54 protein-coding genes (1 of these 54 only partly in view) are annotated in these 57,671 nt (G+C 40.8%); 29 read left to right on the top strand and 25 right to left on the bottom strand.

Translation table 11 applies throughout. The annotated features are described in order from the left end of the window. From G457_RS0107510 to G457_RS21190, 5 genes are all read right to left on the bottom strand, one after another. Nucleotides 1-1,525, bottom strand: partial view of an ATP-binding protein gene (locus tag G457_RS0107510; RefSeq protein ID WP_026945921.1) — the 5' portion only. 1,388 nt of this gene lie to the left of the window's left edge; only the first 1,525 of its 2,913 coding nucleotides appear in the window; its start codon is at nt 1,523-1,525; the stop codon falls past the left edge of the window. 129 nt (nt 1,526-1,654) lie between these two features. Continuing rightward, nucleotides 1,655-2,338, bottom strand: a complete 684-nt coding sequence (locus tag G457_RS0107515; RefSeq protein ID WP_026945922.1) for a DUF2490 domain-containing protein — start codon at nt 2,336-2,338, stop codon at nt 1,655-1,657. Beyond that, a complete protein-coding gene (locus G457_RS0107520; RefSeq protein WP_051260748.1) occupies nt 2,338-2,928 on the bottom strand; it encodes a hypothetical protein in 591 nt (196 codons plus the stop codon). The genes G457_RS0107515 and G457_RS0107520 overlap by 1 nt, the downstream gene beginning before the upstream one ends. A 68-nt stretch (nt 2,929-2,996) precedes the next feature. Further along, nucleotides 2,997-5,261 carry an aconitate hydratase gene (locus G457_RS0107525; protein ID WP_026945924.1) on the bottom strand — a complete coding sequence of 755 codons (2,265 nt, stop codon included), beginning with the start codon at nt 5,259-5,261 and terminating at the stop codon, nt 2,997-2,999. Between the two features lie 146 nt (nt 5,262-5,407). Further along, nucleotides 5,408-6,718, bottom strand: a complete 1,311-nt coding sequence (locus G457_RS21190) for a TIGR00366 family protein (protein WP_162142692.1) — start codon at nt 6,716-6,718, stop codon at nt 5,408-5,410. A gap of 96 nt (nt 6,719-6,814) precedes the next feature. On the opposite strand from G457_RS21190, the gene G457_RS0107540 reads away from it, so the two are divergent. Further along, a complete protein-coding gene (locus G457_RS0107540) occupies nt 6,815-8,587 on the top strand; it encodes a sensor histidine kinase (RefSeq protein WP_081701395.1) in 1,773 nt (590 codons plus the stop codon). Here the strand turns inward: G457_RS0107540 and G457_RS0107545 are convergent. Next, nucleotides 8,573-9,589 (bottom strand): aldehyde dehydrogenase family protein, encoded by a 1,017-nt coding sequence (locus G457_RS0107545; protein ID WP_081701396.1) that lies wholly within the window; start codon nt 9,587-9,589, stop codon nt 8,573-8,575. The two genes, G457_RS0107540 and G457_RS0107545, sit on opposite strands and share 15 nt — an antisense overlap. Before the next feature lie 120 nt (nt 9,590-9,709). Between G457_RS0107545 and G457_RS0107550 the strand changes: the two genes are divergently transcribed. The 5 genes from G457_RS0107550 (at nt 9,710) to cas6 (ending at nt 13,805) form a co-directional block, all read left to right on the top strand. Further along, entirely contained in the window at nt 9,710-10,057 is a 348-nt protein-coding gene (locus G457_RS0107550) for a 4Fe-4S binding protein (protein ID WP_026945927.1), read from the top strand. Nucleotides 10,058-10,222: 165 nt separating this feature from the next. Beyond that, the gene (locus G457_RS0107555) at nt 10,223-10,552 is read left to right on the top strand and encodes a DUF3276 family protein (protein ID WP_026945928.1); all 330 of its coding nucleotides are present in this window, start codon (nt 10,223-10,225) and stop codon (nt 10,550-10,552) included. 70 nt (nt 10,553-10,622) lie between these two features. Further along, entirely contained in the window at nt 10,623-11,711 is a 1,089-nt protein-coding gene (locus tag G457_RS0107560) for an AI-2E family transporter (RefSeq protein ID WP_026945929.1), read from the top strand. Between the two features lie 5 nt (nt 11,712-11,716). Beyond that, nucleotides 11,717-12,814, top strand: coding sequence for a redox-regulated ATPase YchF (gene ychF, locus G457_RS0107565; protein ID WP_026945930.1), 1,098 nt, complete (start codon nt 11,717-11,719; stop codon nt 12,812-12,814). A 97-nt stretch (nt 12,815-12,911) separates the two neighbouring features. Then, nucleotides 12,912-13,805, top strand: a complete 894-nt coding sequence (gene cas6 / locus G457_RS0107570; RefSeq protein WP_026945931.1) for a CRISPR-associated endoribonuclease Cas6 — start codon at nt 12,912-12,914, stop codon at nt 13,803-13,805. A gap of 41 nt (nt 13,806-13,846) precedes the next feature. Here cas6 and G457_RS0107575 read toward each other — a convergent pair whose 3' ends face one another. Next, nucleotides 13,847-14,914: an acyl-CoA dehydrogenase family protein gene (locus G457_RS0107575; RefSeq protein WP_026945932.1), complete on the bottom strand. Its 1,068-nt coding sequence runs from the start codon at nt 14,912-14,914 to the stop codon at nt 13,847-13,849. 66 nt (nt 14,915-14,980) lie between these two features. Here G457_RS0107575 and G457_RS0107580 point away from each other — a divergent pair, with 66 nt between their 5' ends. After that, nucleotides 14,981-15,334, top strand: a complete 354-nt coding sequence (locus G457_RS0107580; protein WP_026945933.1) for a DUF805 domain-containing protein — start codon at nt 14,981-14,983, stop codon at nt 15,332-15,334. Nucleotides 15,335-15,375: 41 nt separating this feature from the next. Here G457_RS0107580 and G457_RS0107585 read toward each other — a convergent pair whose 3' ends face one another. The 7 genes from G457_RS0107585 to rsmA form a co-directional block, all read right to left on the bottom strand. Then, nucleotides 15,376-16,662 carry a prolyl oligopeptidase family serine peptidase gene (locus G457_RS0107585; RefSeq protein ID WP_026945934.1) on the bottom strand — a complete coding sequence of 429 codons (1,287 nt, stop codon included), beginning with the start codon at nt 16,660-16,662 and terminating at the stop codon, nt 15,376-15,378. Between the two features lie 126 nt (nt 16,663-16,788). Further along, on the bottom strand, nt 16,789-18,480 hold the full coding sequence (locus G457_RS0107590) for a GMC oxidoreductase (RefSeq protein ID WP_026945935.1): 1,692 nt from the start codon (nt 18,478-18,480) through the stop codon (nt 16,789-16,791). A 92-nt stretch (nt 18,481-18,572) separates the two neighbouring features. After that, the gene (locus tag G457_RS0107595; RefSeq protein ID WP_026945936.1) at nt 18,573-18,971 is read right to left on the bottom strand and encodes an HIT family protein; all 399 of its coding nucleotides are present in this window, start codon (nt 18,969-18,971) and stop codon (nt 18,573-18,575) included. 68 nt (nt 18,972-19,039) lie between these two features. Beyond that, on the bottom strand, nt 19,040-19,513 hold the full coding sequence (greA, locus tag G457_RS0107600; RefSeq protein ID WP_024282126.1) for a transcription elongation factor GreA: 474 nt from the start codon (nt 19,511-19,513) through the stop codon (nt 19,040-19,042). Nucleotides 19,514-19,670: 157 nt separating this feature from the next. Beyond that, nucleotides 19,671-20,597 carry a 2-hydroxyacid dehydrogenase gene (locus tag G457_RS0107605; RefSeq protein WP_026945937.1) on the bottom strand — a complete coding sequence of 309 codons (927 nt, stop codon included), beginning with the start codon at nt 20,595-20,597 and terminating at the stop codon, nt 19,671-19,673. 1 nt (nt 20,598) lies between these two features. Beyond that, nucleotides 20,599-21,966: a magnesium transporter gene (gene mgtE, locus G457_RS0107610; RefSeq protein WP_026945938.1), complete on the bottom strand. Its 1,368-nt coding sequence runs from the start codon at nt 21,964-21,966 to the stop codon at nt 20,599-20,601. Then, nucleotides 21,953-22,738 (bottom strand): 16S rRNA (adenine(1518)-N(6)/adenine(1519)-N(6))-dimethyltransferase RsmA, encoded by a 786-nt coding sequence (gene rsmA, locus G457_RS0107615; protein WP_026945939.1) that lies wholly within the window; start codon nt 22,736-22,738, stop codon nt 21,953-21,955. The genes mgtE and rsmA overlap by 14 nt, the downstream gene beginning before the upstream one ends. Before the next feature lie 108 nt (nt 22,739-22,846). Here rsmA and pdxA point away from each other — a divergent pair, with 108 nt between their 5' ends. The 7 genes from pdxA to accC all read left to right on the top strand — a co-directional run bounded on the left by pdxA (nt 22,847) and on the right by accC (nt 28,569). Beyond that, nucleotides 22,847-23,881, top strand: coding sequence for a 4-hydroxythreonine-4-phosphate dehydrogenase PdxA (gene pdxA / locus G457_RS0107620; RefSeq protein WP_026945940.1), 1,035 nt, complete (start codon nt 22,847-22,849; stop codon nt 23,879-23,881). Between the two features lie 98 nt (nt 23,882-23,979). Then, entirely contained in the window at nt 23,980-24,534 is a 555-nt protein-coding gene (locus G457_RS0107625) for a YceD family protein (RefSeq protein WP_026945941.1), read from the top strand. Nucleotides 24,535-24,558: 24 nt separating this feature from the next. Then, a complete protein-coding gene (rpmF, locus tag G457_RS0107630) occupies nt 24,559-24,750 on the top strand; it encodes a 50S ribosomal protein L32 (RefSeq protein WP_024282120.1) in 192 nt (63 codons plus the stop codon). Between the two features lie 217 nt (nt 24,751-24,967). After that, nucleotides 24,968-25,966, top strand: coding sequence for a beta-ketoacyl-ACP synthase III (locus tag G457_RS0107635; protein WP_026945942.1), 999 nt, complete (start codon nt 24,968-24,970; stop codon nt 25,964-25,966). 30 nt (nt 25,967-25,996) lie between these two features. Continuing rightward, entirely contained in the window at nt 25,997-26,560 is a 564-nt protein-coding gene (efp, locus tag G457_RS0107640) for an elongation factor P (RefSeq protein WP_024282118.1), read from the top strand. Between the two features lie 161 nt (nt 26,561-26,721). Next, nucleotides 26,722-27,195 carry an acetyl-CoA carboxylase biotin carboxyl carrier protein gene (gene accB / locus G457_RS0107645; protein ID WP_026945943.1) on the top strand — a complete coding sequence of 158 codons (474 nt, stop codon included), beginning with the start codon at nt 26,722-26,724 and terminating at the stop codon, nt 27,193-27,195. Nucleotides 27,196-27,219: 24 nt separating this feature from the next. After that, nucleotides 27,220-28,569 carry an acetyl-CoA carboxylase biotin carboxylase subunit gene (gene accC / locus G457_RS0107650; protein WP_026945944.1) on the top strand — a complete coding sequence of 450 codons (1,350 nt, stop codon included), beginning with the start codon at nt 27,220-27,222 and terminating at the stop codon, nt 28,567-28,569. Nucleotides 28,570-28,907: 338 nt separating this feature from the next. On the opposite strand, the gene G457_RS0107655 is transcribed toward accC, so the two are convergent. Then, the gene (locus G457_RS0107655) at nt 28,908-29,792 is read right to left on the bottom strand and encodes a DUF3078 domain-containing protein (RefSeq protein WP_026945945.1); all 885 of its coding nucleotides are present in this window, start codon (nt 29,790-29,792) and stop codon (nt 28,908-28,910) included. Between the two features lie 40 nt (nt 29,793-29,832). Here G457_RS0107655 and G457_RS0107660 point away from each other — a divergent pair, with 40 nt between their 5' ends. Beyond that, nucleotides 29,833-30,108 (top strand): DUF202 domain-containing protein, encoded by a 276-nt coding sequence (locus tag G457_RS0107660; RefSeq protein WP_026945946.1) that lies wholly within the window; start codon nt 29,833-29,835, stop codon nt 30,106-30,108. Nucleotides 30,109-30,143: 35 nt separating this feature from the next. Here G457_RS0107660 and ppk1 read toward each other — a convergent pair whose 3' ends face one another. Together ppk1 and gyrB are read right to left on the bottom strand one after the other, a co-directional pair. After that, nucleotides 30,144-32,282, bottom strand: coding sequence for a polyphosphate kinase 1 (gene ppk1, locus G457_RS0107665; RefSeq protein WP_026945947.1), 2,139 nt, complete (start codon nt 32,280-32,282; stop codon nt 30,144-30,146). Nucleotides 32,283-32,442: 160 nt separating this feature from the next. Beyond that, on the bottom strand, nt 32,443-34,401 hold the full coding sequence (gene gyrB, locus G457_RS0107670; RefSeq protein ID WP_026945948.1) for a DNA topoisomerase (ATP-hydrolyzing) subunit B: 1,959 nt from the start codon (nt 34,399-34,401) through the stop codon (nt 32,443-32,445). 342 nt (nt 34,402-34,743) lie between these two features. Here gyrB and G457_RS0107675 point away from each other — a divergent pair, with 342 nt between their 5' ends. Genes G457_RS0107675 through G457_RS0107685 form a run of 3 tightly spaced genes read left to right on the top strand, consistent with a single transcriptional unit; the run spans nt 34,744 to nt 37,549 of the window. Beyond that, nucleotides 34,744-35,493 (top strand): bacteriorhodopsin-like, encoded by a 750-nt coding sequence (locus G457_RS0107675; RefSeq protein ID WP_026945949.1) that lies wholly within the window; start codon nt 34,744-34,746, stop codon nt 35,491-35,493. A gap of 45 nt (nt 35,494-35,538) precedes the next feature. Next, nucleotides 35,539-36,678 carry a lycopene cyclase family protein gene (locus G457_RS0107680; protein WP_026945950.1) on the top strand — a complete coding sequence of 380 codons (1,140 nt, stop codon included), beginning with the start codon at nt 35,539-35,541 and terminating at the stop codon, nt 36,676-36,678. Beyond that, nucleotides 36,665-37,549 carry a Brp/Blh family beta-carotene 15,15'-dioxygenase gene (locus G457_RS0107685; protein ID WP_026945951.1) on the top strand — a complete coding sequence of 295 codons (885 nt, stop codon included), beginning with the start codon at nt 36,665-36,667 and terminating at the stop codon, nt 37,547-37,549. The genes G457_RS0107680 and G457_RS0107685 overlap by 14 nt, the downstream gene beginning before the upstream one ends. On the opposite strand, the gene G457_RS0107690 is transcribed toward G457_RS0107685, so the two are convergent. From G457_RS0107690 to G457_RS0107700, 3 genes are all read right to left on the bottom strand, one after another. Continuing rightward, entirely contained in the window at nt 37,530-37,904 is a 375-nt protein-coding gene (locus G457_RS0107690) for a CoA-binding protein (protein WP_035483399.1), read from the bottom strand. The genes G457_RS0107685 and G457_RS0107690 overlap by 20 nt on opposite strands. Further along, nucleotides 37,897-38,862, bottom strand: coding sequence for a GNAT family N-acetyltransferase (locus G457_RS0107695; protein WP_026945953.1), 966 nt, complete (start codon nt 38,860-38,862; stop codon nt 37,897-37,899). The genes G457_RS0107690 and G457_RS0107695 overlap by 8 nt, the downstream gene beginning before the upstream one ends. 76 nt (nt 38,863-38,938) lie before the next feature. Next, the gene (locus G457_RS0107700; protein ID WP_026945954.1) at nt 38,939-39,781 is read right to left on the bottom strand and encodes a 1-acyl-sn-glycerol-3-phosphate acyltransferase; all 843 of its coding nucleotides are present in this window, start codon (nt 39,779-39,781) and stop codon (nt 38,939-38,941) included. 151 nt (nt 39,782-39,932) lie between these two features. Here G457_RS0107700 and G457_RS0107705 point away from each other — a divergent pair, with 151 nt between their 5' ends. From G457_RS0107705 to G457_RS0107740, 8 genes are all read left to right on the top strand, one after another. Next, on the top strand, nt 39,933-40,760 hold the full coding sequence (locus tag G457_RS0107705) for an SDR family NAD(P)-dependent oxidoreductase (RefSeq protein WP_026945955.1): 828 nt from the start codon (nt 39,933-39,935) through the stop codon (nt 40,758-40,760). Nucleotides 40,761-40,794: 34 nt separating this feature from the next. Continuing rightward, nucleotides 40,795-41,691, top strand: a complete 897-nt coding sequence (locus G457_RS0107710; RefSeq protein WP_026945956.1) for a class I SAM-dependent methyltransferase — start codon at nt 40,795-40,797, stop codon at nt 41,689-41,691. A gap of 9 nt (nt 41,692-41,700) precedes the next feature. Next, nucleotides 41,701-42,885 carry an aspartate aminotransferase family protein gene (locus G457_RS0107715; protein ID WP_026945957.1) on the top strand — a complete coding sequence of 395 codons (1,185 nt, stop codon included), beginning with the start codon at nt 41,701-41,703 and terminating at the stop codon, nt 42,883-42,885. A 61-nt stretch (nt 42,886-42,946) separates the two neighbouring features. Next, nucleotides 42,947-45,322, top strand: a complete 2,376-nt coding sequence (locus G457_RS0107720; protein ID WP_026945958.1) for a penicillin acylase family protein — start codon at nt 42,947-42,949, stop codon at nt 45,320-45,322. A 202-nt stretch (nt 45,323-45,524) separates the two neighbouring features. Beyond that, nucleotides 45,525-45,809, top strand: a complete 285-nt coding sequence (locus G457_RS0107725) for a class I tRNA ligase family protein (protein WP_024282101.1) — start codon at nt 45,525-45,527, stop codon at nt 45,807-45,809. A 26-nt stretch (nt 45,810-45,835) separates the two neighbouring features. Beyond that, complete coding sequence (locus G457_RS0107730; RefSeq protein ID WP_248602832.1) at nt 45,836-46,174, top strand: magnesium citrate secondary transporter; 339 nt, start codon at nt 45,836-45,838, stop codon at nt 46,172-46,174. Nucleotides 46,175-46,200: 26 nt separating this feature from the next. Next, entirely contained in the window at nt 46,201-46,617 is a 417-nt protein-coding gene (gene msrB / locus G457_RS0107735) for a peptide-methionine (R)-S-oxide reductase MsrB (protein WP_026945960.1), read from the top strand. Between the two features lie 52 nt (nt 46,618-46,669). Continuing rightward, entirely contained in the window at nt 46,670-46,915 is a 246-nt protein-coding gene (locus G457_RS0107740; protein WP_026945961.1) for a hypothetical protein, read from the top strand. An 11-nt stretch (nt 46,916-46,926) separates the two neighbouring features. Here G457_RS0107740 and G457_RS0107745 read toward each other — a convergent pair whose 3' ends face one another. After that, on the bottom strand, nt 46,927-47,493 hold the full coding sequence (locus G457_RS0107745) for a Pycsar system effector family protein (RefSeq protein WP_026945962.1): 567 nt from the start codon (nt 47,491-47,493) through the stop codon (nt 46,927-46,929). Nucleotides 47,494-47,789: 296 nt separating this feature from the next. Between G457_RS0107745 and G457_RS0107750 the strand changes: the two genes are divergently transcribed. The 3 genes from G457_RS0107750 to G457_RS0107760 all read left to right on the top strand — a co-directional run bounded on the left by G457_RS0107750 (nt 47,790) and on the right by G457_RS0107760 (nt 51,169). After that, a complete protein-coding gene (locus tag G457_RS0107750; RefSeq protein ID WP_026945963.1) occupies nt 47,790-48,677 on the top strand; it encodes a dienelactone hydrolase family protein in 888 nt (295 codons plus the stop codon). 59 nt (nt 48,678-48,736) lie between these two features. Beyond that, on the top strand, nt 48,737-49,501 hold the full coding sequence (locus tag G457_RS0107755; RefSeq protein WP_026945964.1) for an NYN domain-containing protein: 765 nt from the start codon (nt 48,737-48,739) through the stop codon (nt 49,499-49,501). A gap of 132 nt (nt 49,502-49,633) precedes the next feature. After that, nucleotides 49,634-51,169, top strand: coding sequence for a thiol-activated cytolysin family protein (locus G457_RS0107760; protein ID WP_026945965.1), 1,536 nt, complete (start codon nt 49,634-49,636; stop codon nt 51,167-51,169). Between the two features lie 25 nt (nt 51,170-51,194). Here the strand turns inward: G457_RS0107760 and G457_RS0107765 are convergent, their stop codons facing one another. The 4 genes from G457_RS0107765 to G457_RS0107780 form a co-directional block, all read right to left on the bottom strand. Beyond that, on the bottom strand, nt 51,195-53,795 hold the full coding sequence (locus G457_RS0107765) for a serine/threonine-protein kinase (RefSeq protein ID WP_026945966.1): 2,601 nt from the start codon (nt 53,793-53,795) through the stop codon (nt 51,195-51,197). A gap of 98 nt (nt 53,796-53,893) precedes the next feature. After that, complete coding sequence (locus tag G457_RS21195) at nt 53,894-54,436, bottom strand: ECF-type sigma factor (RefSeq protein WP_035483404.1); 543 nt, start codon at nt 54,434-54,436, stop codon at nt 53,894-53,896. Nucleotides 54,437-54,626: 190 nt separating this feature from the next. Then, the gene (lysS, locus tag G457_RS0107775) at nt 54,627-56,333 is read right to left on the bottom strand and encodes a lysine--tRNA ligase (protein ID WP_026945967.1); all 1,707 of its coding nucleotides are present in this window, start codon (nt 56,331-56,333) and stop codon (nt 54,627-54,629) included. A gap of 65 nt (nt 56,334-56,398) precedes the next feature. Continuing rightward, on the bottom strand, nt 56,399-57,574 hold the full coding sequence (locus tag G457_RS0107780) for a proline dehydrogenase family protein (RefSeq protein ID WP_026945968.1): 1,176 nt from the start codon (nt 57,572-57,574) through the stop codon (nt 56,399-56,401). Between the last annotated feature and the right edge of the window lie 97 nt (nt 57,575-57,671).

Genomic DNA, 57,671 nt, shown 5'->3' on the forward strand with positions numbered 1-57,671 from the left:
AGGTGATATCGTTGAATTCTTCGATTTCTGACTCGGATATTCCAAGAACAGATGAAATTCCTTTTGATAGGAATGAGAAATTCATTTTACCATTCTGATCCAAAACCAACTGGTATAGCCCGCCAGGCACTTGCTCGGTCAAGTTGATCAAGAAATTGCTACTCTCCTCCAGCGTTTTCTCAAGGGAACTCTTCTCAGTAACATCTTTGAACGAATATATCCGATAGGAATCTTTAGCTGTCTGATGCAGCTTACAGGATAATTCCAAAACTACGGATTTACCGTTTGGAAAGCTCGCCTCTCCAAGCCATGATTTGATTTCATTGCCATCCTGATGAGAGGAAAGCCAAGATTGCAAAAGACTACTTTCTTCAAAAACTTGACAGAGGTCATCCAAACTCTTAATCTCCAAATCTTCAGTATGAAGTAGGTTTGAAAAAATCTGATTTTGGAAATAAAACTCTCCGTCTCCTTTTACAACCAAAATGGGCTCGGCTGAAAGTTCGAGGAAGCTTTTGAATAATTCCTTTTCGTCTTCAAGAAGCTTTTGGGAAGTTTCGTCAATCAAGGCACCAACCCAAAGATCCTTTTCATCTGCCCCTTCCTCTTTATTCATCAAAAGACTAAAAAATCGCTGCCCCCAAGCAAATTTCTTTTCTACCTGATCGATATTGATACTTTCCTCGGAAATAGACTTGATCTTCTCCAAGAGCGACTTTCGATCCTTTTTGGAAGAAATCCCAAATTTTGAGAGGCTTTCTTTATCCCAGTCAATCTTGTGTTCAGTAGCATCAAAGTGAAAGGCAATAGCTGGTCCGTAGATAGCCGCCTTTTGCTGAAGCTCCAGTTCTTTTTTGATGGCTTCCTTCTCAGCCAAGTTTTCCGAGACATCCCGAGCTATCAAATTGAAGTTATTCTCAGAAAACTGAACAGAGAATTCCAAATATCTGAATTGCCCATCTTTTCCTTTGATCTTGGCATGGAAAAAGGTTTCCATTTGCTGCGCTTTCCCCTTTTTCCAAATCTTTCTAACCCTTGTCAGATCATCTGGATGAATCAGGTGGCAAAGATCTCCCTGCAATAATTCCTCGGCATGGTAACCAAGTACAGGAAGCACAGCAGGATTGAGATAGGTTAAATAGTCATGCTTTCCGACAGCCAATAAATCCAGCTGACGTTTGAAAAATTGCTGAATCTCAGGACCTGAAGGAAGGCCTTTTGCTCTCAATTCCTTGCCTTTGTAGAAAAGGAAATAATTTGTCCCTGCATCCTGCGGAAGCTCCAGCCGAAAAGAAAACTCACGACCGTCATGAACTAGCTGAAGTTCCTCTTTGAAAATATAATTGCTAATATCTAAGCCCAATCCTATAAGGCTTTTTTCATTCAGGCTAGACCCGATAGATTCTTCAAAGGATTCATTGGAGTAGAAAATACTATAAGGATAGGTATCATCAGCCAAAAACACCATCTCTGATGACTCAAAGATGAGCTTTTTGAATGTGCTGTTGATCCCTTTTTCTTTCATTTTTGACAGGATGGACGACTTTAAGGCTAAATTTTCTTGATTTGGGTGATTAAAAGCCTAATCGAGCCGTAAACATACAGCAATTTGCATTTCATAGCAAATTTTTTACTTTTCAAATCAAATATTTTTCTAAAAATTTACAAAATATCCGATTTTTGCCCATAAGCGAGTTCGAAAGCCATCCCGAAAGAATCCGTCTGTCCGGTAATCAATGCTATATTCCAGTTTTTGCTGTTTGGAAATCAGCTTTCCTATTGTGGTGACCAAGCGGTTTTCGATATCAAAATCTCCTCCTTGGAGTGAAAAAATCGGTTCGTTTGACAAAACCAAGTAGTATTCACCTGGGTCCAAATCTTCCCCCTGAAGTGGAATATCAACAGCTAAGCGGTAGCGAAGTCTAAACTCTGTAGCTTCTCCATCCGTAAAAGTTTGATCAGTTCTGAATCGATGAGCAATACGAAAGGTCCTATTTCTGTCTAGAAGAGCAAATTGCTGAACCACACGAAAAGCATTTGCTCCATCTTGGAATCGATAAAAAATACCACCAGCGACACTGCTGACTGGACTGAGTGACCAACTGTAAAAAGACATCAAATCAGTTCGATAGTGTCTAAACTGCCAGCGCTCAGACTCCTCATCCAGATTTCTGAAAATTATTTCCTGATTTTCTACTTTGAAGTTTAGCTTTTGTCCATTTTTAAGACTTTTCGTAGCCGCAAACTCAGGGAAAAATCCAGTAAAAAACACATGTTCTTGGGCCTTTGACAGATTTACAAAACCCAGCATCAAGGAAATCAATACTATTTTTCGCATCAAAAAATCAAATTATCCATTATCCTAACTTCTACTTCTTGCTGCGAGATAAATATGCCACTGTGATCAAAAAGCCCTTCCCAAAACTTACTAATCTCCCCTTTTAGCTTTCCGGTGTATTCTAATTCATACCTGATGACTATTCCTTCATTTTCGTCTTCATCAAAAAAATCTTCCAAATCATCGCTTTCACCCGAATATTGAATTTGTAGGCGGTTGATTTTATAATCTTCAAACTCAGACTGTAAATAATCTCTAATACTAGCCCGAATAGACTCATCTAGCTCCTCAAAGGGTATTTCAATCTCTACGTCTACAATTGCTCCCAGGGTATCAAATTTTACGCTATGGAATCGTTTTTCCCACCAAAACTTCCCCTCATAAGCTCTGCCTTCATTTGAAAATTCCTCATACCATTTCACTTTCTTTTTTCCTTCAAAGGCATCGTTCAGCCAATCAACAGCAGCCGAAGGGACATCCTTTTTTTTGACGCCTTTTTCTTGTTCGATTTTCTTTTGAGCAAAAGAAACTTGATTGAGGCCAAGGGTAAAAAGGCCGAAGAGTACTATTCTTAAGATTGGATTCATCATTTTTTCTAAAATAAAAAAAACCGTCACCAAAGATTGGCAACGGTTAATTTTTTATAAGGTTTTTAGGCTTAAAGTATTCCTGCCTTGATCAAATTTAAAGCAGAACCTGCCTTAAACCATTCAATCTGACCTTCATTGTAAGTATGATTTACAAGGAACTCATCCTTAGTTCCATCAGCATGAGTAAGGACCACCGTAAGCGGTTTATTTGGTGCAAACTCAGTCAAGCCTAAGATATCAATGGTATCATCTTCCTGAACTTTGTCATAATCAGCTGGATCATCAAAAGTCAAGGCAAGCATTCCTTGCTTCTTAAGGTTGGTTTCATGGATTCTAGCAAATGATTTTACCAAAATGGCTCTAACTCCCAAGAATCTAGGCTCCATAGCTGCATGCTCTCTAGAAGAACCCTCTCCATAGTTTTCATCACCAACTACTACAGTACCGATACCCTCTTCCTTGTAGTGCCGTTGGGTAGCAGGTACCTCTCCATATTCACCCGTGATTTGATTTTTAACCTTGTTGGTCTCGTCGTTGTAGGCATTTACAGCTCCGATCAACATATTATTGGAAATATTATCCAAGTGACCACGGAATCGCAGCCAAGGACCTGCCATGGAAATATGATCTGTAGTACACTTACCTTTTGCTTTTATAAGCAATTTGAGGCCTTTCAAATCAGTACCTTCCCAGGCAGGGAATGACTCCAATAGTTGTAGTCTGTCAGATTTTGGATCGACAATTACATCAACTTGAGAACCATCTTCCGCAGGAGCTTGGTATCCAGCATCTTCTACTGCAAATCCTTTGGTAGGCATTTCCAAACCTCTTGGCTCATCTAGTCTTACTTCTTTCCCCTCTTCATTGATCAAGGAATCAGTCATTGGGTTGAAAGTCAAATCCCCGGCGATGGCCAAAGCCGTCACCACTTCTGGAGATGCCACGAAAGCATGCGTATTCGGATTACCGTCAGCACGCTTTGCAAAGTTTCTATTGAAGGAAGTAATAATGGAGTTCTTTTCTTGCTTTTCAGCTCCATGACGTGCCCACTGACCGATACAAGGTCCACAGGCATTTGCAAGGACTACACCTCCCATTTTACCGAAGGTGCCCAAAAATCCATCTCGCTCTACCGTATATCTCACCTGCTCTGAACCAGGCGTGATGGTAAATTCGGATTTAGCGACCAATTTCTTGTCCACAGCTTGCTGCGCTAAAGACGCCGCTCTGGAAATATCCTCGTAGGAAGAATTGGTACAAGACCCGATCAAACCGACCTCTAGTTTAGCTGGCCAGTTGTTTTCCTTAACGGCAGCAGCAAACTTAGATAGTGGCCAAGCCAAATCTGGTGTGAATGGTCCATTGACATGAGGTTCAAGCTCTGAAAGGTTGATTTCAATCACTTGATCAAAGTACTTCTCAGGGTTTGCATATACCTCATCATCACCTGTCAAGTGCTCAGCGATACCATTGGCCAATTCAGCAATATCAGATCTTCCTGTACCGGAAAGGTAGGCAGCAGATTTTTCATCATATCCGAAAATGGAAGTGGTGGCACCGATTTCAGCACCCATATTACAGATGGTTCCTTTACCCGTAGCAGAAAGAGAGCGAGCTCCTTCACCAAAATATTCTACAATCGCTCCAGTTCCTCCTTTTACGGTAAGAATCCCGGCAACTTTAAGGATTACGTCTTTTGCTGAAGTCCAACCTGACATTTTTCCAGTCAGCTTCACACCGATCAATTTTGGAAATTTCAGTTCCCAAGGCAAGCCAGCCATCACGTCACAAGCGTCTGCACCACCTACACCGATCGCGACCATACCTAGACCACCAGCATTAGGTGTGTGAGAATCTGTTCCGATCATCATACCTCCTGGGAAGGCATAATTTTCTAAAACCACCTGGTGAATAATACCGGCTCCTGGCTTCCAAAAACCAATTCCATACTTATTGGATACAGAGGCCAAAAAATCATAAACCTCTTTGTTTTTATCGTTTGCTTTCTGAAGATCTTTAGCTGCACCTACTTCCGCCTGAATCAGGTGGTCACAGTGAACTGTAGAAGGTACAGCTACCTGGTCTTTACCAGCTTGCATAAATTGCAAAAGGGCCATCTGCGCAGTGGCATCCTGCATCGCTACTCGATCGGGCTGAAAATCCACATACGATTTTCCCCGCTCATAGGCTGCCGTGGCTGGCCCGTCAGAAAGGTGAGAATACAAGATTTTTTCAGTCAAAGTCAAGGGTTTCCCTACAGCCTTACGAGCTGCAGCAATACGCTCCGGATACCGGGCATATACCTCTTTGATCATTTCAATATCAAAAGCCATTTAATTGGATTTTAGGTGGATAAAAGGTTCTAAATTATTAAAGCAAATATAGGAATTTAGGTCAAAAATCGGAAACCAACCAAATAGCGAAAGAAGCTGTCTATCCTTATTTGAAACCAATCCAAAGAGTGCAACTCCTTGCTTTTTTAGGAAAAAAAGAAGAAAAGGCAAAACATCAGGTAAAGGAACCCTCCCAGAAAAAGCCAAGCCGTATATCGAATCAATTGAGATGCTTTGATTCCCGTAATTGCCAATAGTGGCAATGCCCAAAATGGCTGAAGTAAATTGCTGATTTGATCTCCGTAGGCAAAAGCTAGAATACTCTTCGCAGGATCAATCCCCAAGGCCTGAGATGCCTGCATGATAATCGGGCCTTGTACAGCCCACTGCCCACCGCCGGATGGGATCAAAAGGTTGACAATGGCGGCTGAAAATAAGGTAAATACACCCAAAAGGCCGGAATTTGCATTATCTATAAAAAGAGAAGCTAATAAATCAATCATGCCTGATTGAGTCACCATTCCCAAGATTCCAGCATAGAAAGGAAACTGAATAAAAATATCTGTGGCACTTTTGATTCCTTCCCCCACTGCTTCACTGAACCTATTCAAGTCTCGATATACGAAAAGTGTAAAACCGAAAAGTAGAAAATTCACCAAGTTAAGGTTTAGAAAACCTAACCCAGAACCTGATTCAGACCATATCAATGAAATGAAAACCAATAGAAAAAGGAAACCCACTATCATACCTTTAGACAGAAAACTTCCCACCGGAATAGGACGGAGAGGGTGGCTATATTTTGGTTTTTCTGCAGTTTGATTTTTTGAATTGAGCCATTGAAGTATGAAAAGAAAAACCACCACCAAACCTCCTGTAATCAGCAAATTTTCTAATGAGAAAATGGTTCGGTCTACTGTCACTTGACCAATAGTATCACTTAAAAAATGATCCTGCTCCGCTACTATTAAGGTTGCTGACCCTGAAAGACCTCCGTGCCAAACTGCCATTCCGAGATACCCGGCCGATGCTAAAAGTGCAGAATTACAGGCTATCGACTTTTCTTCCATTGCCAATGAAACAAACCTCGCCAGCAGCGCTCCGACTACAAGACCAAAGCCCCAATTTAGCAATCCAGCACCCATGGTAATTAGGGCCGTGAATAAAACAGCCTGCAGTGAAGTATTGGGTATTTTAGATATTTTCTTCAAAAACGAATGAACTGGTTTAGCCAAGGCCAAGGAATAGCCAAAAACCAAAATAATCATCATTTGAAGGGTGAACTCCAAAAGACTAAAAAAACCATCCTTCCAGGAAAAAACAGTTTGCTGAATGCTTGAAAGAAAATAATTGCCGTTTTTCAGCGACAGGATTAAAGCCCCAGCGAACACAAAAACTGTCAAAATAAGTACGATATCAAAGGGGCTAGGGAAAGTGAGGCCTCGCGTATTTTTTTTCAATACCAAATAGTTTCGGAGTTAGAAATATTTACTGTAATATTAGCTTATAATCGCTCAAAACAAAAAGGAAAGGGTTCCCCCATACGACCTAAATCCATGGATTTTAGCTTTAATGCATTTTCTGTTTCCTTGATAATCAGCAGCTTGGCTGTTATGGGTATTTCGGCTTCAATCGCCTTCCGATTGGACACCACTACCCGATGGATCGCTATGACCATGTTTTTCATCACAGTCTGGGGATTTTTTTACGGATTGGAACTTGCATCCACCACCTTAAAGGATATGCTGTTGTGGGTGAAATTTGAATATATCGGAATCTCTTTTGCACCCGCCTTATGGTTGATTTTCACCTTGAAATATACCGGATATAGAAATTGGGCGAAGCCACCGGTGCTGATTGGTTCTTTTACAATTCCAGCAATCACCCTTTTGATGGTTATATCAAATGAGCTACATGGGCTTTATTATGAAAAAACATTTCTAGTCCTCGACGGTCCTTTTCCAATCTTGGGGATTGAAAAAGGACCCTATTATATCATTCATGTGATTTACTCGTATGCGGCATTCTTGCTTGGAACGATAATTCTTTGGAGACGCTTTGAAAAAGCTGATCAACTTTTTAAAAATCAAACAAAACTTCTGATTGCAGCAGGTGCTTTCCCAATAGTCTTCAACCTTTTTTACCAGACAGGTGTAATTAGGCTTTTTGGCTATGTGGATTTAACCCCTTTTGCCTTTTTGTTTACCTATTTGGTCTTAGGGATAGCGATTTTGCGATATGGGCTTTTCAGTATCAAGCCTATTGCACAAGGCAAAATCATGGAAGCGCTGACGAAAGGGGTGCTGGTATTTAATAGCTCCAATAAAGTGGTTGATTTTAACCCTACAGCTAGAGCCTTCTGTGCTGAACCTAAGAAAATCAGGATTGGTGCTACTCTTGAGAGTATTTTCTGGAAAGAAAAAGCAATCCTTGAGCTATTCAATGGTTTTGAGCAAAAGTCTATCGTCCACAAACCAAGCTTTGGGGATACAACAATCCGAGTTGAAATTATCCCAATTCGGGATAATGAAATGGAGGATTTGGGAAATATCCTTCTGATCGATGATATCACAGAAGAAATCAAAACCAATCAGCAATTACAAAAACAGAAAGAAGATCTTCAGCAACTGAATGATTTGAAAGATAAGTTTTTTAGTATCATATCTCATGATTTAAAAGGTCCCATCTTCGGAGTCAAGGAACTTGTTCATATGACACAAACTGGCCTCATCAGTCAAGATGAATTTCTAGAGATGATGCCTGAAGTGTCTAAAAACATGGAGCAGGTCGCCATTTTACTGGAAAACTTGCTGGCTTGGGCTTCCAGTCAAATTCGTGGTGAACAGGTAGATATTCAACAGTTTGACATATTGCCACTAGTCAATCAGCAAAAGAAACTTCTGAATCGCTTAGCAGAGGACAAAAAAGTTAAAATTGAGATTGATATCGAAGAGTCAATAAGAGTCTCGGCAGATCGAAATATGATTGATTTGGTGCTCCGAAACTTAATTACGAATGCCATTAAATTTTCTCGAGCTGGAGATCGAATTCTTTTAAGTGCATCTAAAGAAAAATACCAAGCAAAAATCTGCATCAAGGATTCTGGAGTCGGAATCAGCAGAGAGAATATTCAAAAGATCCAACAAGGTGAATCCTTCACTACACGAGGTCTCAATAATGAGACTGGAACAGGCCTAGGTCTTGTTCTTGTCAGAGAGTATATTTTTAAGAATCAAGGAAAGCTTGAAATCGAAAGTGAAGAAGGCAATGGTAGTACTTTCTGTGTGTATTTACCGCTAGCAGATTATGTCAACCTACAGGCTGAGTAAAAACTTCAATGTATCCTCGCCATCAGCATAATCTTCCGGACCTGGACTCTGAGCTTTCCCGAAAGGTATGGCTTCTTTAAAAGCTTCCGTGTTCCCTACGACGCATTGAATTTTATACAACTGACTGGAAATAAGGCGCTCCAATTCCTCCATCCCATCATACACCTCATAAAACAGCACCGAAATAGGCGATACTAGTTGTGAATCCTGCTTCAGAAGTAGAAATCCATTATCTAGATGTGGCTCATTATTGACCAAATAGATGGATTTATTGTATTCATAATTATTATGGTATTTGTGATGATCACCAACAGATGCATACACTTCCCAGAGCCCGAGTACTTTCTCTAGAATGTCAGTATTTGGAACAAAAACCTTGGAAACATTTCTGCATCCCAGTCCAAAATATAAAAATACATCTTTACCCAAATCCAGAATCTCCTGATCGGTTTCTTGACCGGTCAAAATGGCTACAGAGGTCCTGTTCTGACGGATAAGAGAGGGATATTTTCCAAAATAATAATGAAAATATCTGGATGAATTATCACTTCCCGTAGCGATGTAAGCATCCTTTGCTTTCAGCATCTCAGATATTTGAATGTTGGACTCAAAGGAAGGCTCTAAACTGATGAGTTGATCAATCAGCCACTTCATCAAAACCGTATCAGCAGAACTAAGCTTGGCACTGATTGTATGACCTGATAGCAAGACGCAGGCTAAATCATGAAAACCCACTGCCGGAATATTACCTGCCATCAAAACTCCGACATCTTTGGATTCTCCCTCAGTTGGAAGTTTATACTTTTCCAACCAAGCCCGAATGGATTTCTCCTCGAGCATAAAGGCTAGGCCTTCGAAAGCTCGTTTACAGTTTTCCAGCGTAAACCAATTGTTTTGATTTTGTGCCCGGTAAAACAATTCGTTTTCTTCTTCTTTTAGTAAATCTTGGATTTTGTGCCCTAGTTGGACAAATGCTTGGATACGTCTTTCTGGAGAAATCATCTGACAAATTTACCAGATTGCGGTAAACTGGATAGAATTATTTTAAATTAGTTAGCATGACAACTTTTTTTTGTGGGTCTGTGTTTAGCTTGTTAATTTTGGAAATAAATTTCGATCAATATGGCAATTATGATTACGGACGAGTGCATCAACTGTGGTGCCTGCGAGCCAGAATGTCCAAATACAGCAATTTATGAAGGTGGAGTCGAATGGACTTGGGGGGGAGGAACTTCTCTCAAGGAAGTGACTTTACCAGATGGCACTGTAGTAGATGCTAATGAAAAGCAAGAACCTGTTTCAGATGAGTTCTACTACATAGTCACTGAAAAATGTACCGAGTGCAACGGTTTTCACGAAGAGCCTCAATGTGCGGCAGTTTGCCCTGTGGACTGTTGCGTAGACGATCCTGATCACCGTGAAAGTGAAGACGAGCTCTTGGCCAAGAAAGCATTTTTGCATGCAGAATAAAAGGAGGTTTAGCCTCCTTTTTTCATTTGTTGCTGATAAACAGCAGTTTATTGCCATTTTTTGACCATTTCTAAAAAATTTTTACTTCAATCCTTTGAAAACTAGGAAGGCTTTTGCCTATCTTAGTTGCAAATAAATACCCAGCACCAAAAAATTAATTGAATTGTGGAAGATCGAAGAGGTTATGATCGGGAAGATATTTTCTCGAAAAAAGTAAAAGCAGGTAAACGTACTTATTTTTTCGACATCAAAAGTACCAGAGGAAATGATTATTACCTGACTATCACAGAAAGTAAGCGAAAAACAAACGGAGATTCTTTTTCTTACGAAAAACACAAAATCTTTCTTTACAAGGAAGATTTTTTCAAGTTTGCAGAAGCGCTCAATGAATCTGTAGAGCATGTAAAAAATGAACTTCTCCCAGATGTGGATTTTTCTCAGTATGAAAACGAAGAAGAGGAAAACAGCTATCGGGATGAACTCCGGTGGGAGTAAGTATTGACTGAGTTTGTTTCAAATTTTGAAATAGTATATTAGAGGAGGCTTTGGCCTCCTTTTGTGTTGTATGCAGCGTTTTTTTATATATCTGATTATATTTATTGCAGTCTTTCTGCTTTTCGGTTGGTATTTCTCCAATATCACCCTTTACCTGATTTTATCCCTTATCCTGGCAGCCTTACTGAGACCTCTTACCAACCGTCTCAACGACTTCCATGTCATGGGACAGCATATCCCAAGATGGACCGCCATTTTGGCTTCTTACATCGCCATTATTTTGTTTTTAGTATCCATCGGACTGCTATTTTTCCCACTGATCAATAATCAAATCTCCATCCTGAGTTCGCTTGATTATGAAGAACTCTACGAACAGGCCAAGATCCCTATTTCGAGGTTGGAAGACTGGCTCATCAATTACCAATTGATAGATTCTCCGCGTGGTGAGTTATTTGATCAAATTCAAAAAACCTTACTGGAAACCATAGCAGGTATAGATATAGGAAAATTCATCAGCTCGATTATCAATACGGCAAGTAGTCTATTTATTGGACTTTTAGCAGTTGCCTTTATCACTTTTTTCCTTTTGTTGGAAAATGGACTTTTCAGAAGAAATGTACTGAATCTCATACCGAATCCATACTTTGAACTTTCTGTAGCCACTTTTACTAAAGTCGAAAAATTACTATCCAATTACCTGACAGGCCTATTTATTCAAGTCATAGTGATTTTTTCGATAGCAAGTCTAGGGCTCACTTTTGCAGGAGTAGAATATGCACTGACTATAGCCCTTTTTGCTTCAGTAGCTAATTTGATCCCATATGCAGGCCCGATCTTAGGTGCAAGTTTTGGAATAATTGTAGGAATATCTACCGGAGACTACGCAGGAAGTACAGAGATCAATTATCTCATTTTCAGGATTTTGTCTGTATTTGCTGTGGTACAGATTACGGACAACATACTTTTACAACCCCTGATTTTCTCAAAATCCGTCAAAGCGCATCCCCTTGAAATATTTGTTGTTATCTTTGCCGGAGCAAAAATAGCCGGGGTTCTGGGGATGATTTTCGCCATCCCTGTTTATACGATTTTCAGGGTTTCGATCATGGAATTCTACCAAGGCTATCGCTCCTATCAAATATTCAAAATCAAATCCTAGAATAAATGGCATTACAATGTGGCATTGTAGGACTACCCAATGTAGGTAAGTCCACTTTGTTCAACGCACTCTCGAGTGCCAAAGCCGAAGCGGCAAATTTCCCCTTCTGTACCATCGAACCAAACGTCGGTGTAGTAACTGTTCCTGATAAGCGACTCAATGTACTAGAGGAGCTTGTTAATCCTCAGCGTGTATTACCTACAGTGATTGAGTTTGTCGATATCGCGGGCTTGGTAAAAGGTGCGAGTAAAGGTGAAGGATTGGGTAATAAATTTCTGGCAAATATCCGTGAAGTTGACGCGATCATTCATGTGATTCGATGCTTCGAAGATGAAAACATTGTCCATGTAGCAGGTAGCGTTGATCCGATTTTTGATAAGGAAGTCATAGATACGGAGCTCCAATTGAAGGATTTGGAATCCATCGCTAAAAAAATTGCCCGGATCGAAAAGGTAGCCAAATCCGGTGATACCAAAGCGAAGAAAGACCTGGAAATACTTCTACGATTCAAAGAAGGGCTAGAAAGCGGCTTGAATGCCCGTGCTATCGAAGTTGAGAAAGAAGATTTGGAAGCAGTCCGTGATCTTCACTTACTTACCATCAAGCCGGTTCTTTACGTAGCCAATGTAGATGAATCCAGTATTCTCACAGGTAATAAATACGTAGAGACCCTTCGGGAAAAAGTAAGTGAAGAAAATGCTGAAGTCATTGTACTCTGTGCAGCGATTGAATCACAAATTGCAGAATTTGATGATCCTGAGGAAAAGTCTCTTTTCCTATCCGAATACGGATTAGAAGAAAGTGGACTGAATAGACTCATCTCTGCCGCTTATTCACTTCTGGATTTAATCACTTATTTCACAGCTGGACCTCAGGAAGTACGAGCCTGGACCATCAAAAAAGGCTGGAAAGCACCACAGGCAGCTGGAGTAATCCATACGGATTTTGAGCGTGGATTTATCAAAGCAGAAGTAATCAAACTAGCCGATTATCAGCAATTTAAGTCCGAAGCTGGATGTCGTGAAAATGGAAAAATAGCCATTGAAGGGAAGGAATACATCGTAAAAGATGGAGATATAATGCATTTTAGGTTTAATGTTTAACATTTTTTCAAAAAAAATTGTACTTTTGCCTTGCTTATCCACCCAAAATTGCGTTTAGTATTTTATAAATAATTGTCTCATTTATTTTTAAAACATCGTGAGAGTTAGATTAATATTTTCATTAAAAAACAAAGGCTCCTATTTGCCTTTCCACCACCAGTACATCTTGGCCCAATTTCTAAAAGGTCTTATTGTCAAAGGTGGTCGAGAAGAATTCTTCAATTACAATTACTTCAACTTCTCTGGACTGAAAGGTCAGACCAAAGTAAGTAGAAGTGGACTGCACTACTATTCCAGTCTGGTCACCCTAGTCCTCTCCTCCCAGAGTGAGGATTTTATGGACTACCTGCTGGAGCAAGTTTTTGCTACTCCAAAAATTGAATTGGGAAATCTCATCTTATCGCCCGAATACACTGAACTGGAGAATGAACCAGAACTAGAAACTTCGAATAAGTTTGTGTGTATTTCTCCTCTTGTATTGATCACCCCTGCATTCAATGAGGAAATTGGCAAGAGATTCATCAGCCCTGACAGTGACGAATTCTCTGATCTTCTATACGAATCAACATTGACTAGAATGGAAAGATCAGGTTGGTATACGCCAGAGCAAATGGAGTCCTTCTATAAGTTTCAAGTTGTACCAGACATGAACTACGTAAACAAGCTGAAAGAACAGCAGAAAAAGTTTGCGAGAATTTATTCTGTGTATGATATGGATGTCAAATACGAGGTAAGAGGTTACACCCTACCATTCACCTTGTATGCTGCTCCAGAAGTTCAGGATTTTGTTTTCAAGTGCGGACTTGGAGCATTTACTCACAAAGGATTTGGTATGCTAGATTTGGCCAATCATCCTTCAGGCACTCGTACCACGACTTACAAATTCAAGCGTGAGGGTTTTGTTCCTTACCGACCTACAGAAAGAGTCAGACAGAATGTGGCTCCATCTGAAGAAGGTGAAGAAGAAAACATTCAAGAAAGCGACGATTAATATTTCTGAATCCCCAATCTAAGGTTGGGGATTTTTTTTGGCTAAAATGGAAATGTCAGCAAAGAGTGCTGACTGACGGTATAAAAATCTCTCCAGACCCGATTCAACTCGGAATTTGGATCAGCTGCATGTAAACCTGCAAAAGGATAAAGTGATGCATTACTTTCCCGGCAGAATTGAGTCATAGTCCGACAGATCCGACTTAAAGACTCCAAACTAGACTCACTTATAAATCCTGATTTGCTGAGTTCAGATTCGGCTTGGTCCACGCTAGAGTAGAATTCCGATCGAAATAAATCCAATTGCTCCCTGGTTTTTTTAGCCTTTTCTTCAAAGAATTCAATTTGCTTTTGATTGAATGGCTTGAGTTCATGTCTGTACCAAAAGGACTCATTTATCAAAGACTGATGGTGCTGTGTGATTCCAAGGATGTTGGCTGAAAGTGTAGCCTCTGCAAATTGCAAAAAAGGAAACCGGTAGATTGGGTTTTCAAGCTTAACCCGATCAGGTACAATTTCAAAGCATCTAGCTCTTGGAACTTTTAACCCTTTGGCTGAAAAGGCATGACTCCCCGTAGCAACCATTCCCATATATTTCCAACTGTCCAATATCTCCACCTCCTCTCTTTTCAGGAGAAAGGCTTTCACAATAGGAGCTCCATTTTCTGATATGATAGGTTTTCCCTTTTCATAAATCTCACAATTGGCTGTGAAATGCGTGGCATGAGTAGCACCGGATGCATAAGTCCACTCCCCCGTGATTTCATATCCATTAGGTGAAGATTCAGCTTTCCCTCCTACAAAGCCACTTCCTGCCAAACAGACTTTCGGATCCTTGAAAACCTCTTTTCTCAGCCCCTCTTCCCAAAAGCCAACAAACCAACCTGCTCCTGCACAAAGAGTCACCGTCCACCCCAAGCTTCCATCCATCCGGGCTAAGTGCTCTTCTACTTTCAAAGCTTCTAAAAGACCCAATTCCAAGCCGCCAAGATCTTGGGGAACAAAGAGTTTAAACCACTTTCGAGCATAAATTTCTTCAAGCCATTCCGGCAGAAGTGCCCCAATATTCTCAGCTTTTTTCGCCTGTTCGGCGGAAAATATATAATCCATTTCCTTTCAAAAATTAGCAATCAGGCTTCATTTTAAACATTTTGCCTATTACCGTGTTTAATAGTTATGAAATCCATCTTAAACACCGAAGGTAGAATATCAAGAAGAAAATATTTAAGCCTTTTCATCTTTTTTTATTTTGTGAATCTAATCTGTTTAGCCAAAGCTTTCGAAGCTTATCAATTGGAAGCTTGGATTTCCTTTTATGCTTTTGGGACCCTTCTCATAGCATCGATCGTTTTACTTTTAGTTCAAGCTATTCGTAGATTGCATGATATCGGGCTAGATTGGAAATATTCACTATACCTATTAATTCCACCACCCGTCAACTTTTTCGGGTTTGTATGGCTAGCATGGGAAAAAGGTGAAAAAGGACCTAATCAATATGGTCCTGATCCAAGAAAAACCGACGTAGTTTAACAAGTCAATTCAAATTAATGCTAGCTAAAGCATAGAGCATTTTATTTTTTTTGGCCGGCAAGCCATTCCATGATTGTTACTGGCTTTCCGTCCATCATTACCTGTGAGCCATCAAAGTCTGTTCTTGCAGAATTTGCATGAGAATAGATCCAAGACCAATGGCCGTTGTAGTGAAAATCCTCTCCCCCAAAAAAGCCAGTGATATCGGTAACATTGTCATAGTAGGAGAAGATGACATTTTTTGCTCCGGCATCTTTCAGCCTTTTATAAAGTGGTACTACCGTTTCGTCTGGTTTGGTCGTCTGATCATCTTTCGAATGAACAAACCAGATAGGAACATTCTTAATTTCTTTTATTTGCTGATCGCTGACAAACTCATTGTTGTAAGCGAGCGCACTGATATATCCTGCTGCGAAGTAATCCGGATGTTCCAAAATCAGTTTTAAAGACATATATCCGCCATTCGAACATCCACCTACGTAGATTCGAGAGGCGTCGATTGAAGAATTATTTTTTACAAAATCATCAATCAAAGCAAAAAGTACTTCATTGTAAATATCGTTTGTCTGACCTCGGGTCATACCCTCTGAAGCCTGCATCCAAAATGTAGGAGCCTGCGGAACCAACACGGCCGCCCCACCAAAAAGCGCTTGAATCTCAGGAGATGCATAGTTAAAAGCCTTGTTTCCCATGAGTGCTATAGTGGGATCAGTTCCTCCTTCCCCACCTCCGTGCAGCCAGATAATCAGTGGAACCTTTCCCTCTACTTGCTCTGGTATCCAAGAGGCATAAGAAAGGGTAGTCGATTGATGTGTAAACTGACCTTCGAGGTCAAATTCATCTACAATTGGTCTTATCCTTTCCGACTCATTATTCCAAATAGTCCCACTTGGCTGATGAATGATTTGAAGCTGATAATCAATCCAATAATTTCCACCCCTATTTCCAACTCTCATATATTGAATGGGTGACCCTAAAGACATATTTGGAGCGACTGCTAGTACTAGGGTAAGATGGTTACCTTCTTCTAGTCGATTTCCTTTGGCATCAGAAGGATAAGACAGGATAATACTTCTCTTTCCATAACTCTGAGTAGGTGGAATTTGACCATCCGTCGAACTTCGAGTTACAAAAATCTCAAAATCATTAGCCTTATAGTTTTCTGGACTTTCATCCAATGGCAAAATCACTTTACTGACCGCTGGACCCCAGTCAAAGCCATCAATAATGATTGAATAATTCTTAGTCTCAGTGCTTTTTTGGGCTTTGGCAAAAAAGGCCGTGCAGGAAAAAAGGACAAATAGGATGAGGAAGAATGGTTTTTGCATGATTGGGTTATTGGATAATTTTTTAACTTTTTATCTTATTGTTTCAAAATGAAAAAATAAAATGATAAATCAAATCATTTTTTTCAGCCAAAGCTGAATATAATCCAAAACAACTTTATCCTTACTTCAGCCTATCTCATTTCTCTTCAAAGCAGCTACTGCATAGTCCACCGCACGCGCTGTCAAGGCCATGTAGGTGATAGACGGGTTCTGAGTGCCTGTCGAGGTCATACAAGCTCCATCGGACACAAAAACATTAGGTGCCAAGTGCATTTGATTGAATCCATTCAAAAGTGAAGTTTCAGGATCTCGACCCATACGAACTCCTCCCATTTCATGAATGTCCAAACCTGGGGATTGCTTGCTATCTGTTTTACGGATATTGAAGCATCCTGCCTTACTGAGCATCTCTTCGCCTTGCTCCAAAAAGTCATTTAAAAGCAATTCGTCATTTTCATCGTAATCCACAGATACTTTCAGCAAAGGAATACCCCATTCATCTTTTTGATCCTGGCTAAGTGATACAAAATTGCTTTCCTTTGGGATAGTCTCACCCTGCATCATCATAAAGACATGCCATGGTCCTGGCTTGGCACTTGCTTCCTTAAAATCAGCTCCAAAATTCATATCTCCGGCACCTCCCCAGCCACCTCTTCCAGCAGAGTAAAAACTCATATACCCTCGCTGGAAATCCATTTCTTGCTTATGCACATTTCGAAAGTTGGGAAGCATGACAGCCGTGGGCCTACGACCGAAATAATATTTATCCTCAAAGCCTTCAAAACCAGCGCTGAGGGAGCCACGGTAATTATGAAAAGCGATATACTTTCCAAGTATTCCCGAATCATTTCCCAAGCCATTTGGAAATCGACTTGAGGTACTGTTAAGTAAAATCAGGTTGGTATTTAGTGCCGAAGCGTTTAAAAATATAACTTTGGTAAAATACTCGGTTGCTTCCTTGGTGACACGATCAATGACTCTTACCCCTGTTACCTTTTCCTTTTTTTCATCCCAAATGAGTGAATGTACCACCGAGTCGGGCCGTAGAGTCAAATTACCTGTTTTTGCTGCTGCTGGCAAGGTGGAAGAATTGGAGCTAAAATAACCTCCGAAAGGGCATCCTCGATAGCATTGGTTTCTGGCCATGCACTGACCTCTACCCTGCTGCAAATGCACATCCTTAGGTTGAGTCAAGTGCGCACAGCGTCCAATAATAAATTTACGGTCTCCGTAAGCTTTCAAAATTCGCTCTTGAATCTCCTTCTCAACGCAATTCATTTCCCATGCTGGCAAAAACTCTCCGTCGGGCAAGGTATCCAAACCTTCATAGCTTCCCGAAATCCCAACAAAGCGCTCTACATAACTATACCATGGAGCAATATCCTCATAGCGAATCGGCCAATCAACTGCAAAGCCATCTCGACCGGGCCCTTCAAAATCATATTTACTCCATCGCTGTGTCTGCCTTGCCCAAATCAGGGACTTTCCACCCACTTGATAGCCTCTTACCCAGTCAAAAGGCTTTTCCTGTAGGTAGGGATGATCTTGATCTTTGACAAAAAAATGAGCTGTATCTTCTTTGTATGCATAGCAGCGATTGACGACGGGATTCGCTTTCTTATCCTCCAAAGGGATTTGGTTGCGATGAGGCATTTCCCAAGGAGCTGCGGTCATGGTAGAATAATCTTTTAGATGTTCGACCTGCCTACCTCTTTCAAGAACCAGCGTCTTTAGGCCTTTTTCACAAAGTTCCTTTGCAGCCCAGCCTCCGGAGATACCAGAACCGACAACAATCGCGTCATATTGATGAGAATTCATAATTGAAAAATAAGCGATTCTTTTCTGACTTTTATAAAAATTTTAAAAAACCTCTCCAGGTCTTGATCAGAAATAAGAAACAGCTGGATTTTCTAGGAATCAATACCTCCTCGAATCGTATCGGCTACTTCCCCTAGTTCTTCCTGACTTAACTTCAATTTCGGGCGAGTGAAATTAATATCATCCATGGTCTTGAGAGGAACTAGATGTATATGAACATGAGGCACTTCCAATCCTATCACAGCAACACCAATTCGTGTACATTTGATGGTTTTATCCATTGCATTTGCCACTTTTTGGGCAAAAAGATGAAGCGCTGTAAGGTCTTCAGAAGCCATATCAAAGATATAATCGACCTCCTTTTTTGGGACCACCAATACATGTCCTCTCACCAGGGGCATAATATCCAAAAAAGCGATATTATTTTCGTCTTCAGCGATGATGTGTCCAGGGATTTCCCGGTTGATGATTTTTGTGAAAATGCTTGCCATATCATCAAAAATAAAAAAATCCCGAGGATTTCCCGGGATTGATCGAAAAGATAAATGTTGAATAATTCTTAGTACGAGATATCTAGGATTTCAAACTGCAACTTTCCAGCAGGAGCATTGATTTCTGCAATCTCGCCTTTTGATTTTCCTACCAAGCCTTTTCCAAATGGTGAGGCAAGGGAAATCTTTCCTGCCTTCAAATCAGCTTCCTCCTCAGACACCAAGGTATAAGTCACCGTCATTCCGTTTTTCACGTTCTTGATCTTGACGGTACTCAATATCCCCACCTTGGATTGATCCATTTTGGAATTGTCCAGTACACGGGCGTTACCTACCACTGCTTCAAGCTTTGCAATCTTCAATTCCAACAAGCCCTGTGCATCCTTTGCCGCATCGTATTCGGCATTTTCTGATAAGTCACCTTTGTCTCTTGCCTCAGCAATCTGCTTAGCGATATCTGCTCTTCCTTTTGTCTTCAACTCCTGAAGTTCATCCTTCAGTTTCTTCAGACCTTCTTCGGTATAATATTGTACTTTCGACATAGTTAGCGATTGTTAGTACCTGCTAAAAAAGAAAGTAACGGTCGCGCAGGAGAGACCGTTACTTTTTTAAGCTTGGCTTTATTTCTTTACAAAAGTAAGAAATCCCCCTATAGATACAAATTTTAGGTTTTAAGGTTCAAATTTTTTTCTTCGATCATCAAAATGCTTTTTTGATTTGCTTGACTAGCACCTCATTGATCTTTTCATAGGATTCAAAAGTCCATCCGGCCACATGAGGTGTAAAAATCACATTTTCGCGATTAGCGAGCTTTTCAAATTCAGTTTTCTGTTCTGGACTAAAGCGGTTGAACTTTTCATTCTCGAGCACATCCAGCACCGCCCCTCTCAATATCCCGGCATCCAGAGCTTGGTTCAATGTCTCAAAACTTATCACCTCTCCCCTAGCCGTATTGATCAACCAAAAAGGTTTGGCAAAGCTTTTTAATTCATCAAAAGTGAAAAAATTCCGGGTTACCTCTGTCAAAGGAACATGCAAGCTCAAAATATCGGCTTCTGCTTTCAATTTTTCCCAGATTACTTCCTGGACCAAATTATCTTCAAAATCCTTTTTATACTTATCGTAGGCTAAGACATCCACTCCAAATCCTTTCAGCCTTTTCGCAAATGCTCTTCCCATATTTCCATAGCCCATGATCCCTACGGTTTTTCCTTTAAGTTCATAGCCACGGTTGCCTTCCCGGTCCCAGATTCCCTTTCGCACCTCCTGATCACTTTTGATAAGATGGTTCATAAGCGCTAAAAGTCCCCCTATGGCATGCTCTGCCACAGCGTCCCGATTGCCTTTGGCAGCATGAAATAGCTGTATCTCATTTTCCGCCAAATATTCAAGATCAATTTGGTCCAGGCCTGCCCCTGCACGGGCAATAAACTTAAGGTTATGAGCTTTTTCCAGAAGATCTCTATCCATTGGAGTTTTTGACCGAATGACCAAACCCTCGTACAAAGGGAGGGCTTCCATAATCTCTGAGCGGGTAATATTGGGCCTATAATCTGCCTGATGCCCTTCCTTCTCCAGCAAAGGGATGATGCTGGAGTGCATTTTATCGATAATAAGTATTTTCATTCTAAAGATTCAAGAGTAACATCGCGATCCCAAAATAAACGGTAAGACCTAGCAAATCATTTGTGGTAGTGATGAATGGTCCAGATGCAATTGCTGGGTTGATACCAAAATGATTTAAAATCAAAGGTGTGACAGTTCCCATAAAGGAAGCCAAAAGGACGACACAGAAAAGTGCCACTCCCACGGTAATCCCGAAAATCGGTTCGAACCCATAAATGAAAACCACTACCAAAAACACGAAAAAAGCTAGTAAAACTCCATTTAGAACGGCGACCAGAAAGCCTTTTATAAAACGCTTTAAGGGCGTATCATCAAAAACTGACTTAGATGCCAAGGATTGTACGATAAGAGAGGATGCCTGTATGCCTACATTTCCCCCAGTAGCAGCTACGAGGGGAATAAAGGATGCTAATGCGATGTATTTATTCAATCCATCTTCAAAAAAGCCGATAATTCTAGCACCTAATAATCCTCCAATCACACCTATTAGTAGCCAAGGAAGACGGGCTTTGGTAATCATAAAAATGGAATCAGACTCTTCAATATCGCCTGAAATACCTGCCATGGCCTGAATATCCTCCTCTGCCTCCTCCTGTACGACGTCCAAGATATCATCAACGGTAATTCGTCCGACCAACTTGTTTTTCGCATTGACGACAGGAACAGACTCAAGGTCATACTTTCGCATGATACCTGCAACCTCCTCCTGATCCATGTAAGTAGGAACAGAAATCACTTCTGGTTCATAAATATCTTCAATCCGAGTATTTTCTCCGGCAAGAATTATTTTTTTGAGTGAAACACGACCAAGCAACTGCTGTCGGTTGTTGACTACATAAATCGAAAAAATCTTCTCTACATTTTCGGCCTGCCTTCTGATTTCATTGATGGTCTGAATGACATTCCAATTTTTATTGGCCCGGATAAATTCCTTAGCCATGATACCACCTGCAGTATCTTCTTCATATCGCAGAAGGTCAAGTACCTGGTCCGACTTTAGCCTATCCTGAAAATTGGCAATGACCTCTTCACGTTCACGCTCACCCAGTAAATTAAGTAAATCCGCCGCATCATCAGAATCCATTAATTCGATGAATGATGCGATCTCCGGATTTTCCAGTTCACGAAATACCCTGATGAGTGTATTATCATCCAATTCGATCAGAATATCTGCTGCTATTTGCTTATCCAGTGCCCGAAGGACATAGATTGACTCATCTAAGGATAATTCATCCAAAATAGCGGCAATATCTGCCTCATTCACCCCATCCAGTGATTCCTGAATAAAATCCAGATCTCGGTTTTCGATACCGTGCTGTAGGCTTTCTAGGTACTCCTTGGAGAGTTCAAATTGCTTAATGATGTCCACGGGATTTTTGGATTTTCTGGGTTAAAAACACAAAATCAGCCACATCCAATTGCTCGGCTCGCAAGTCCAACATAGGATGGCCTTGAAGTGATTCTGGAAGCTGAAAGGATTTCAGGGAATTTCTCAAGGTTTTTCGGCGATTACCAAAGCCTCCTTTTACCACTTTGATAAATAAACTTTCATCACAGTCCAGACTTTTGGTCTCATTTCGTATCAGGCGAATGACACCAGAATTTACTTTGGGAGGAGGATTAAAGACTCCTGGGGGTACCGAAAACAAATATTCAATCGAGTAAAAGGCCTGCAGTAAAACCGATAAAATCCCATAATCCTTATTTCCCTTTGGAGATGCGATTCGCTGTGCTACCTCTTTTTGAAGCATGCATACCACCTCGGTTACTTGATGGCGCAACTCAAGGACTCGGAAAAAGATTTGGCTTGAAATATTGTAAGGAAAATTACCCGCAATGGCAAAAGGCTCTTGGAAAACTTTTGAAATATCCATTTTCAGAAAGTCCCCCTCCAGTATATGATCGACCAAATGTGGATACTTTGCCTCGAGATATCGGATTGACTCTTGGTCAATTTCTGCCAAATAGAGCTCCTGTGGGTTTTCTAGCAAGAAATCTGTGAGTACGCCCATACCAGGGCCAATCTCGAGGACTTTTTGGGCACCACCATGTCCTGTGACAGCTTGAGCTATTCGCTTGGCAATGCTCAAATCCGTCAGGAAGTGTTGTCCCAGATGTTTTTTGGGTCTGACTTTCTCCATCGAATAGCTCCGGTAATTTTTTATAAATTGCAGCCTAAAATTAAGACAATATTCCTAAAGGCCTAAGTTCGACAGTGATTGTAAGTAGCCTTTTTTGAGCAAAGCAATATGACAGCAAAGCAACATAAACCCATAATTGGGATCAGTATCGGAGATATAAACGGAATAGGCCCGGAAGTAGTGATGAAAGCGCTTCAGGACGCCCGAGTTCATCAAGACTTTGTGCCTCTGATATATGGGCATGGAAAAGTGCTCAGTGTTTATAAAAAAATGCTAGATCTGGAAGGATTCAACTTTTTACAGATCAGATCCATCGATGAAATCCAGCATAAACGAATCAATGTGATCAATGTGATGGAGGAATGCCCGGAAATTATTCCCGGCGTAGAAACCCAAGAGGCAGGAAAATTGGCTTTGGAAGCACTTCAAAGCTCAGTTGCAGACCTGAAAGAAGGAAAAATCCATGCGCTAGTAACTGCTCCCCTGAACAAGAACAATATCAATAGCGAAGAGATCAAATTCATTGGCCACACAGAATTCCTAAGCGAAGCCGTCAATGCCAAGGACAGTCTGATGTTTTTGGTATCTGACAAACTTCGAGTAGGCTTGGTAACAGGACATATGCCAATTGCTCAGGTGAGTCAAGCAGTCACCGTGGAAAGAATCAAGCGGAAGGCCAATCTCATGCTTTCAAGTTTAGAAAAAGACTTTGGCATCAATCGACCAAAAATTGCGATTTTAGGTCTAAATCCTCATGCAGGTGAGGATGGCCTGCTTGGTAAAGAGGAAATCGAGGTCATTAAACCAGCAATCAACCAACTGAAGGATCAGAATAAATTAGTCTTTGGTCCCTACCCTGCTGATGGCTTTTTTGGTATGATGCATCAGACCAAATTTGATGGAGTCCTCGCAATGTATCATGATCAAGGATTGATTCCTTTCAAATCCATGGCGTTTAGCGATGGGGTTAATTTCACAGCAGGGCTTCCGATTATCAGAACTTCCCCAGATCATGGGACAGCATATAATATTGCTGGTAAAGGACTAGCAGATGAAGGTTCAATCAGGGCCGCATTATTTCTGGCTTTGGATGTAATTAGGGCTCACCAAGTCTTAGAGGAAGAAACAGAGGACGCAGAATAAATATAGCCCTGCGATGAAAGGAAAATATAATTCTCTTTCGTTTTAATCTTTCCAATTAATTACCTATTTTTGCGGTCTTAAATTCGATAAGAGACGTCGTGAAATTCCTGCAGAACTTTGACATTGAGGTAATTAAATACCCAGAAGGGACACATGAATTAGAATTTGATGTTAATGATCGATTCTTCAGAGAATTCGGTGAGAATGATCTGGTTCAAAATGGCAACTTGACCATAAGGGTCAATATGCACAAAGGAGCAAATTTGATTGAAATGGATTTCCACATCAAGGGAAGCGTTAGGCTAACCTGCGATAGAAGTTTGGAGGAGTTTGACTCCCCACTTGAATCCGAAGAAACCATGATATTTAAATATGGCTCAGAAGAAAAAGAAATTGACGAGGATGTTTTCATGATCACCAGAGACACGCCAAAAGTAAATGTGGCTCAGCTTATTTATGAATTCATTCTTTTAGCCTTACCGGCAAAAAAAATTCATCCTGACCATCGAAACGAACTCGATGATGAGGAAGATGAATTGGACGGGCTTTATGTCTACATCGATTCTGAAAAAGAATCAGAGGAATCTGAAGATGAAGATGTAAACGTAGATCCCCGCTGGGAAAAGCTAAAAAACCTAAATAAAAAAAAGTAATAGAACTCTTAAATCACGCATAAAATGGCACATCCTAAACGAAAGATTTCCAAAACCAGAAGAGATAAAAGAAGAACTCATTACAAGCTAGAAGCTCCTGGTTTGGCAAAATGTCCTACTACTGGTGAAATGCACTTGCCTCATAGAGCTTTTTGGCTTGACGGCAAATTGTACTACAAAGGACAGGTAATCATCGAAAAAGAAGTAATGGCATAAGCCAAAATTTCACTGAATCATAAATCCATTCTATTTATAGTTTGGATTTTTTTTATGCCAAAAATTTCAATACCCTCGCTATCAAACACTTAAGATATTACAAATGGAATATTTTTGGTGGTAAGAGGCATTTATGATATTTTTGACCTTCTTTACAAAAAAGGGGCAAACCCAAAAATGAATAAGGCGAGTGATCGCCTTTTTTAACCCAATTCGAATGGAGAAAATAAAAGCCATGATCACCGGCGTACAAGGCTATGTACCTGAGTACCGGTTGACCAACAAGGAACTTGAGAAAATGGTCGAAACTAACGACGAGTGGATCACCTCAAGAACCGGCATAAAGGAACGAAGAATTCTAAAAGGCGAAAACCAAGGAACCTCAGTGATGGGGATTGAAGCTGCTAAAGGCCTCCTTGAAAAAACCAATACTGACCCCAAAGACATCGAAGTAGTCATCTGTGCGACAGTGACTCCGGATATGCCCTTCCCTGCTACTGCCAACATAATCGCTGACAAAATCGGTGCGAAAAACAGCTTTAGCTTTGATATTTCTGCAGCTTGCTCAGGGTTTTTGTATGCTTTACAACTTGGCTCACAATTTATCGAGTCTGGTACACATAAGAAAGTACTTGTGGTAGGTGCGGATAAAATGTCTTCCATTGTTGATTACAAAGACAGAACTACCTGTATTCTTTTTGGTGATGGAGCTGGAGCAGTTTTGTTGGAGCCGGCCGAAGGAGACTTGGGGATCAGAGATGCGATATTGAGGTCCGATGGTTCAGGCGAACCATTTCTCCACATGAAAGCAGGAGGAAGCAGAAGGCCAGCTTCGCACGAGACAGTAGAAGCCCGCGAGCATTATGCTTACCAAGAAGGTTCTACCGTGTTCAAATTTGCCGTAACCAATATGGCAGATGCCAGTGCAGAAGTAATGGAGCGAAATGGTCTTAAAGGAGATGATGTCGCTTGGCTAGTACCCCATCAAGCCAACAAGCGTATCATTGATGCCACTGCAAACCGAATGGGTGTAGGACCTGAGAAAGTAATGATGAATATTGAGCGCTATGGCAATACCACGGCAGCAACTATTCCTCTTTGCCTTTGGGACTATGAGAAGCAACTGAAAAAAGGAGACAATCTCATTCTAGCTGCTTTTGGTGGAGGTTTCACCTGGGGTGCGATCTATGTCAAATGGGCCTATGACCCGAAGTAATTTCATTAAGAATAAACTCAAATAATTAATATGGCGTCGACAGCAGATTTTAAAAATGGACTCTGTCTAGAAATGAACAATGATATCTGGAGCATTGTAGAATTCCAGCATGTCAAGCCTGGGAAAGGGGCAGCTTTTGTAAGAACTAAGCTAAAAAGTTTAAAAACCGGTAAAACGCTCGACAAAACCTTCAATGCAGGTGAGAAAGTAACTACTGCCCGGGTAGAAAAACGTCCACACCAGTTCATTTATAAAGATGACATGGGGTACAATTTCATGGATAGCAATTCATTCGAGCAACTATTGATTCAAGAATCATTGATTGAAAGACCTGAGTTGCTTAAAGAAGGTCAACTCGTGGATATTCTTGTACACGATGAAACAGAAACTCCACTTGCGGTAGAATTACCTCCATTTGTAGAATTGATGATTACTTACACGGAGCCGGGAATCAAGGGTGACACAGCCACTAATACGCTTAAACCTGCTACCTTGGAAACAGGAGCTACAGTAATGGTTCCACTTTTCGTAGATCAAGATACTATGATCAAAGTGGATACTCGAGACGGTTCTTATTCCGAGCGAGTTAAATAAAAATAAAGCTATGAGTTCTTCTCATAGCTTTTGTTATTTTGAAAATCCCAGTCTAAGAAGCTAAAACAAAAAGGAATTTTGAAATCAGGACGATTTACCTAAAGCAAGTCAGTAGGTATGTAAGATCCCGATGATTAAGAACCTTTAAAAACTCAAAAAACATGAAAGCAAAAGAAATTCAAGAGTTGATCGATTATATCTCAAATTCCGGTCTTGCCGAAGTTAAAATCAAAACAGACGAGTTTGAACTTTCGATCAAAAAATATGCAGACCAAAGCTTCAGAGCAGTAGAAGCAGCTCCTGCGGCTCCTGCACCTGCCCCAGTTCAAGCATCAGCACCCGCTGCTGCTACAGAATCTCCCAAGGAATCAGCTGCAGAGTCTTCCTCAAACTTGATCGAGATCAAGTCTCCAATGATTGGTACATTTTACACCACTCCTAACCCTGATTCCGATCCATTTGTGAATGTTGGAGATAGCGTGAAAGCTGGTCAGACAGTCTGCATTATTGAGGCGATGAAGCTTTTTAACGAAATCGAATCAGAGGTATCCGGCAAAATTGTCAAAGTTCTTGTCAACAATGCCACCCCTGTAGAGTATGATCAGCCACTTTTCCTTGTAGATCCAGCTGGTTAATTTTTTCACCAAAACCCACTTATTGTGTTTAAAAAAATATTAATCGCAAACCGAGGAGAAATCGCCCTACGGATAATCCGTACCTGTAAGGAAATGGGCATCAAAACGGTTGCTGTCTATTCAACTGCAGACAAGGATAGTCTTCACGTCAGATTTGCGGATGAGGCTGTATGCATTGGTCCTGCCCCAAGTAGGGACTCCTATCTCAACATCCCACGCATCATTGCAGCTGCTGAGATCACAAACGCTGATGCGATCCATCCCGGCTACGGTTTTTTATCTGAAAACGCCGAGTTTTCCAAGATCTGTGAAGAATACGGTATCAAATTCATCGGAGCATCCCCTGACATGATCGATAGAATGGGTGATAAGGCTACTGCAAAAGCTACCATGAAAGCTGCTGGAGTACCTACAATCCCAGGCTCAGAGGGACTTCTAGACTCTGTAGAGCAAGGATTGAAGCTAGCCAATGAAATGGGCTATCCGGTGATCCTAAAAGCAACTGCGGGCGGTGGTGGCCGTGGAATGCGAATCGTAAAAGAAGATAAAGACTTCCAGAAAGCTTGGGATGATGCCAAAATGGAATCTGGAGCTGCTTTTGGAAATGACGGACTTTACCTAGAAAAATTCGTTGAAGAGCCTCGTCATATCGAGATTCAAATCGTAGGAGACAGCAATGGAAAGGCATGTCATCTTTCTGAAAGAGATTGCTCTATTCAGCGAAGACATCAAAAACTAGTCGAGGAGACTCCTTCACCCTTCATCACAGACGAACTCCGACATGAGATGGGTGAAGCTGCGATCAAAGGTGCCGAAGCAATCGGATACGAAGGCGCAGGTACAATCGAATTCTTAGTGGATAAAAACCGCAACTTCTATTTCATGGAGATGAACACCCGAATTCAGGTGGAGCATCCTATCACAGAGGAAGTAACAGATTTCGATTTGATCAAAGAGCAAATCAAGGTAGCCGCAGGAGAAAAAATCAGCGGTAGAAATTACTATCCAAAGCTCTTTGCAATGGAATGCCGAATCAATGCAGAAGATCCTGCTAATGGATTCCGCCCTAGTCCGGGAAGAATCAATAATCTTCACCTTCCAGGTGGCAGAGGAGTTCGAGTAGATTCACATGTCTATGCAGGCTATGTAATTCCGCCTAATTATGACTCCATGATCGCCAAACTCATCGTAAGTGGACAATCTAGAGAGGAAGTGATTGTGAGAATGAAAAGGGCGCTAGAAGAGTTTGTGATTGATGGTATCAAAACCACCATTCCGTTCCATATTGCTTTGCTGGAAAACGAGCAATTTAAGGAAGGAAACTTTACAACCAAATTCCTGGAGACTTTTGATTTTTCAGTTGTGAAAGGATAACGGAATTTCCCAACCATAAAAAAAGCCATGCAGACGCATGGCTTTTTTTATGGGCAATTCTACTTTGAGTAATTCGTTGAAATCGAAAAGTCATCTTTCTAAAGTACAAATTTGAATCAACATTCCAATTCTTCCTATCAGGCCGGGTCCCTCCTTTCAATTGAACTCAAATTTTAAAAATATTGGACTTTTCAAATAAAGGCAATAAAAAAGCAGGAGAAAATCTCCTGCCCTTTATTTGAAAACTAAACCAACTATTATTTAACTACCACAATGATTTCAAAAATAATACAATTCTTTTCAAATCAAAACACAAAATAAAAATTTGTTAAAATTATTTATTCCTTTGGAAATGTACTTCTGCTAAAGGATATCCCCAAAGCAAGTCCTTGGCTAAATTGTATTTTATCGTCCTGATCCAAATCATATATGCTCAAGCTTGTCAGAGAGACATTAATTAAATTTGAAACTTTGGCTGTAAGGGCTACATCAAGCCGGTGATCAATAGCGTCAAAAGCAAGAGTCTCATAATTCACAAACATTTGATGACGGATTAGTAAAGTGACGTTTTCAGACAGTTTCTTATTCCATTCGAGTAGTGAGCTAAAGGCAAGCCATTCTGATCTTACCTTATCTCCTATTGGCACGCCATAATTCTCCGGAACAGTCAGATAAAGATCTGTGTCTGTCACGAAAGTGAACCTTGGAGAAAAAGGAGACAAACGAAGCATGAATTCAGAATTAGGCTTGTATTCCAACCCCCAAGACGATGTCAAATATGCTGGATTGGCAAACTTGGAAATCAGCGTCCTATTTCCATCGGAAAAGTCATATCCCGGAGCAAACTGGGAAAGGAAGTTCAAGGAGGTAAAAAGATTCCATCGATCGCTGATTTTGTAACCTACCTTGGAGTCTAGAAAAATCCGGTCATTAGACTTTCTTGCATCCTCATCCTGATTTTTGACGATACCATAGATGAAATCCATTGTATTGTCCCAGGTCCACTTATCTTTTTTATAATTTGCCCTTCCATTCAGGTAAAAGCCCAAAGCCACGGAATTGACACCACCACCCGTCCAGTTACTACTGAATGAGCCTTGGTTCAAATTGATACCACCTGCAATCTCTTTTAACCAATAGGTGGTATCTTTGGGTGTTTCTTCCTGGGCAAACAATAGGCTCGATGAAAAACAGAAAATGAAAAGGGTAAATAGTCGTTTCATAGCATTTATTCTTTAAAATATTAAATCAAGCTTCAAAAATATGGAAAATGAAAAGGAAAATGAGCTGATAGTCAGAGATTTTTTAGCAAGACAGCGAACAACCTTAGCCAATGATCGGACGCTTTTATCCTACATTCGAACGGCCCTATACTTCCTTGTCTCCGGCACGGCCCTTTTCCAAGTAAAGGAATTGGACCATGTAAGAAATTTAGGCTATTTAGCTTTTGCCTTAAGCATCATATTTCTTCTCGTGGGGATAGTGAATTATTTCAAGGTAAAAAAGAGACTTCAAAAGGGTCACTATCAAAAAATGTAAAGAAAAAAACCGCGAGGAAACGCGGTTTTTCATTTTTATTGATTGCTGTAAGTAGGAATCAGTTCGACTTGCATCACTTTTTCAGGATCCAAGTTGAAAAACTCCTTGTGAACATTAAAGACCTCTTCGTCTCCCTCCGGTTTCTTAGCAATGTATGATCCGTCTTCCTGCATTACGTAAGCATTAAAATTATCTCGAAGGTTGAAAGCCAAAATATTCATCAGTTGCTTTTCCAAGAGAGGAGATTCTACTTTGAAAAGGCTCTCAAGACGCTTATCAAAACTCCGCACCATCATATCTGCACTGCCGGCATAGGTTCTGGTATTTCCATTATTATGAAAATGATAAATCCTAGAGTGCTCCAAGAAATCCCCAACGATAGATATCACCTCAATATTTTCACTAAGTCCTACCCTGCCTGGTCTGAGGCAGCAGATTCCTCGTACGACTAGCTTCACTGTCACTCCAGATTGAGAAGCTCTATATAGCGCATAAATCGTCTCTGAATCTTCCAAGGAATTCACTTTGATAAATATTCCCGCTGGCAATCCATTTCGAGCATTTTCTGCCTCCTGCTCTATGAAGTGGATGAGCTGATTTCGCATATCTCTCGGCGCCGTGATCAGGTTTTGATAGTTAGTCGGCATCGAATGTCCTGTGATTACATTAAAAAACTCAGACACATCATTTGCCAAGACCTCATTTGTGGTCAATAGCCCAATGTCTGTATAAAGTCTAGCAGTATCCTCATTGTAATTTCCAGAACCTAAATGAACAAACCTTGTGATTTTTTCCCCATCCTTTTTGACTATCAAGAGTAGCTTGGTATGCGTCTTCAGGTGAGTAATTCCATAAATCACAAAACAACCGGCTTTCTGAAGTCTTTTGGCTTCTCGAATATTATTCTCTTCATCAAATCTAGCCTTCACTTCAAAAAGAACAGAGACGTGCTTACCATTTTCGGCTGCTCTGAGTAAGGCTTTAGTGATTTGACTATCCTTGGCCAATCGATAAATAGTCATTTTGATAGCCATCACCCCTGGATCATCCGCTGCCTTTTCGATTAGATCCAATATAGAATCAATGTTGTTGTATGGATGGTGAAGCAGTATATCTTTCTGCTTCAGCGTATCGAATATATCTGCGTTTCCTTCATCTTGGTAAGATAAAGGCTTTACTGGAGCCGGCATCTGTGGCAATCGGTCACGAAACTGCTTGTTGCCCACAATCTGCCAAAGTCCTGTGAAATCGATCATACTTTCGCGCTTGACATGAAAAACAGAGTCTGAGCCTAATTTCCACCGCTCCAGAAGAGAATTCAGCATCCATTTACTGTAGCCTTCTTCGATTTCAATCTTCACCACTCGACCAGTCTTTCGCTCCATCAGCTTTCGCTTTACCTCTTCGAGAAAATTGGCATCCATGTCCTCACTCTCTTCAAGCGTAAAGTCTCCATTTCGAGTAATTCTGAAAAGGCTGATAGACTGAATGTCCACATTTCGAAATAACGAAACGATATTTTCACGAATCACTTCTTCAATAGGCACCAAAAACAAGGTATTTCCCCGCTCCACTTCAAAGAATCTTGGAATATTAGCAGGGATCTGAACAAAGGAAAGTTTACGCATGTCCTTCCTTTCACCCGGTGTAGTAGTCACGACCCCAAAGATCAACAACTTATTCATCAAGATCGGAAAAGTACGATACCCGTCATAAACCATTGGGGTCAACATCGGATAAATCGCCCGGTCAAAATATTGTTTCACCTTTTTTCGCTCTCCGTCGGTGAGTTTGGATGTATTGCATAAAGCGATGCCTTCATTGGGCAAGGCTGGTAAGATAGAATTCAGAAAATGCTCGTGCTGGGCATGATGAAAGTTTTGACATTCTTCCATCATGGTAGCTTTGAAAGGCTCCTCCCTTAATCCTGAGTAATCAATCCGTTCTTTGTCATAATCGAGGTAATTGTAAAGTGATCCTACTCGGATCATAAAAAACTCATCCAAGTTTGATGCAGTAATGGCCAGAAACTTGAGCTTTTCGAAAATCGAGCGATGATCTTTTTTAGACTGATCCAATACTCGGTCATTAAATTTCATCCAGCTTAAATCTCTACTGATCAAATCACTTTTGTGAATCACTGAATCAAATCGCTCTCGGACTGCTTGTTTCATTTTTTACTGATTTTTTGATGATGGGCCCTTTCCTCCCCAAATTTATCCACAAATGAATATTGATAATTGGCAAGAGCTTAAAAATAATATTTCTATGACAGGGCCTTGTTTATTTATTCATTAACAAAAAAGGGCTCTGATGGAGCCCTTCTGCGATGTTTTAAGTATCGATCTTCGCATACTTGGCGTTTCGTTCGATGAATTCCCGCCTTGGGGCTACTTCATCACCCATCAGCATACTGAATAAGTGATCTGCTTCTGCTGCAGAGTCAATAGTCACCTGCTTGATGGTCCGCATATTAGGATCCATGGTAGTAGTCCAAAGTTGTTCAGGATTCATCTCTCCAAGCCCCTTGTATCGCTGAATATTCACGCTATCCTCTTTCCCGTCTTTTGCCATATCGGCAATCAGAGTCTTTCTCTCCTCTTCGGTCCAGCAGTAGCGCTCATCCTTACCCCGCTTCAAAAGATACAAAGGAGGCAGTGCGATGTAAACGTACCCATTCTCGATGAGGTTTCTCATGTATCTGAAGAAAAGCGTCAAAATCAGAGTTCGAATGTGCGAACCGTCAATATCAGCATCCGTCATTATAATGATTTTATGATATCGAAGACCAGAAAGATCTAATTCCTTATCATCATCTGCGGTTCCGAATTTCACACCCAATGCGGTGAGAATATTCTTGATTTCGTCGTTATCGTAGATTTTGTGCTCATGAGCCTTCTCCACGTTAAGGATTTTACCTTTCAGCGGTAAGATTGCTTGGAAGTCACGATCACGACCCTGCTTGGCAGACCCACCTGCAGAGTCTCCCTCCACTAGATAAAGTTCACATACAGTTGGATCACTATTGGCACAATCCGCTAGTTTACCTGGTAGACCACCTCCACCAAGGACATTCTTTCGCTGCACCATCTCCCGGGCCTTTCGAGCTGCGTGTCGGGCTTGGGCTGCCAAAATAACTTTCCCAACTATGGTTTTGGCTTCCTTCGGATGCTCTTCGAGCCAAAATTGAAGGGTTTCCGATACTGCAGAATCAACTGCTCCAACTACATCGGAGTTACCTAGCTTGGTTTTAGTCTGACCTTCAAATTGAGGCTCAGCTACTTTGACAGAAATGACCGCAGTCAATCCCTCCCTAAAGTCGTCTCCAGAAATCTCAATTTTAAGCTTATCAAGCATTCCAGACTTGTCTGCGTAGGATTTCAGCGTACGTGTAAGCGCTCTTCGGAAACCTGTGACATGTGTACCGCCTTCGTAGGTATTGATCGTATTGACGTAGGAAACTACATTTTCACTGTAGGAATTATTGTAGCTCATTGCCACTTGAACCGGCACATCCTGATCTAGTGATTCGATGTAAATCGGTTCAGAAATAATTTTCTCCTTAGTCTCATCCAGATATTGAACAAATTCCACGAGCCCGCCTTCTGAATAAAATTCATCAGACTTTGGCTTACCATCCTCTTCAATCTCCCGAAGATCAGTCAAAAATATGCGGATACCCGCATTCAAAAAGGCCATCTCCCGAAGACGGGTTGCTATGGTCTCATAGCGAAACTCTGTGACAGTGAAAATACTGTCATCAGGTTTGAAATGAATGATAGTTCCGCGCTTATCCGTTTTCCCTATTTCTCGGGCGGGGTACTGAGGAACACCAATTTTGAATTCTTGCTCAAAAATGACTCCATTTCTATGTACCGTAGCTTTCAAATCGGTAGAAAGTGCATTCACACAGGATACACCTACACCGTGCAAACCACCTGATACCTTGTAAGTGTCTTTATCAAACTTACCTCCAGCGTGAAGGACTGTCAAAACAACTTCCAAAGCAGAACGCTTTTCTTTTGGGTGCATGTCCGTAGGAATCCCACGACCATTATCTTCTACTGTGATCGAATTGTCCTCATGTACCGTCACATGAATGGTATCGCAATGACCTGCAAGGGCTTCATCGACTGAATTATCTACAACTTCCCAAATCAAATGATGAAGTCCTTTGATGCCAACATCTCCGATATACATTGCTGGACGCTTCCTTACTGCTTCAAGACCTTCTAAAATCTGAATGTTACCGGCACCGTATTCGGACGGTTTCTTCGCATTTTCTTCGCTCATATTTTTTGAAAAAAAAGCCTTCAAATAGGCTTAATCGGTGATTTTTTAAGTTTCAAATGATTCGGCAAGATAAGCAAAAATTCTGAGTTGAGCACGCAATATGTAGACTCCATTTCAGATTAGATCTGATTCTGAATTTAAACAAATACTCAAAATAATATTCTGAATTATACCATTTTATCACATTTTTTTACACCTGTTGATACATGATAACAATCATTTAATACCTGTTTTTGAACCACTTATACCTTTTTGTTCAATTTTTAGTATTAAATATTAAACAAATTTAATTCTAAAATCTTTTACATCTAAAATCATTTAACCAAACTTAATAATAACCAAATGAACATCACCTTAGCAGCAGAGTTGATCGGTCTTGACAAGATCATCAATTCAGACCCGATCGCCATCACCTTCTTTATTGGTTACATGGCCATGTTTGCCTCCTCAGTATTCTTCTTTGTTGAGAGAGGTTCTGTAGATGGGAAGTGGAAAACTTCTCTATTGGTTTCCGGTCTCATCACCGGAATTGCGGCTGTACACTATTACTATATGCGGGACTTTTACCTGCAGACTGGTTCTAGTCCGACAGCTTTCCGTTATGTGGACTGGACTCTGACTGTTCCATTGATGTGCGTTGAGTTTTATCTACTTACCAAGCCATTTGGAGCAAAAGGAAGCACGCTTTTCAAATTGATCATTGCTTCTTTAGTAATGCTTGTAACTGGTTACATTGGGGAAACTTCTGGTATTGAAAGTAACATCATGTGGGGTATTATTTCCACATTAGGTTATTTGTACATCGTATATGAAGTATTCGCTGGTGACGTTGCAAAGCTTGCAAAAGAAAGCGACAGCCCTGCAATGGGAAGAGCAATGTTCTTATTGAAAATCTTCATCACACTAGGATGGTCTATCTATCCAATCGGATACATGGTACTTCCTGGAAACCTACTTTCAGGTGCATTTGAAGTAAGTTCAATTGACCTATTCTACAACCTTGCCGATGCTATCAACAAAATCGGATTTGGATTGGTAATCTACTATGTAGCTATTACTGAATCATCTAAAAACAAAACTGCCACTGCTTAATCAGATTCGCCTCTCCCTTCACGGGGAGAGGCTAATTTATGCACTATGGTTCACTATGACTACATATTTGCCGGAGGAGGTTGTGCAGCATACAGCATGCTCTTTTACCTTTCGAAAAGTAAATTGAAGTCAAAGCGAATTTTGATCATCGATCCCATGGGCGATGACTTCCCAAACAAAACCTGGTGCTATTGGGCAAAAAGTCCACTTGAAATTCAGCCAAAGTCTGAAACCAAATTTTGGAACAAGCTAAACCTCTCCAAAAATGGAAGCAAATTGATACTTCCACTAGGGGAATTAAATTACTATCACATTGAGGCTGGCAATTTTTTCAAAGAACTGAAAGCCTATTTCTCTAGTATCCCTTCTATTACCTTCTTAGAAAGAAAAATAACAAACATCTCCCCTGCTTCTCAAAATTTTGAGATCGAAACAGATTCAGGAGAATCATTCACTTGTGATTATTTACTAGATTCTAGGTTGGAAGAAGGTGACTTTCAAAATCAAAAAATCCTTAAGCAGCAATTTGTCGGCTGGAAAATAAAAACGGAACAACCTTTCTTCGATGATTCTGCTGTCACCCTGATGGATATTTTACCTCAGGATCAAAAAAACTTCTCGTTCGGATACATTTTACCTTACGACTCCAAGCATGCCTTGGTAGAATATACAGCGTATTCGGAGAAAGCTATTCCTAAAGAAAATCTTAAAGCTTCTCTTGATTCATATTTAGAAAAGCACCTTCAAAATGTGGATTATTCGGTATACTTTGAAGAGACCGGAGCGATCCCCATGAGCACACAGTATAAAACGGTTCAGACTCATGAAAGATGGATTCCCATCGGGACACGAGCTGGCTGGTCAAGACCTTCCACTGGTTATACTTTTCAATTTATCCAGGAACATTGCCAAAAGCTCGTCAATGAGCTGGAATCAGAGGTAGCACTTTCCAAAAAATCAATTCCCAGCAGGCATTTTTTCTACGATAACATCCTGCTAAACATTGCAAAAAAATGGCCCGAGCAGCTGGAAAACGTCTTCTTTGACTTATTTACCGTCAATTCCACAGAAAATGTCCTGCGCTTCCTTCAAGCCAAAACCTCATTTTGGGAGGAAATCAATCTCTTACGAAAAGTACGATTTGCCCCTTACCTCAAAAGCCTCTGGTACTATGAGAAGCACTGAGTCTTTGTTCAAAATATTGGGATTGGTGGTTTGTTTGAGCTTTTCACTGATCCCAGAACTACCACAATATATTGAGTTTGGATTTGCGGGCTTGGTTTTATTATTCGTTGGAATCCCACATGGAGCCATTGATCACTTAACCTCCCAACCAACGATTGATTTTAAGGGATTGATTGTTTTTCTAGTTCGTTATTTGTCCCTAATCGGTGCTTATCTAGTCGTTTGGTACTTTCTGCCACAAGTAGCACTCGTGATTTTTCTCACCTTCTCGGCTTACCATTTTGGTCAAACACATTTTCTGAAAATTGAAAATTCGGATGTTCGAAGTAAAATCTTATTCATCACTCGGGGATCTTTTTTCCTTTCTGTGATCTTATTTGGAGATTTTCAAATGACAGCTTTCATTTTGGACCCCATTGTCGATGTATCCTATCTGGAAACTTATTCCTTTGGTGTGATGGGGGTTTCCCTGATTTTGACATTAAGTATCGAATATTGGACTTTCCGAAAAATCAAATTCGAGAGTTTGGTAGACCTTGTCATTTTGGCACCGCTTCTATACATGGCTCCACTTTTTATCAGTTTTGTGGTCTACTTTGGATTTTGGCATGCCTTACCTAGCATGAGACTAGAATACGAATTCTTGAACCGCTTTCCCCAATACAATAGCCTTCTCAAATTCGTCAAACAATTAATTCCCTTTACCCTTTTAAGCCTAGTTGGAATCTCCGGTTTATTACTTTTTGGAATGCGATTCTTGGATCAAAGTGAGCTTTTACTTCTGTTTTTTATTTTGATCTCCCTAATCTCTTTTCCCCATGTATTTTACATGGATCACTTTATCAAAAAATTCAAAACTGCCCGGTACTAAGCATCACTAGATTACAGGCAAACAAAACCTCAATTCCTTCATTTTTCGCTTTTTGAGCAAATTCCATATTCTCTGTTCCAGGATTAAAAATGATACGCTGCGGTTTCAATGAAATCAAATAATCTATCCATTCACCCTGATTTTGAGGACCAATGTATAAAGTGATGGTATGGATCTCGCCTAAAGGTGGTTTTTCACGAAGGTCTAAAATTTTCTTTCCAAATACCTGACCCGATTTGATTCCGATGGGGATAAACTCAATCCCTTTTTCATAAAAAAGCTGGGCTGCCGAATAAGCATATCTAGAAGGATTGGTTGTGGCACCAACGATTAAGGTAATTTTCTTTTCAGACATCTCTTGATCCAAATTCTCTATCCCGCTCGAAGGTATCCATGTGTCTATGCTTTTTGGATTCGTAGATATCATCCAAAGTAATCAAAATACCAGTCTCCTCGACTTCCCCAAACTCGTCATTCAAAGCCGTACCAAATGTCATCATGGTGGGAGAAAGATTCATATACGTATTGATCAAAGGCGGGATATTTTCACCATAAGACCGGACTCGTGAATTCAACAACTTGTAGCCTTCCTTGTAATCCAATCCATTAAATGGATCAGGACCTGTACCAATATGAGTATCGTATGTAAGTGTCTTTTCCTTCTTTGGGTTGACTAGGTTGTTTTTATCCGGAAAATAATGATTCAGAAAAACAAGCAACAAATCTCTCGCCTCCCTGTGATAATGGGGATACATCGTCACCTTGCCAAATAGATATTTGACATCAGGATGGAGCAGAACGACCGCTCCAAGCCCATCCCAAAGATTATCTAAGCTAAATATCCCTTTTCGATTATCGATGCTGGGTTGGTATTTAGGCTGCACAAACGACCTTCCTAATTCAATGGTGTAGGGCAGGTAATTTTTCACAAATTCATCTGAAAAGTCAAAAAGATGGAATGTCGAAAGATTGATATTTCCGCCTTCGGAAACGGCATTTTTGCAATGAATCAGCCGATATCCTGCTACGATTTCCTCATCTTCAGGATTCCAGGTGATCAGTTGCTCGTAGCAATTAGGACAAATATCATTTTCATCCAAGTCTAGACTCTTTCCTGTCCCGCCTCCTGCTGTTCGAAAAGTAAGTTCACGCAATCGCCCTATTTCTCGTACCACATTTGGCGAATTATGATGATTGACTAAATAGACTAGATTATTTCCATTGTTGGTATATCGTAAAAACCGATCAGGGCTAAGCTCTGACTTCAAAATCTCCTTATCTACTGCAGGAATAATCGCTTCTTCCTTACTCATTTTTTGCTCCAGTTTCACCTGTTTGTAAATTCATTTTCAGACCGTCGTCTACTAATATGAAGCAAGCTGTTGATTGTTAGCTTTTTTGCTTCGCGTGGTGATTTTTACCTTCTCCGATTTGGTACACCCTTTTCTTTAAATCTCCTGCCCAATAAATATCTGAATGTTCATCCGACAACTCCATGAAAGAAACCACATCACCCAGATGGATCGTCACTTTCTGACCTCGTTGTTTATACATTTCATCAGGCAAATAAAACATTTCTAAATTAGCTTTTATCCCCAGTTTTTTTCGCCAACTCGCGAGATTATAAAAGAATTTAGAATTTTTACCTTCAATAAAACAAAGAATAATGTTTTTCTTATTCTTTTTCGCCTTGTTGACAAAACTCTTTCTCCAAGTCAAATCCCTCACTCCTTCTTCTGACTTTCTTGAGACTAAGCCTGCCGGAAAAATCAAAACCACACCATCTCCCGAATAGGCTTCATCGATTTTCTTCATGGTATCTGCCGAATTCCGTCCATGTTTATTCACAGGAATAAACAAGGGGTCAAAATTATCAAAAGTCATGAGTAGGTCATTGACCAAAAACCTAAAATCCTTCCGATATCTCCCGATGGCATGCATCAGTGCTATCCCATCCATCCCACCAAGGGGATGATTGGCAGCTATGATGATTCCTCCTGATTTGGGAATCTTCTCAGCACCCTTCAACTCCACATCCAGCTCAAACTCTTTGACCAGTGCATCTACAAAATCAAGCCCTTTGAGATGTCCGATACGGGCCATGACTGAATTCATCCAAGATTCATGCGTGACATTTTTGATATAAGAAAGTAAAAAGCCCGGCATCCACTTGAGGAGTTTTGGGTTTTTGGAATGAATAGCCTTCTCGATATCGATAAGTTTTTTCGACATGAATTTTAGAATTAGCGGGATTTAAGAGTTGGTCAGTTGGAAAAATACAATTTCTCATTTAAAAAATAAGCATAGCCAAAACAATATTAGCCTCAGCTTCATTCATCTAATTGAGTACCAAATGAGTATTTTTTATAAAATTAAAACTAATATGATCACAGTACTAACAGGAAGCACTTCAGGCATAGGATACGAAACGCTAAAAGGTCTACTTGACCATTCTGAAGTGTTTATTCTGCCAGTGCGAAATTTAGAGAAGGCTGAATCCAAACTGGCCAAATTTCCATCTCGTGAAAAATTCAAACTATATGAATTTGACCTTGCGGACCTCGAATCGGTGAAGGCAGCAAGCCAAAAAATCAACAAGGAGTTTCCGAAGATCGATTTGATGATCAATAATGCAGGTGGGATGTTTCCCGGAGGAAAGAAAAATAACAAGGGCCTGGACATGACTTTTACTGTCAATCATTTGGGTCATTTCTTGCTAACTCATCAGCTTCTCCCCTCCCTCATCAAAGGAAAAGCAAAAGTCATCCAAGTGAGCTCAGAAGCTCACCGATTGGGAAAATTCAGATCCAATGACATTGGTCTTTCAAGTGTAAGCAGTACCATCACAGCCTATGGAGAAGCCAAACTCTACAATATTTTGATGGCAAAAGAACTAGCAAATCGGTATGGAAAAGAAGGGATTACAGCTTTTAGTCTCCACCCTGGTGCGGTAAAAACAGCCTTTGGATCAGAAACGGATCCTATTACAAAAGCAATTATTCGGGCCACACAGTTGTTTTTTATCTCAGCACAGAAAGGGGCCGAAAACTCACTTTTCCTGGCAAAAACTGATTCAACCAAATTGAAAAACGGAGGCTATTACGTGAGGAAGAAACTGAAGAGTCCGAATTCTGCAGGTCTTAGCGCTAGCAATGCCGAAGAACTCTGGGAATTCAGTGAAAAGACCCTCGAAAAGTTGGGACTGATCTAAAACCCTTACTTTTGTCCTCAGATTTTGACAAAACATGGAAGAACGAATACTTTCCCTCAGCCCAGGAGCCTGGGATGATTACGAATTAATAGATACCGGTGGGTTCGAAAAACTGGAACGCTTTGGCGATTTTATCTTAAGCCGGCCAGAGCCTCAGGCCATCTGGGATAAAAGCTTGCCTGAATCTGAATGGAAAAAGCAGGCCCATGCTCACTTTGCCAAAGAGAAGAACAATCCTGAAAAAGGAAATTGGCAGCAACTGAAGAAAATGCCTCACAACTGGCAGATTACTTACAAAAATCAGCAAGGGCTAAACTTGAAATTAAACCTAGCTCAGACCTCTTTCAAACACATTGGGCTATTTCCAGAGCAGGCGGTCAATTGGGATTACTTGTATGAAAGTATTCAGTCATTTCCTGGAGAAAAACCAAAGGTGTTGAACCTATTTGCCTACACCGGTGCTGCATCAGTAGCAGCAAAGGCAGCAGGAGCTGATGTCACACACTTGGATTCTGTCAAACAAGTCGTGACTTGGTCCAGGCACAATATGGAGGCATCTGGCCTTGATGGAATTCGATGGATCGTGGATGATGCATTGAAATTCATCAAAAGAGAAGCAAGAAGAGGAAATATCTATCAAGGAATTATTCTTGACCCACCTGCCTATGGCCGAGGACCTGATGGAGAAAAATGGATTTTGGAGGAGCAAATCAATGAAATGCTGAAAATTTGCTCGGAAATATTGGCCCCGGTGAATAACTTCTTGCTTTTGAACATGTATTCACTGAGCTTCTCCTCCCTAATTGCCGTCAACTTGGTTCAATCAAATTTCAAAAACATTAAAAATGCCGAACACGGAGAGCTCTTTCTCAAGGACTCCTTTGGCAAAAGACTTCCGCTTGGCGTTTTCTACCGCTTTAGAAGTTTCTAAAATCCCTTTATGAATCATCGCCAACTATTTCTCAGTCATCTAGCACAAACCACAGATTTTCCGCTTTTGATAGAAGTAGAAAAAGCTGAGGGAATATATCTATATGGTCCCGAAGACAGGAAATATATTGATTTGATCTCCGGAATTGGGGTCAGCAATGTGGGTCATCGACACCCGAAGGTTATTCAAGCTATTCAGGGACAATTGGACAAGTACCTCCACCTCATGGTGTATGGGGAATATGTCCAAAGCCCCCAGACACTTCTAGCAAAGGCCCTCTGTGATACCCTTCCAGATCACTTGAACAATGTGTATTTGGTGAACAGTGGTTCGGAGGCGATTGAAGGGGCGATGAAATTAGCCAAGAGATATACAGGACGCTCAGAACTGATCTCCTGTGTGAATGCTTACCATGGAAGCTCTCACGGTGCCTTGAGTATTGGCGGCAATGAGATTTTCAAAAGAGCTTATCGTCCCCTACTTCCTGGTATCAGCAACATCGTGTATGGTGCTTATTCTCATCTCGATCGGATTACTGAAAAAACAGCAGCCGTTTTTGTAGAAACGATTCAGGGAGAAGCTGGAATCAGAGTAGCATGCAAAGAATACTTTCAGGCGCTTAGAAAACGATGTGATGAAACGGGAACTTTGTTGGTTTTGGATGAAATTCAGGCAGGGTTCGGTAGAACAGGTAAGTTTTGGGCTTTTGAACATTTCGAAATAGTACCTGATATGGTAGTCTGCGCAAAGGGAATGGGAGGAGGAATGCCAATTGGGGCCTTCATTGCCAATCAGAAAGTCATGGCCTCCTTCAAAAACAACCCGCTGCTCGGTCATATCACCACTTTTGGAGGACATCCCGTCAGTGCAGCTGCTTCTCTAGCCACTATTCAGATTTTGCAGGAAGAAAGGCTCATAGATCAAGTAGAAGAAAAAGCGAATCTATTTAAAAAGCTTTTGGTCCATCCAAAAATAAAAGGTATTCGGAATAAAGGCCTGATGATGGCTGTGGAATTTGAATCCTTTGAGGTATTGAAACCTATCATAGATCGGGCGATCGAACTTGGTGTAATCACCGACTGGTTTCTGTTTTGTGATGATTCCATGCGAATTGCTCCGCCTTTGGTCATTACCGAAGAAGAAATACGGAATGCGTGTAAAATTATTCTTCAAGCGGTGGAAGAATTGAGTTGATCATAGCCGAAAAACTGCTCATTTTTTTCTTAATTAGAACCCACTAAAAACTTTGATTACTATGAGAAAGGTCGGTGCCTTTTTGGGAGGCTTAGTGTTACTTCTTGCCTTGGGGCTTTTGGTTTTTATCTTCCTCCACTCGCCTCAATATAAGGGGGAAATTGAAATCAATGGACTTTCAGAGGAGACCACCGCTTATTTTGATGAGTATGGTATACCGCATATTTATGCCTCGGACGCATCGGATGCCTATCGAGCTTTAGGATACCTTCACGCTCAAGATAGACTTTTCCAATTAGAAATGATGCGAAGAATAGGCACAGGAACTTTGGCTGAGTTTCTAGGTCCCGATGTGGTCGAAATTGATCAATTTTTCAGAACACTCGGTATTCCAAAACATGCCCAAACATCCACAGAATTCTGGAATTCCCAGCCTGATTCACCTTGGAAAACTGCCACAGAAGCCTACATGTCCGGGGTCAATGAATTTATTCAAAATGGCACTCTACCTGTGGAATATTTACTACTCGGTGAAAAGCCTAGAGAATTCACCATCAATGATATTCATGGAATTATTGGTTACATGTCCTTTACATTTGGAATGGCTCTAAAAACCGATCCATTGATCACCAAAATGACTCGTGAATTGGGAGAGGAGTATCTGGAAGCACTCTCGATAGAAACTTTACCCGAGCATCATTTCATCCCGAATTTTTATCCTGATAGTGTGACTAATGGAAATTTAAGCAGCCTACTGGAAAAGTTACCTGTCCCTTTATTGGAAGGGTCTAACGGATGGGTGGTTTCCGGGAGCAAAACCAAGAGCGGAAAAGTCATTTTTGCCAATGATACTCACATCGGGTTTTCATCTCCCTCCGTTTGGTATGAAGCACACATAGAGTATCCGGGATTCAGTTTTTATGGAAACCATTTAGCCGGAGTTCCTTTTGGATTGGTAGGACATAGCAGGCATCACAGCGTAGGACTGACGATGTTTGAAAATGACGATCAAGACTTTTTTGAGATCAAATTGAATCCGAATAATTCGAATGAATATCAATTTGGCGATGAGTTTCTACCCTTCAGTGTGAGAAAAGATATTATTTCTGTTAAAGGTCAGGACCCGGTAGAAATTGAAATAAAAGAGACCATTCATGGACCTATCGTGAATTCTGTCGTACCTGAAATTGCTTCTTTGACTGATAATCCTGTAAGCAGCTGGTGGGTATATACGATGGAACCAACCCGTGCTTTGGAATCCATCTACAAAATCAACCACGCACAGGACTTGGAAGATATGACAGCCGCTGCATCTCTGATACATGCTCCGGGGCTAAATATCATGTATGGCGATAGTCTTGGCAATATTGCCTGGTGGGCAGCAGGAAAGTTGCCTATCCGCTCCGAAAAGGTCCATTCCAAAATTTTTGCTGATGGTTCTGATCCTGAAAGCATGCCGCAAGGATGGTATCCATTCAGTTTAAACCCTAGGAGCATCAATCCTCCATCGGGTTTTGTGGCCTCTGCGAATAATCAACCCGACACCCTTCAAAACGGCGTACTGTACCCTGGATATTATTTCCCGGGAGAACGCTGGAAGCGAATTGCAGATGCAATCAATTCCAAGGACGATTGGACTATCCAAGAAATGAAAGCGATTCAACTTGAGGTAATGAATACCGATCATGCCCAGATTGCCAAAATCATGTTAAGTCAAATTCCCGATTTTGATTTCGAGGGGAAAGAACGGGTCAAAAGCTTGTTGGAAAACTGGGATGGAAATCATGAACTCAGCTCTTCAATTCCTACTATCTATTATAAGTGGCTTTATCACGTTCTTAGATTGGCTATAGAAGATGAGCTTGGAAAGGAAGCTTTCGAAAGCTATTTAGGATCCTTTGTGATGATCCGCTCAAATTTGCCTTTTATTCGAAATTTTGACCATCCTTGGTGGGATAAGATAAACACTTTCGAAAAAGAAAATGCATCTCAAATTTTTTCAGAGAGCCTTAAAATCACCCTGCAAGAGCTAGAAGCCCAGTTTGGGGATAACATAAATTCCTGGGATTGGGAAAAAGCAGTGATATTGGAACACCCACATCCATTAGGTAGCCAAAAACCACTGGACAAGATTTTCAATGTAAAAACTGACCCAGTCCCTGCAAACGACGAATCAGTCAATAAATTGGCATTCAAACTCAATGGAGAAGGTATTTACAAAGTGACATCCGGACCGGCTATGCGGATTTTGCTAGACTTCATGGATGTAGATCGCTCGCTTTCGGTATTGCCTACAGGTCAAAGTGGGAATAGATTCAGTAAACACTATCAAGATCAGGCTTCCCTCTATACAAAAGGAAAATACCGCTATCAATTAATGGATAAAAATGAAATAGTTGAAAGTGCTAAAGATTCTCTGATTCTGACACCGAGATAAGCTTTCGATACTTATCCTGTTTGTGAATTAAAAAGAAGAGGATAGAATAGGTAAGATAATTGGGGGGTATACAATGATTGGTTTATATTTTAAGATGATTCGATACGATGAGCTCCTTCTCCATTGATAATCGAAGGAAAAAATCGTCTTGCCTATACAACCATTCTTTAGGCAATCGACACAGTAAAAAAACAAAATTTGAATGGGACAGAAAAAATGCCCACACTGCGGAAATTGGTCTGAGTGGAATCAAAATATTGATGACACCTGTGATCACTGTGGCAAAAACCTAAGTCCCGTAGAAGTAAAAAGAGATAAAGTCAGAAAAGACGAAAAGAAAAAGAATGAGGAAGAGTGGATGTTTTACATCAAAGAATCTGATACATCCCTAGTCAAGTTTTTCAAAAAAGTAGGAAATGGATTCTACACGGTTTTTATGGCTATCATGACATTTATTCTTTGGCTTATTGCGGCTTTACCCGGCTAATGCGCATCTTCAAAAATCGGATTTTTATGACATGCTGCCTGATTTTTTGGATCAATCAAGCGGTGGAATACTGGTCGTTTGAGAGCTTCCCCTTTCTATACTCCTATCTAGATGACCTATTAGCCATGCCCGTGATCCTGGGCTTAACTTTGCAGATTTTCCAATGGATTCATCCAAAGAAAGACAATTTTCGATTTACCATGACCCAAGTGACCGTCGGATTTTTGTATGTCTCAGTTGCATTTGAGTGGTTTCTACCGGCTTATTCGGATACTTACACCAGAGATTATTGGGATATCTATTGTTACTTAGTAGGAACAGTTGTTTTTTACCTCGGAATCAACCCTAAAAATAATTCAAACTAAGTAAGGCCCTTAGCTGTTTTTTAATTATGAAAAAGAAAGAAAAAAAGGAATACCCTGTAAAACTTAATCCAGAAGAACTCAGACAGAAATTAGACTCAGAATCTTATCATATTTTGGTAGAAAAAGGTACTGAAAGACCATTTACTGGAGAATATTACCTTAATCATGACACGGGAATCTATGAATGCAAGGCATGCGGAAATGAGATTTTTCATTCCTCAAAAAAATATGATAGCGGCTGTGGCTGGCCTAGCTTTACGGAACCAGTTAGACCGGAGGCAATAGATGTTCAGATGGATTATTCCCATTTCATGGTTCGCGAAGAAATTCTTTGTGGCAATTGTGGTTCACACTTGGGACATCGATTCCCTGATGGTCCCAAGGATCAAGGAGGTATTCGTTACTGCATCAATTCGAGAAGTATGGATTTTAAAGGAAGTTGATTTTTGAGTGAAAATTTTATTTTTTAATTTTCAAAAAACGACACATTGCACTATGCCATCGGAATATTATTTGAAAAATAGAGAGAAGATCCTAGCCCGAGCTAAGAAACGGTACGAAGAAGATGCTGAATTCAGGGAGAAGACAAGAAAACGATATCGGGAAAAGTATCAAAAAGACTCTGAATATAAGGAGTACACTCTAAGCAAAAGCCGAAAAAGGTATTATGAAGATGAGGAATATCGAAAGAATACCATTGAGCGTGCAAAAGCGAGAGCTAAACAAACCAAGAAAAAATAATCTTCCTTTGCTCAATAGACCAACTGGATAATAAAAGCCAAAACGCCAATTGTCAGTCCCAGCATAAACACCTGATAGGCTCTACTGAGGAGCCGATATTTTTGATTCAAAACGAGACTTTGATAGTACAGTGATGATGACATTTGGTCCATGATTGCATCACGTGAAGCCATCGCATCGTGAATTTTTTGGATATATTCGTCCTTACTGAAATACGAGACTGACCCGAAAAATATCAAAGACCTATTTTCTATAGTCAAGTTATCGGACTTTCCGACGATTTTTGGTTTGGCTGCCTGAACTGCCAAAATGGTGGAGATCAAACACATCAAGACAAATAAAATGATGGGGGTAAGCATCATAAAATTCTGCATATCGAGTTGATTCGATACGGATCCGTAACCTACCAAGGCCACCATGGATGAAATAACCAGCGCATTAATACTAATAACGATATTGGCCTTGTTATCGGCAATTTTGAGCAACTGTGAATTGGTATTGAAGGTAACTCTGAAAAAAGTCTGCCTTTCACGGCTGGTTTTGTCTTTTAGCTTGATCTTCGGAACCTGTTCTTCCATAAAAGAAATTTTATTGGTCAAATTAATAAAATTCAGACAAGCTAGGTTCATCTTCTCATAAAAGTATTCAAGGAATTCTATTGAATATTTGGGGAAAGATGATCGTATTTCCAAGATTCTAAAAGAACCTATGCTTCAGAATAGAATTTATCCGTCGATAGAATTTCCCTTAATTAATTCAAAGATTTAAGCTATTTTCTCAAAAAATGAAATTGAACCAAGGAATTAATCTTTCTACAGGGTGATGATTTAAAAACTTAAGGAATTTTATTAGCTACAAATAACCACTATATCCAATGAAAAAACTCAACAAAGAAGATATTCCACAGGAAGTCTATGACCTCTATGACTACTATGCTCATAACCAGCTAGACAGGAGGACATTCATGGAAAAATTATCGGCCTATGCTGTAGGCGGAATCACGCTGACCACACTCATGAGTACCATGATGCCTGATTATATGACTACTGCTACGGTGGAGCCTTCTGATGAGCGAATGCAAAGCTCAGACTATATTTTTTATAACTCGCCAAAAGGCGGAGGTGAAATTCGAGGTTTGCTGTCTAAGCCTGTGGGAAGCGGTAAATTTCCCGGTATCGTAGTAGTTCATGAAAATAGAGGGCTCAATCCTTACATTGAAGATGTGGGACGTCGATGTGCAGTAGCAGGTTTTATTTCGATTGCTCCCGATGCGCTTTGGCCTTTGGGTGGATATCCTGGGAATGATGACGAAGGTAGAACCATGCAGCGGGAAAGATCTCGTGATGAGATGCTTGAGGATTTTATCGCGGCATTCGAGTATTTGAAAAACCATCCGGATTGCGATGGCAATGTAGGTGTGGTGGGCTTTTGTTTTGGTGGCTGGATATCGAATATGATGGCGGTGAGGCTTCCAGACCTCAAAGCAGCCGTTCCCTTCTATGGAGGACAACCTTCTGCGGAAGAAGCAGCTCAAATCAAAGCACCTTTGATGATTCAGTATGCAAGCCTTGATGAGCGGGTCAATGCTGGCTGGCCAGCCTATGAAGAAGCGCTAAAGGCGAATGGGGTAGATTATGTGATGCATATGTATGATGGCGTCAACCATGGCTTTCACAATAATACCACTCCTCGCTATGATGAAAAAGCTGCAAATCTAGCTTGGGAGCGTACAATTGCCTTTTTCAAAGAAAATCTTAAATAAACTCTCAGAATGAAAGGGGCGATTGAGCCCCTTCTTTATTAAATCAGTAACGTAATCTTATGCAAGAAAAAAAATTCAATTTGGCTGTCTTGATTGATGGGGATAATGCATCTGCCAGGCTAGTCAAGGAAATCTTGGATGAAGTATCAAAATATGGAAAAGCGACCATTCGAAGGATATACGGAGATTGGACCACTCCTCATATGAACGGATGGAAAGAGGTGATCAATCAATACTCCTTCAATCCAATTCAAAAGTTTGCCTATACCACTGGCAAGAATTCCACGGACAGTTCTTTGATCATTGATGCCATGGATATTCTTCACGGCAATTCCGTGGACGGATTCTGTATCGTATCCTCCGACTCAGATTATACTGGCTTGGCGAAGCGGATTCGGGAGGAAGGAATGTTTGTGATGGGAATAGGTCGACGGATCACTCCATTGGCTTTTGTTCAGTCCTGTGAGATTTTCACCTTTGCCGAAAACTTAGGGGAAGAAGATGAGGCTGAGGAAATTAAGGATGATAAGAAAGCCGATAGACCAAATGTCGTCAAATCATCAACTCCTAAAAAATCAAAACGCCCCTACCCCAAACTGGATTTACGTTTGATTGACCGTGCATTCGATATTTCCGCCAGCGATGAAGAGGAGGAAATTCATATTGCTAAAATCGGAGCCTCCCTTCGTAAAATAGACCCCAGTTTTGACCCAAGAACCTTTGGTTTTCGAAACCTGACAGAGCTTTTCAAGAGCCTGAATAAGTACACCGTTGTCAGAAATGAGGTCAATGGCTTGAACTATCCACTCGTAAAGTTGAAATAATTTAAAAGAAAATAATGCGTTTGTAGCCGTTTAAAGCACTTTTTCAAAAAAAGTCAATTTTTCTTCGAAATCCCGTTACCACTTTCCTACGCTTTTGTCGCCTATAGATATACAACCAAAAATCTATACGCCATGAAAGCATTATTTCAAAACAAATTGAAGGTGATTTTGGCCTTCGCGCTTACCTTAAGTTTTACTTCCTGTGATTTAGGAGGCGGTGAAGACCCTATTCTTATATCTCCTGACGCAGAATCAATTACCGATTACTTGAGGAATATGTCCTCTGATAATAGTAGTCTCTTAAACGTTCAGAATATTTCAGGTGGCTCTCAGCGAACAGAAACAAGCAATAAGGTAAATGGAAGTCCCATTGACGGAGGCACTCTCGAATGCCGAACGATCCAATATGATCTCAAAAACAATTTCGAAGACATCGCCATTCTTAGGCCGACAAACGGGATCATCTTCCCCGGAGCCTTAGTTATCGCAGATGAAGCTACACTGGGCGGTTTGCCTACACCCGCTGCAGTTGACCGTGCTCCCATGACTTTAAGGATTGACCTTCCTGGAATGGGGGAAAATGGGTCCCTAAATGTCGAAAGTCCTTCTAACTCTGATGTTCAGACAAAAATTGATGAGGCACTTGAATGGTGGAATGCGAATGCCTATCAGGAAGGATATGTGAACGCCGCCAATTCAAGCTATATCGCGCGCACTTCTTACAGCAGCCGGCAAGTAAGTATGGATATCGGCCTCAATGTGGAATGGGCCCGAGGTGATGTGGAAACCCAATTCAATTTTGAGTCTACTACCACCGAACGGGTAGCAATGATGTCATTTAAGCAGGTTTTTTATTCAGTGACCATGGATCCGCCGACCAATCCCGGACAGGTTTTTGGACCCGATGCCAGCTTGACGGAGATCGAACAAAAATTCGGTCCAAACTCTCCCCCAGCATATGTTCAGGCGGTCAATTATGGCCGGATCATTATGTTTAGAATGACAACAACTGAATCAGCTACAGATGCAGAGTTGGAAGGTGCGATGAACTATGCCACTGGATTAACCAATGTATCAGGTACTATTGAAGCGAAATACAAGTCAATTCTCAACAAGTCCAGCATTACTGTGGTGACCATAGGAGGAAATGCTTCGGTAGCTTCTGAGGCTGTCAATGCCAAAAATTTTGCGGATCTGAATTACATCATCACAGGAGATAATGCAGTCTATTCACGAAACAATCCAGGGGTACCTATCTCCTACAAGTTGCACTACTTAAGTGACAATACAACAGCCAAATTAGGATATACCACCGAATATCAAGTGAAAACCTGCCAGGAGAAAAAGCATCCTGCTAAAGAAGTGACTTTGAACAATAAAAATGGATTCCTTGGAGTAGATGTCCGCTTCACTATCACCTATAAGACCAAGGAAAATGGAATCACATACAACAGGACCATCTCCAGTGGTGATATCAAAACCAATACAAAAACAGCAAAAACAATCCCAGCTGGTGCATTCGGAATCCGTCTGACTGTCGAGTATCAGGATGGATTTAAGTGGAAGTTTTTGGCAGACAATACTTACAGTAAACCGACTCAGGTATGTCTGGAGACAACTCAGAACGCTGTTAGAACTAAAATCTTCATCAACCAGGTCAGCTGTTAAATCAAATTTGGCCAGAGAATGTATTCTATTCTCTGGCCGTTATAAGTTGCTCATAGTAAGTTGCCTTTTCCTGATTACCGATTTGAAGATAAGCCTGTGCTAATTGACTATTTACTTTTGAAATTTCTTCGGAATTGGAATCAGAATCCGCCTGAAAAATCTTCAGAGCATCTTCAAGAAAATCTATGGCGGTAGAAAAATCTCCCATCGCTAGCAAGCACCCACCAAAAGCTTGTTGGCTTTGGGCGATTTGAATATGGTTCTCTGGTAATAGATCTTGCCTGATTTTTAAACTTTCCTGAAAATAAATTTTTGCATCCTGATATCGCAATTCATCCATTGCTATTTTGCCAAGGTTCATTCTTGGACTAGCTTTTCTAGGATCTCTTTCAGATAAAAGTTCATCAAAAACTTGAAGGCTCACTTCATAAACCTCTCGGGCATTTTTCAAATCTCCAGAAGCATAATAGGCATTTCCCAAACTGCCTTTAAGCGCACCATAATAATAATGAGAGGTCCCAAAAATAGAATCTATAACAGAAATTGCAGATTGATAATAAGGAACCGCTTCTCTCGGCTGACCAAGGCCAATTAAAGTCCTTCCCATATTTCCCAAACTAGCTACTGTCTCTACATGATAATCGCCGAGAATAGCCTGTCTCTGTTCGAGTGATTTTTTCACATATTCAAGAGCCTGCTCATAGTCCCCTAAATCTTGGTAAAAGCTCCCAAAATAATTATAGGCATAGGCTATTTCCAGATGAGGCTCATCAAAAAGCTTCCTTTTCATCTCCAAAGACTCGTTCAGGTATTTTCGAGCAGAGTCCAATCGGTCTAATTTTCTGGCTGTTGCTCCCTTCATGTGTAGCAAAGTGGCTAATTCAATATCGGGTGAAATATTCTCCTGCATGGATAATTGAAGTCCAATACTTAAAGCTGAATCAGCCTGTGAGTAATTTGCCATGTCATAATAGGCAGTACCCAACTCCAGAAAAGCGGCAGACAAAACATCTCCATCATTAATCCCCGCATCAGAAAGTCTCCTAATGGCCTTTTCTGAAAAGTACTGAGATGAATCAAGTACTCCGTACATAAAAAATGTACTCGAAATCAAAAGCTCATTTCTTGCAAGCGTTTCGGGCGAAACATCGGGAAGGCTCAGATTTATTTTATAGGCCTGATCGATTGATTGCTTTGCCTTTTCATATTGTCCAAGGCTTATATAAACGGGGCCTAATCGCATCAGCATATCTGCATAAAGCTCTGGGTCATCGCCCAAGTTTTTTTCCAGATTTATCAACCCTTGATCTAAAAGCTGCACTGCTGTAATGGTATCTGCTCCTCCTATATTAGGATCTGCAGCCGAAAATACATCAGTAATCAAATTGGTAATCTGATTAGCTCGCTTGGCCTCTGCCAAAGCTATATTTCGCTGTTCCCTTAATTGAAAGGTATAAAACACACCAAGCGCCACTAACAATAATACTGCGGTGTTTACTACTACTAGAATGGTACGATTTCTTCGGATGTATTTTTTAGCGCGATAGGACCAATCCTCCCGATGTGCAAGAATAGGATAGGTTTGCTCAAAATTTTCCAAATCCCGAACAAGCTCATCGACAGAAGCATAGCGATCATCCGGATACTTTTCAAGCGACTTCTTGCAAATCAATGACAGATCATCTGCAAAGGCAACCGACCCAAATTCTTTTAATAGTTTAAAGTTGGCTCCATTTCCTTCAAGCACTGCTTTCTTCAATGCAGTGGGGTCTTCGAAATACTGTTTGAAAGGATGATAGCCACAAAGCAACTCAAACAAGACAACACCCAATGAATAAATATCCGAAACCGTATTTGGGTGATTTCTTTCAATCTGCTCTGGAGAGGCATAGGCTAAGGTAAAGCTCCCCTCCTGCTCATTTCCTTCTTCCATCATTTGAGATACGCCAAAATCAAGCAACTTCACCTGGCCGTCCCCATTCACAATTATATTTTGTGGCTTGATATCAAGATGGGCAATCATCGATTGATGGGCATACTGTAATGCATGGCAGACTTGCTTGAAAAGTTTCAGGCGCTCCATAAGCCCAAGGTTATTTATACTGCAATAATCTAGAAGATTATTACCTGCAACCCACTCCATGGTAAAAAATGGTCTCTCGTCTTCGGTAAAACCTCCATCATATAATCTGCCAATATTGGGATGATTGAGCTTTGCAAGAATTTGTCTTTCCCGATCAAAAAAACTACGATAGGCAGGATTGATCATCAATGGTTTCATCAATTTGATTGCCACCACCTGATCAAACTGACCATCCACCCGAATACCTTTAAACACGGTCCCCATCGCCCCTTGACCTACCAGCTCCTTGAGTTGAAATGGACCTATTGATTCATTAATAAGCTCATGATCATTATCCAAAATAGAAAAGACACTACCTGTACCTGCCTTGAAAATAGGATGGGAATCTAAATCAGCTTCAAGCAAATCGGTAAGCTGATCATAAAGAGCAGGATTCTTTTCAGCAATTTCTTGGAGTCGAGCTTTCCTATCAGTTTCGGACAGCTCAGTTAATTCATGAAAAAGTCCTGAAACCTCTTCCCACTTTCCATCTCCTCTCTTCATTTTATTTACTTTTTAAAAAATTCATTTGATAAATAGGTATAGGTTTTAAAAGGGAGTTTTATACAGAATCTAAGTTCATCCTCCTGGTCGCAACCGATTCAGTTTTTCAACTCCTTACTAAGCCAAGCTTTTGCAAGGCGCCAATCTCTTCTCACTGTATCAATCGATACTCCCATCATCTCAGCAATTTCTTCGTGTTTGTAGCCACCGAAAAAATGGAACTCTACTACCCTGCAATGCCGATTATTCAAGGCTTTAAGTCTATTCAAAGCATCATTTAGCTGCAAAACTTCCTCTGGGGAGGTCATGACAGCCTGATTAGCAGAGCCGTAAGTAAGCTGTATCTGATCTCCACCCCGCTTCTGTCGCTTTTTTTGCCTAGCATAATCTACCAGAAACCTCCTCATTACGATGGCAGCTATCGCCAGAAAATGGTTTTTATCGGCGTAGCCTTTCTGACTACCGTCCATTTTGAGATAAGCTTCATGAACCAAGGCTGCTGTATCCAAGGTGCTAGACTGAAACTCAGATCGGAGTTTTTGCCTTGCCATCTTCGATAATTCATCATAACATCTCAGGAATTGGGAACGAATGGCCGAAAAATTTCCAGGTCCCATTCCTGTCATCATCACTTCACGCATATTCAAAAGTTTTTTTGCTTAGGAAAAATAATATGCAAGCGTGTAAAAGCCTAAAAATCAATAAATTATTTTAAAAAAAATTATACTATTCTTGGATCTGCTTAATTATTCAAAAAGTATTGCTGAAAAAATAAAGGTGAAAGATTATTATTTATCTTTCACCTTAAAGATTGTTTGAAATAAATAGGGTTTAATCCACTACTTCGACAGTCAGGGTTTCACCTTCTTTGGTCACTTTGACGACACCTTTTTTGGTGAGCCCTTTCATAGAGACATCCCACTTTTTATTGCTAAGACCAGCTTCTTCTTTGACATCCAAAAGGTTTGCCGGGCTACTTTTACTGATCAATTCGAATACAATTTTCTCCTCCTCGGACAATGCAACTGCTTTCTTTTCAGGTCTCATTTGAGGGAAGAAAAGCACTTCCTGAATGGTGAAATTATTCGTGAGTAGCATGGTCAAACGGTCAATTCCTATTCCCAAACCAGAAGTAGGTGGCATCCCATATTCCAATGCTCTCAAGAAATCCTCATCCATCGCCATAGCCTCATCATCTCCACGAGCTGCCAACTTCAGCTGGTCTTCGAAACGCTCTCGCTGATCAATTGGATCATTCAGCTCTGTGTAGGCATTAGCTATTTCTTTTCCATTTACAAAAAGCTCAAAACGCTCCACTAATCCTTCCTCGGTGCGGTGCTTCTTGGCCAAAGGTGTCATCTCGATCGGGTAATCTGTGATGTAGGTAGGTTGGATCAAATGCGCTTCCACTTTTGCTCCGAAGATTTCATCGATCAATTTTCCCTTACCCATGGAGTCATCCACCTCTATGGCCAATTTTTTACAGACTTCACGAAGTTCTTGCTCATCCATTTGACTGACATCAATACCTGCATATTCCTTGATAGAATCATACATGGTCAGGCGTCGATAGGGTCCTGCAAAATCAATAATATGCTCTCCTACCTTTACTTTCGTACTCTCGTGTATGGTCTCCGTGACTTTTTCGATCAGTTCTTCGACCATCTCCATCATCCAGATGTAATCCTTGTAAGCCACATAGATTTCCATGGAAGTGAATTCAGGATTATGAGTTCGGTCCATTCCTTCATTTCGGAACATTTTCCCAAATTCATAGACCCCATCAAAACCTCCTACGATCAATCGTTTCAGGTATAATTCATTGGCTATGCGCAAAAACAGAGGCATGTCCAAGGTATTGTGATGAGTTTGGAAAGGACGTGCTGCCGCTCCACCGTGAACAGCCTGAAGAATAGGCGTCTCCACCTCTAACCAACCATGATCATCAAAGTATCGACGCATGGTAGAAATGATCTTGGATCGCGTGACAAAAGTTTTCTTAACCTCAGGATTGACGGTAAGATCCACATAGCGCTGTCTGTAGCGAAGTTCAGGGTCAGTAAATCCATCATAGATATTACCCTCTTCATCTCTTTTTACCACTGGAAGTGGCTTAACTGCTTTAGAAAGTACCTTAAGCTCAGTTACATGTAGAGAAATCTCCCCTGTCTGCGTGGTAAAAATATATCCTTTGACTCCGATGAAATCTCCGATTCCCAGTAGCTTTTTAAAAACTGAATTGTAAAGCGTCTTATCATCCTCCGGACAAATATCATCCCGTCTTACATAGATCTGTAGACGGCCAGTCGAATCTTGAATCTCAGCAAAAGATGCCGATCCCATAATTCGTCTTGACATCAAGCGTCCAGCAATGGAAATACTCTTATAGTCGTTTTTTCGATTTTCGTAATTTTGATGAATATCTTCTGCGGTCACATTGATTGGAAAAGCCTCCGCTGGGTAGGGATTCAATCCCAATTTCATTAGCTCTTCCCTGTCTCTACGACGCTCTATTTCCTGTTCGCTCAATACTTGCATTTTATCAATCTATAGTTCGGTTACTACTCACTATTTACTTCTTACGACTTACTACTTTTACGCTATCAATCGCCCTTCCTACGCTTCATTTCACGCTTCACCAATTCAAACTCCCTACTGCTCTGTCCCGCAATGGAAGTATTCTCAGCAGCACGGCGAGTGAGGTAAGGCATGACTTTCTCCACAGGTCCATAAGGAACATATTTCACTACATTATATCCTGCCTTGGCCAGGTTAAATGAAATATTATCACTCATCCCGTACAATTGAGAAAAAAACACTCTGCTATCCTGAGGATCTAAGCCAAACTCATCCATAAGCTCGGTTAGCTCCAGGTTACTTTTCTCATTATGAGAGGCACAGACTAAATAAATTCCGTTTTCTACACAGAATCTAATTGCTGCATCATAGTCCCTGTCAGTTGCAGCTTTATTTGGCTGGATTGGATCGGGGTAGCCCATATCTTCGGCTCGCTCCCGCTCTTTTTCCATGTAGGCACCTCTTACAGGTTTGGCTCCGAATAGGTAACCTTTCTCCTGAGCTACTTGATGCGCCTTCATCAGCCTTGCCAAGGAATCATGTCGATACATCTGATAGGTATTGTAAACCACACAGCGCTCCTTGTTATATTTTTCCATGGCTTCATAAGCCAAATCATCAATTACATCCTGAAACCAAGACTCTTCTGCATCCACCATGACCCGAATACCCAAGTCATGAGCAGCTTTGCAAAGACGGTCCACTCTTTCTTTTACTCGATCGAATGCTTTTTCTTCAGCTTGAGTCAGTTTCTGACCGGCCTGGATTTTTTCCATGATGTGAAAATCCCCCAAGCCTGTTGTTTTGAAAACCCCAAACGGCATGTAATCCGTCTCTGCGGATTTTAGCATGGTTTGGTAAATTTCCTCCGTCGTCTTTTCAAAACTTTCCTCATCTCCCTTCCCTTCCACCGATAGATCCAAAATTGCCTGAACTCCATAATCAGCTAGTTTTTGACAAGCCAATATGGTTTCGTCGATGGTCTCTCCACCGCAGAAATGTCCAAACATGGTCTTTTTCATGATGCCTTTGATCGGCAACTTCAGCTTGAAGGCCAAGTTTGCCAAGCCAACCCCCAAATCTGAAATCAGATTATTATTCAGGGTAGCAAAAATCAAATACATTTTTCGAAGCTCGGCATCAGTCTTGGATGCAAAGGCAACTTCTAGATTCTCAAAAGAAATTTTGGGTTTCACTGCCATACAGCGCAAATTAAGTCGCAAAGATATCAAAAAAACAGCTTTGACTTCCTTTTTGTTAGGAAATATGAGAAGAGTCTTGGCAGCAAAAAATTATAGA

Source organism: Algoriphagus marincola DSM 16067 (assembly GCF_000429405.1).
Taxonomy (GTDB): Bacteria; Bacteroidota; Bacteroidia; order Cytophagales; family Cyclobacteriaceae; genus Algoriphagus; species Algoriphagus marincola.

Bases quoted from the DNA above. Each gene is read 5' to 3' on its own strand.
- G457_RS0107515 (WP_026945922.1), bottom strand. From the start codon at position 2,338: ATGCGAAAAATAGTATTGATTTCCTTGATGCTGGGTTTTGTAAATCTG.
- G457_RS0107520 (WP_051260748.1), bottom strand. From the start codon at position 2,928: ATGATGAATCCAATCTTAAGAATAGTACTCTTCGGCCTTTTTACCCTT.
- G457_RS0107525 (WP_026945924.1), bottom strand. From the start codon at position 5,261: ATGGCTTTTGATATTGAAATGATCAAAGAGGTATATGCCCGGTATCCG.
- G457_RS0107540 (WP_081701395.1), top strand. From the start codon at position 6,815: ATGGATTTTAGCTTTAATGCATTTTCTGTTTCCTTGATAATCAGCAGC.
- G457_RS0107545 (WP_081701396.1), bottom strand. From the start codon at position 9,589: ATGATTTCTCCAGAAAGACGTATCCAAGCATTTGTCCAACTAGGGCAC.
- G457_RS0107550 (WP_026945927.1), top strand. From the start codon at position 9,710: ATGGCAATTATGATTACGGACGAGTGCATCAACTGTGGTGCCTGCGAG.
- G457_RS0107560 (WP_026945929.1), top strand. From the start codon at position 10,623: ATGCAGCGTTTTTTTATATATCTGATTATATTTATTGCAGTCTTTCTG.
- ychF (WP_026945930.1), top strand. From the start codon at position 11,717: ATGGCATTACAATGTGGCATTGTAGGACTACCCAATGTAGGTAAGTCC.
- G457_RS0107575 (WP_026945932.1), bottom strand. From the start codon at position 14,914: ATGGATTATATATTTTCCGCCGAACAGGCGAAAAAAGCTGAGAATATT.
- G457_RS0107580 (WP_026945933.1), top strand. From the start codon at position 14,981: ATGAAATCCATCTTAAACACCGAAGGTAGAATATCAAGAAGAAAATAT.
- G457_RS0107585 (WP_026945934.1), bottom strand. From the start codon at position 16,662: ATGCAAAAACCATTCTTCCTCATCCTATTTGTCCTTTTTTCCTGCACG.
- G457_RS0107590 (WP_026945935.1), bottom strand. From the start codon at position 18,480: ATGAATTCTCATCAATATGACGCGATTGTTGTCGGTTCTGGTATCTCC.
- G457_RS0107595 (WP_026945936.1), bottom strand. From the start codon at position 18,971: ATGGCAAGCATTTTCACAAAAATCATCAACCGGGAAATCCCTGGACAC.
- greA (WP_024282126.1), bottom strand. From the start codon at position 19,513: ATGTCGAAAGTACAATATTATACCGAAGAAGGTCTGAAGAAACTGAAG.
- G457_RS0107605 (WP_026945937.1), bottom strand. From the start codon at position 20,597: ATGAAAATACTTATTATCGATAAAATGCACTCCAGCATCATCCCTTTG.
- rsmA (WP_026945939.1), bottom strand. From the start codon at position 22,738: ATGGAGAAAGTCAGACCCAAAAAACATCTGGGACAACACTTCCTGACG.
- pdxA (WP_026945940.1), top strand. From the start codon at position 22,847: ATGACAGCAAAGCAACATAAACCCATAATTGGGATCAGTATCGGAGAT.
- rpmF (WP_024282120.1), top strand. From the start codon at position 24,559: ATGGCACATCCTAAACGAAAGATTTCCAAAACCAGAAGAGATAAAAGA.
- G457_RS0107635 (WP_026945942.1), top strand. From the start codon at position 24,968: ATGGAGAAAATAAAAGCCATGATCACCGGCGTACAAGGCTATGTACCT.
- efp (WP_024282118.1), top strand. From the start codon at position 25,997: ATGGCGTCGACAGCAGATTTTAAAAATGGACTCTGTCTAGAAATGAAC.
- accB (WP_026945943.1), top strand. From the start codon at position 26,722: ATGAAAGCAAAAGAAATTCAAGAGTTGATCGATTATATCTCAAATTCC.
- G457_RS0107655 (WP_026945945.1), bottom strand. From the start codon at position 29,792: ATGAAACGACTATTTACCCTTTTCATTTTCTGTTTTTCATCGAGCCTA.
- G457_RS0107660 (WP_026945946.1), top strand. From the start codon at position 29,833: ATGGAAAATGAAAAGGAAAATGAGCTGATAGTCAGAGATTTTTTAGCA.
- ppk1 (WP_026945947.1), bottom strand. From the start codon at position 32,282: ATGAAACAAGCAGTCCGAGAGCGATTTGATTCAGTGATTCACAAAAGT.
- gyrB (WP_026945948.1), bottom strand. From the start codon at position 34,401: ATGAGCGAAGAAAATGCGAAGAAACCGTCCGAATACGGTGCCGGTAAC.
- G457_RS0107675 (WP_026945949.1), top strand. From the start codon at position 34,744: ATGAACATCACCTTAGCAGCAGAGTTGATCGGTCTTGACAAGATCATC.
- G457_RS0107680 (WP_026945950.1), top strand. From the start codon at position 35,539: ATGGTTCACTATGACTACATATTTGCCGGAGGAGGTTGTGCAGCATAC.
- G457_RS0107685 (WP_026945951.1), top strand. From the start codon at position 36,665: ATGAGAAGCACTGAGTCTTTGTTCAAAATATTGGGATTGGTGGTTTGT.
- G457_RS0107690 (WP_035483399.1), bottom strand. From the start codon at position 37,904: ATGTCTGAAAAGAAAATTACCTTAATCGTTGGTGCCACAACCAATCCT.
- G457_RS0107695 (WP_026945953.1), bottom strand. From the start codon at position 38,862: ATGAGTAAGGAAGAAGCGATTATTCCTGCAGTAGATAAGGAGATTTTG.
- G457_RS0107700 (WP_026945954.1), bottom strand. From the start codon at position 39,781: ATGTCGAAAAAACTTATCGATATCGAGAAGGCTATTCATTCCAAAAAC.
- G457_RS0107705 (WP_026945955.1), top strand. From the start codon at position 39,933: ATGATCACAGTACTAACAGGAAGCACTTCAGGCATAGGATACGAAACG.
- G457_RS0107710 (WP_026945956.1), top strand. From the start codon at position 40,795: ATGGAAGAACGAATACTTTCCCTCAGCCCAGGAGCCTGGGATGATTAC.
- G457_RS0107715 (WP_026945957.1), top strand. From the start codon at position 41,701: ATGAATCATCGCCAACTATTTCTCAGTCATCTAGCACAAACCACAGAT.
- G457_RS0107720 (WP_026945958.1), top strand. From the start codon at position 42,947: ATGAGAAAGGTCGGTGCCTTTTTGGGAGGCTTAGTGTTACTTCTTGCC.
- G457_RS0107725 (WP_024282101.1), top strand. From the start codon at position 45,525: ATGGGACAGAAAAAATGCCCACACTGCGGAAATTGGTCTGAGTGGAAT.
- G457_RS0107730 (WP_248602832.1), top strand. From the start codon at position 45,836: ATGACATGCTGCCTGATTTTTTGGATCAATCAAGCGGTGGAATACTGG.
- msrB (WP_026945960.1), top strand. From the start codon at position 46,201: ATGAAAAAGAAAGAAAAAAAGGAATACCCTGTAAAACTTAATCCAGAA.
- G457_RS0107740 (WP_026945961.1), top strand. From the start codon at position 46,670: ATGCCATCGGAATATTATTTGAAAAATAGAGAGAAGATCCTAGCCCGA.
- G457_RS0107745 (WP_026945962.1), bottom strand. From the start codon at position 47,493: ATGGAAGAACAGGTTCCGAAGATCAAGCTAAAAGACAAAACCAGCCGT.
- G457_RS0107750 (WP_026945963.1), top strand. From the start codon at position 47,790: ATGAAAAAACTCAACAAAGAAGATATTCCACAGGAAGTCTATGACCTC.
- G457_RS0107755 (WP_026945964.1), top strand. From the start codon at position 48,737: ATGCAAGAAAAAAAATTCAATTTGGCTGTCTTGATTGATGGGGATAAT.
- G457_RS0107760 (WP_026945965.1), top strand. From the start codon at position 49,634: ATGAAAGCATTATTTCAAAACAAATTGAAGGTGATTTTGGCCTTCGCG.
- G457_RS0107765 (WP_026945966.1), bottom strand. From the start codon at position 53,795: ATGAAGAGAGGAGATGGAAAGTGGGAAGAGGTTTCAGGACTTTTTCAT.
- G457_RS21195 (WP_035483404.1), bottom strand. From the start codon at position 54,436: ATGCGTGAAGTGATGATGACAGGAATGGGACCTGGAAATTTTTCGGCC.
- lysS (WP_026945967.1), bottom strand. From the start codon at position 56,333: ATGCAAGTATTGAGCGAACAGGAAATAGAGCGTCGTAGAGACAGGGAA.
- G457_RS0107780 (WP_026945968.1), bottom strand. From the start codon at position 57,574: ATGGCAGTGAAACCCAAAATTTCTTTTGAGAATCTAGAAGTTGCCTTT.